The sequence below is a fragment of the Candidatus Nitrotoga fabula genome (assembly GCF_905221025.1).
Taxonomy (GTDB): Bacteria; Pseudomonadota; Gammaproteobacteria; order Burkholderiales; family Gallionellaceae; genus Nitrotoga; species Nitrotoga fabula.
In genome coordinates this window covers 1-45,845 of record NZ_CAJNBL010000027.1, presented here as the reverse complement: position 1 = coordinate 45,845, position 45,845 = coordinate 1, and the positions used below count along the sequence as shown (strand labels likewise).

The following is a 45,845-nucleotide window of genomic DNA, read 5'->3' as shown; positions in this document are numbered from 1 at the left end:
GAAGTCGTTCCGCGATGGTCGCTATGCATCCGGCCATGCCTTGATCAACGCCGGATAACGGACCTTGGTAAAACCAAACTGACACTTCAGCACGCGGAACACATGTTCCACCTTGGCGCGCACCTTCGATTTCCGTTTGTCTTCTTCGGTCAGTGATGTGTTGCGATAGCTCGGGCACGGGTGAAGTCCTGTGCCTGTAGCGCATACTCTGCAAGCACAGAACCTTGACCACTATAGGCCGAATCTCCCCACATCATGAGTCTTCTCATGGCTCTTCTTTTTATGCCTCTCCTTCCGCTGCTGAACGAACTGAGACGAAGTTTTAAACCATAATTAAAGTAAATTATACAAAAATATTGATTTTTTAAATTTTAGGATTCTAATAACTTAGATTTTTTGCTTGATGTATATAGTAAAATTAAATTACTATTTATAATTTGATAAATATCAAATAACATCATATATGATTTGACGTAAGAAGAATTTCAAAGAGTCCAATGTTTCGTATCATGTAGGCCGAATTTTAAGATAGGGTCTTAGGAAGTTAAAGCGGGTTTAATCTCAACAATTTAAGTATTTCAAGGTAAAGATTATCACGACGATGATTAAAACGATATTCAGTTTCTTTCAGATGCAGATAGAACGTATGTCCGGGTACGCCATTAAATTTGGCCAGCCTTCGTTTTGCATAGCTCCAGAACGACTCAATACCGTTAATATGTCGATCGCCATTCGCAAATTCATTTTCTCCGTGATTCACTCTAAAATGTTTGTCGGAGCCAATATCAACCAGGCCGTCATATCCCCTCCAGCCATCCGAATGAATGATGGTAGCGGGTTCCACATGCCCTCTGATGATGCCTTGCAGCGTGGCTTTGGAACAGTCTGGCACGATCTCGGTATACACTTTACCTTGCCGTTTCAGCAACCCGAACACAATCGTTTTACCATAGGCACCTCGCCCGCGTTTACCTCTTACACGATGCGCCCCAAAATACGATTCATCCACTTCTACAGCGTCTTTAAGTGGAGTAGCAACCTCGCAGTCTTCAGCCATGCGAAGACGAATTCCAAGGTAGATGCTGTTTACAGACCGTACCGAGATTCCAATCAACTTAGCTGTATTGGTAGCAGTAAGATCGAGTGCAAAACATTGCACAAGTTGCCTGAATTTAGCCTCGCTGATTCGTGAACGGACATAGTATCTATTTTTATTAACCATATTAGGAGGTTAGCACATTTTATAATGCGCTTAACTTCCTAAGACCCTTAAGATAAAGTGCAATTTGGAGTAACGCAGATCAGATGGGGAGAATAGGGTAGCTTCCGAGCCTTTTTGAATCGCCCCGGGTTTCGTGGAGACTAATTGGTCAAAGTAAAACAGTCTCTACAGACTACATTATGATTTCTCGATAATATTGTTCTTCGGCCTCAGCAGCCGTCGTATCGACAATCTATCTCGCTACAATTGCCATTAACTTACCCCCATCCCTCCCCCAACGCCTCCGTCTGCTGCAATACCAGTTCCACTGCTGCATCCTGCTGGTCCGGGGGATACTTGTATTTGCGCAGTATGCGCTTGACCATCAGGCGCAGCCGGGCACGCACGCTTTGCCCAGGTTGCCGGCAGCGGAACTGGAAGCGGCAGTGCTGCAGCAGTTGCGTAATATGATGCGCCAGCCTGTAATGATCAGTGAGATCGTGCCACAGGCGGTTGCTCTCAACGATCAGCTGGATGAAGCACAAATTACAGTGGCGATGACACGACTGGACGTGATCTGGGATCAGCTGTTCCCGGCAGAGCAGCAACGCATCGTGCAGTTGCTGGTGGAAAAGGTGATTGTGTCTCCGACCAATATTGAATTGCAATTACGGGCCAATGGCATCGGGCAGGTGGTGAAAGAAATCAAGCCGGTCAGAGAAATTGAGGAGGCACTGGCATGAGTGCCATCCGAGTTGCGGGCAAGACAGAGGTTGCGCCCTGCAGTGATGGGAAACTGACGCTGCAGATTCCGATCCAGATCCGGCGCTGCAGTGGATGCAAAAAAATAACCTTGCCAAATGGAGTAATCGGCATGCCACAAAAACTATCCAGGCCCACGTCAATGCAGCAGGCACTGGCGCGTGGTCATCGCTGGCTGGCCATGCTGGAATCCGGGGAGGTGAAAACCCTGCGCGAACTGGCAATCCGCGAGGGGGTGGACAATAGTTATGTCAGCCGGATGATCAATCTTACGATGCTGTCCCCGTATATAGTGGCTGCGATTCTGGATGACAGCTTGCCGGACCATATTACGTTACTGGAACTGGCAGCGGATCCGCCATTGGTGTGGGAGAACGTCCCGGTAATGGATGTAATCTGTGCAACTCATTCCTTCGCTCCCGCATGAAATCATGAATGTCCCCACCAGACAGAGAATACCATGCCTCAATTAATTGAACATATCGACGCCATCGCCCGTCAGAAACAGTGCGATGTACTTTTTCTTAAATTCCTCGATCCGGAAAACCTGGAAGGGAAAGTTAAACCCAGTTCCGTTTGGCATTGGGCATCATCGGCAGACCGGCAATCAGTCATCGAGTGGTTCAATCGTAACCAGATCCATTGGCAACCATGCGGCTCGTTTGCCGATGAAAATTCCATGACATCCTATGCCGGGCAGGTTTACATTGATGTGCCGTTCGAAGAAACAAACCCGGTATATCAAAAAGTCCTCAATTATTTGGAAAATCCCGATGGGAGTCCACGTTTCCCAGGCGTTTTGCTATTTCTTTTGCCACTTGATGTTGCCATGAAAAACGCTCACCACGACGAGCCAGGATTCTGGGATCGAAGGGCTGAGAATTTTTAAACACGAACCTATGCTGATCAGGCAGTCCGTTTGGCAACATAACAGGCCAGCAATGCTGCGCCCTCAATGCGGTTGGTGCGTCCCATGCCCCGGGATCGCACCCAAGTACACTACTGGTTAACCTGCTATCATATTGGTTTCAAATAATTTATTTAACTCCTTGAATTTCTCAAGATTACACATACACTGAGTATGCATCCCGTACCCAGCAAAACTGGAAACAAAGAAACGCAAATCGATATTTTTTGGAACAATTATGTTGTTCAATTCAGACATGAGTGAAACACTGCGTGGATTATGATTGGCTAACAAAAATATCACTTCCAAATCTTCTTGAGCAAGCTTTACGACGTTTTCGTTGCCAGCAGTGCCAAATCGGATTAAGCCAAGATCCCTTAATTGTTTGAACATTGACTCTACTTCAGATAAAAATGGTTTAAATTTTTCTTTGTCCTCAAAAAATTCCGCAATATCTTCAAGATGATCTATTAATCCAGATTTTCCACCGATAGCCCGGTCTCCATATTTCATTTCAATCAAAGCTAAACGACAATTACTGCCGTCGCTTCTATCTTTAGCGAGCCACTGTATGGCTAAAAGGTCAAATCGCGCTTTTAGCCCGGGCTGGGTGTACTCAATGTCTGCAATGAAGTATTCTGTTTCGTTTGAAATACCGGAAGCGTTATTTTCACGGGCAACCAATTGTTGAAACTCACGTTCATGCTTGTCTTTAACGGAACCCAAATAAATATCAATGGCAAGCTTCAATTTCGGAATGGCATTCACCCATGCTTTTACACAATCTTAATTGTCAAGTGTGATTTTCTGGAATTTTTTAATTTCTTCTCTGAGAAACTCAGTTCGCTGGCAGATGTAATTCAAACTGAACTTGCCAGAAAAACAGCCATCATTTTCTCTAATCTCAATTAAATTCCCACCCCGATAATAAATATTGATGTATTTACCCCGAAGAGCCAACATCAGGGTTTCGTCATGTTTTACGCGCTCCAGGATCGGTTTCAACAGACCATTCTTTAAAGCGTCCATAAAAGGTTGAGAAATTTCTCTGGAATATTGTTTACTATCTTGATCATTATTTTCTGTCATATCTAACTTTCGTTTTGTTTATCCCTCTTTTAATCACCATCCGCTACGGCGATTAGAACAATCAATTTGATCAATCGTTTTCCCAGGCTTTGCGATAACACCGCAATACCTCGTAAGCTACATAATGCAAGTCCGTCATTTCGATCAATGTCTGAGTTTGTTCGCCATCGTAGTAAACTTCTTCTGAAATGCATACTTCAGCGTTGGAATATCCCTTGATCTGCTCCAGATGCCAATCGTCGTCCTGGAACATGAGCGACATGGTCGCAACGCGGTTTCCATGCAAATCTCGTATGGAGAAAGCCCTTATGTATCCATCCCTGCATAATTTTTCATAGCTGCCTACACAGTGGTTCATTACGCGTCCCTCATGGCGCAATGCCCAGGAACTGGTTATTGGAATGATCTGATACATCCCCATCTCATGCGCCTGCAAGACAGATTCCCACAGATATACACGCCTTTTCTTTTTCCCTGCCCTGCCGAGGCCAAAAATAGCGTTTAATTCATCCGCCTGTTCCTGACTAAGCCCTTGGTCATTCATACTAAACCCCCCACCATTCTGCATCATTCTTGTAAAGAACATTAGAAAAAAGCGCTTCATATTTCTCGGGTGCGAAGCTATGTATCGGAACCAGTGATTTGGGTGAAATCGCACTGGAGAAACGTTTTAGATCAACAGGGCTGGCATGGCCGGATGTATGAATCCGGGTCAACGGAATGTCATGTTTCTTTAACCATGCTGTAATCTGGCAATATGCACCTTCTTTCAGATACCCTTCCCATTGCGAATAAACAAAACTTGCCCCGCACAGGCAGTCAGCTTTCTCCAGGTCAGCCATCAATAAGGGGCGGAACAGGGCAACGTATTGCGATGAAGTCTCGCCAATTTTATTTAAATAGATACGATTTTTACTGTGCCTCTCAAGCAGATCGAACCACCCATTCCGCTTGATCAGTCTTCTTTGGCATTCTGGAACATAGAGCGCCACTCCTGGCCATGAGGATTGAGGAATGCTGTTATTGCCAGTTGCTTCAAGAATGGCCGCCGCATAGAGGTCGATCAGTAACGTCCTTCCGCTGCGCTTGCATGCCCGATAGATACTGACAATACGGTCAATGTTCTGGGCGGAAGCATGAACCATTGCCAAGCCGGATGTTGCTTTAAAAGATGCTACAAATTGATTTTCCAGTTCCTGCTCGGTCGGGAAAGTAACCTCATCATCAAGGCGGGAAAGCGATGATCCTTCCATCAACAGCACGTCCACGTCTTCAGGTGGATCTTGAATTATTTTCTCAAACAGACCAGATTTGCGCCCATGGGCACGGAAATCACCGCTATAGAATATGCGCTTGCCATTCGCTTCAATCAACAGCGAATAAGCATCGAATGCTGAATGATCCATCAGATATGGGGTAATCCTGAAAGAGCCAAGCTGGGTAGGTTGCATGTGTTCAAGGTTTGGCCCGTTCAGTGGCGGAAGTATTTGCCGGGTAAACGGTACAGCGGCCCGGATCAGGTTTTTGCCAGCGGCCCCCATGGCGACTGGAACTCCGCCTGGCATGTGATGCATTAAGCCATAGTGATCTATGTGCGGATGCGAGATGACCACACCCATGAGGCTTTCCATATCGATGGATGGGACAAGAGACACGTCTGCAGCATTTCCGCCCAGAGGCAAGCCATAATCGATAGCAATACGCTCACCATCATTTTCGATCTCAACACAGGTTCCCCCGATTTGTTTCGTGCCACGATGTATTCGAACATTCATGTTTTTCTCTTAGATAGTAGTGCGAGTGGAACATGATAGAAGGTGACTAGCTCACAGGATGAGCCTGTAGAAATTATTTGCAAGCAACTGGTCCAAAACCGGCAACGATTCCTATCTATTCACACAGTGAAAAATCGGCCTAAAACTCAGTTCAGCCTGGTCAAAATTCGACGTTGTTAACTGGTAAAATTTGAGTACTGATTAATAGTCTTAATATAATGCATTGTAACTTAACAATAATTCTGTCTGGAGAAGAAGAAAAGGTTAGAAGACGCAAAAGCCAGTTATAAAGACAAGCACCAATGTGGTGCTCAATCACCGAAAGAGGACATCATGACTACACAAACCTTCGTACCCACTTCTGAATTAATCCAGCAGACCCCCTGCGTGCGCTCTTTGGGGCAGACCCAGAACCAGGCGACTGTCCGCGAGCTTTTCGAGGCTTCGGCATGTGACCCATTCGAAGGCGGAGATGGCGGAGATGCAGGCAGCATTGAGTCGCCATCAATATGGTTATTCGGCATAGAGCATGGAGTTGAGCGCAACATTGAGAAAAATCCTGATGTTACGCATGATGAGCGGGACTACTCTATCGACAAGCAGCTCGGCTATCGCTTCAACCGGAATGCATTCAAGTTATTTGCAGCCATCCATGGCAAGCTGGTCGATGACCATGAAGATTTCGCGAAACTCAAGAAGCCATGGGTAAAGGGATCGAAAGGTTATTTAAAGGGGAACTTGTATCCATACCCCTGCCGCAACATTAAGACATGGACTGCGGAGGCTAAACAGGATACCGGATTCGAAGACAAGCGAGAGCTGATCAAGTGGTGCAATGAGCATCGGCTACCTGCTATCGCAGATGCCGTCCGCCACTATCATCCCAAGCTGTTCATCGGTGTAGGCGCCAGCATGGCGAGAGAATTTTCGAAAGCCTGCTTCGGGGATAATACCCCGCTTGAAACCCATCAACTTTCCATCAACGGGCACACCAAAAAAATTCGCTATGCCACGCACAATGGCCGTATCCTAGTTGTGCTGCCACATATCAGCAGCGGATACAACGGACTCAACAGTGATGAATCTCTCCAGGAAACTGGCAACTTCATCGCTACTAAGTTGATGCGTTAAAGGAATCCGTGGAATTGGCCACGCTGGAATGGGTGTCTTGGTTCAACAACTGAAGTTGGAGTTGCCCTACTTTACCCGACACAATTGCGTTCTATCATATTCCATGAAAGTGGATGCACATGGGTCAATACAGGGGTGACTTCCTTCCCCTACCAATACCCCAATCAAACCCTTCATCCAAGTCCGCGTGTAATTCATTGAAATTATGATGTAATAAATCTCTATCTCGCGGACTTCGACTGCCCATGCTCGGATAGGGCTGCGGAGAATAACTGCGCATGGAGAGAAAAAAGTACAAAAATCGTGACAAAATACGCTGACAGGAAGTCCGCAAGAGTTAGCAGGAATCCCCACGGACACGCGGCAATAGGTAAGAAAAAAGGTCAACAGATAACTGTTGACCTTCAATTATTGGTGGGGGCGGCGGGAATTGAACCAGCAACCAATACCCGCCACACATTGTAAATCAATAAGTTACAAATTTTACTAGCGCATTATTCATGCCTTTTAATGCTGTTTTATGTACGAATGTTCAGCATTTTGTTCAGCATTTTAGAAACCTTGTAGACGGTTTATTTAGCCTCTAACAAAGGCATATAACATTACTACTGCTCATGCTCTTCGAGCTATTGCCACGATATTCTTTCATCATGCGCCGCTTTTATCGAGCCTATCGCGATTCAAGTTGGCATACGCCAAATGAATGCTATAAATCAGCTACCACCTGGATCCCCGCCCGGTTCGTTTGTATTCTTTGACGGAATGTCAGCTTCCGGTCTCGCTGGAGCTTGCTTACGATACGGATCCGCCGTATAGAATTTCATTTCGGCACGTGTGAGAATACGATCATTATCGAAGTCCATTTCTTTGAAAAGCTTGTCAAAATGGATAAACGATTCGCTTTCAGAAATCATGCCGTCATCGTCGGTATCAATATCATCGAACATCCTAAAATTCTCCGGTTTTCCGAGATTTGCTTCTTTTCGTTCAATTTTACCCGTCCCGTTAGTATCCATTTCCTTGAAACGCTTAATGAAGTATGCGTTAAACTCGCCATTGGTAATCCCGCCACTGCCATTAATATCAATGGCATCGAACAACCTGTCTTCTTTGTCCCTATCCGTACGCATTATGTCGGCCAATTGGCGTCTATTAGGGTTGTTACCGGCAGGCGGGGTGGTTGCGTAATAATTCGGTTTTCCAGATGTGACAGGGGGAGCAGCCGTGGCATCGCTGGTTTCAGGGATATCATAGTCTGGTATATACCACCCTGCAGAGTGCACCATTGATGCCCCTAATGTAAAGCAAGAAACTATCGCGAGATTAATCACCGTCTTTTTCATGATGAACTCCCTTAATTTAAAATTAATCAATATACCTGAGTAGGCTAGATATCCTTTGCGCCTGCAGGCCTTTATTGAGCCTACTTAACCATCCAAATCGGCAGACTCTGGTTGCAGGATAAGGATCGGGTTATATATTGTCTGTGCGTTACCGCACACTGATAAAGTGGTGTCATTAAAGGTACGATTCGTCATCCCCAAGTCATATGGATATGGTTTTACGAATTCATGCCAGAGCAATGGAATCAATTCGTGTTTTCCTGACTTAAATGTTTTTCTTACTGGATAGGAATACCTGCGGTTTATGGCCAACAGGCGCTGCCAGCAGATCGGCATCGAGATCCTGTTCCCAGGCGCTGAAAATCCATTTCCATGGATGTCAGAACTGATCGACCTGAAAAAGGAAAAGAATTTCTTCGAGACCAGGGTGACAGAATATCAAACCGGTGGGGCGCTGGCGTGGGACTAGCACATATTAAAAAGGTTTTCCAGACCAGAAATGCGCATTATGTACACAGTCCGGGTATAGTTTGCGTACATTTTCTGTTTAGAACGTATGTTCTATTTTGAGTTGTACCATTCCCGCGAGCGGAATTTATCTTCAGCACGCGGGAATATGAGGAATTCAAATTAAGAAGACCAGCATGTATCACAGACCTTTTGAAGTTTTAGTTCGTATCAGTAGTCTTGATAATAAGTAAGTTAAATTACTATAACTGCTGCTGTAACACTTCATGAGATTCGGCAGCTAGCCAGTCGTCCAATTCATGACCCGGTAAAAAGCCACGTGCCTCTGCCATGTAATAGGCAGATTCAGCAATGCGTGACCTCCATTTTTCATTATTTGATTGAAGATCCGGGTCAAATGAGGAAATTCCGGTCGGGTTTATAGCAGCCTTCCTTTTCGTTCTAGTGGGATTCATGTTGACTCCTTTCCTTGCAATTGGAATGACATAATCTTGCTTACAATGCCTTGTCGGACATACTCAACTACGATCTGGCCCAACGTGTACAATAAGCAAGACACCGAACTAGCAGAATATTCCGAATATAGCCTCAGGTCTGTGTGATAGCGCACACAGTCCAAAAATTTTCAGATCGGGACACTGAACGCTGTTTCCAGCTTAATCTGGAAAATTTTGCACGCTGATTTACAATGTATGATCCCCCGTGGATCATACATCCTCTGATTCTGCAAAGCGTTCCGCAAATTCACTTCATGATGCAAAAAGGGTCTGCATATAACGCAGACCCTTTCAATTCAATCTGATCCCACCTTAAAACGGTACCAGCACAGTTTCGCCGTCATTATGCTGAAACATTTTATAGATATCATAAATATGAAGTTCGGTTACCTTGTAGTTCCTACTATAATTTCTCGCACATCGATCGCTGCCGATGGTAATTGCCAAGCGTAAATCAACTCCAGACTTTTTCTGGAATTTATCAAGGATAACGATTGTCAAACGAAAATAATAATTCTAATAGGAGGTCCCAATGAATATTGAAGGATTAGCATTAAATTTATCCAGTACAACTATTACCGTTATTGTAATCATAGCCATCGTTTTATACACCTGGCTCACCAGAGACCAAGAAGTGGTGGACGACAAAGAAGATTAAGGCTGCATTCTTGAAAGCTAAGCAGCCCAAGAAATATCTGAGGTTTGTGGTCAAACTCCGCTGTCAGCAGATCAGATACTGACAACAATTATTTGATTTATATACAAATTGTTCAAAGAATACTGTTAATAATTTAAAATTCTGACTCGGTGTGAGATTCGATAACGCATCGATTATATCTATATACGAATGTTGAGGGTACGTTATAGGGTTATCAACAGTGACATCCCCCATATTCAGGGCATGGGCATTTTTGGGGCATTGAAAATCAAAATGCAAACCAGAGAGAGCCAATTATAAAAAAATTCACTGTCTGGATATTACCCTACCCTACCTCAAAAAATCGCAACACACGCGATTCTGGCAGGTCACCTTTTAGGCAGCCTATCACCCAGGCGCAACCCGCGTAGGATAATCCGATTCTGGACGTGAATTGTAATATCCTCCCCCGATTCGCAGAGCCAAATAATGTGCCCTGGCTCTTATCCGGTTAACCCCCCCTTGATCGCAAAGCGCTTCATACATCAGATCCAGCTCTTCCCGCCAAACCTCATCCAGCAACTTCAGCCGGAGCGCCTGGTAGCCAGCATCATGAAATACAGATGCATAAATTGTCCCAGGATCATCGACCGCGATAAAACTGGCACCGTCCCAGGCGTAACCTTGCCTGACCAGAATCACGCCGTCCACAGAGATCGCAAAATACGGATGGTTGATTAACTTGCCGGGCCGAATGCGTGACTCTGCCACGGCATTTCTACGCAGCTGATACTTATAACCACCTCCGTAATAAATGTGACCCTGGCTGGCCTCTTCCCCGGTTGCAGTGAACTGTACCATGTCGTTCATATCGAAAGCCCCTTGACCATTAAATCACCGATCAGCTGCTTGCATTCATCGCTGACCGGTTGCCGGGAGGCCAATTGCTGGCCACGAATGTATGGCACGGTCATGTAACTCAGAGCGCCCTTGATTTCAGGCTCGAAAGACTCCTGATCATCCGTTCCAAACCGGACGAGTGCCGCTGTCAGGCATTTCCGTGCCGGATCATCGTAGCGAAGCGCCCCAACCTGGACTGCCTGGTCCAGATTGGTTTTCGCAGCCTTCAGGTCTTCGAGGACAAAAGCACCCACGTTGGTGGTGGGCGTATACTTTGCACCGATGGGCTCCTTAATACCTGTGCATCCGGACAGGATCACACAAGCCATCATGATAGTTATCCGTTTCATTATGCACCTCCATTGCTGTCATTTTTTCCTACCATCAATTCCGTTTTGCGCGCGGATCCGCTCGTACTGCCCATCCAGTACGCCACTGCCACAGCAAAAGCCCCCAGCATGGCAGTCACCACCTGCGTGCGCAGCTCTCCCAGCCTGTAGTCATCGTGGAGCATCACAATAAACACCACCGTGGACACAACTGCCACCAGTACCAGTGTCAGCACCTGAACAAATTTCAGATTTTTAGGATTCATTTTCTCCTCCATGATTAATCAGGTTTCAATATTTACTGGTCACGTATGCAGTAATAATGGCAGCCACAGCAATCCAGGCGGCCTTATCGAATATCTGAAAAAACGATCCACGTTTTATCAGCGTCTTTTCAATAGCAACCAGTTTTTGCTCCAGTTCTTTCTGTCTGGCATCGTATGCATCTATTCGCTTGAACAGCGTGATCATCCGTTCTTCCATTCTGGCCAGAGAGATCACGGCCTCAGACAGATCATCAATTTTTGATTCAATCCTTTCCAGCCGTGTGCTGTTGCCTCTAATGACCGAATCACTCATGTTGCATCCTTTCTTGTTAATTATTATTAATCTGGCCAGCCTGTTGAAAAATCATAAGCACGCAGCGCCTCAATCTTTTCCCGGACCGTTCCGGATCCGGCTGCAATCGCATTCACGGCCGCAAAATGCGCTGCTTCGTTATCCATGCACCGGGCCACGCGCTCCCCATGCAATACCGCCAGAGATCCAATCTGATCAGCGGTAAGATTGATGTAATTGCCGTTCGCCCGCTTGACCTTGAACACCCGGGCCGGGGCGGTTTTTGCATACCCAGCCATGGACAGCAGAGACAGCACAAACGGATAGTCCGTACGGAAATTGGTGCCATTCAGTTTGGCCGAGCCATTCATCACTGCATCACGCCTGGCCGTGATCCGGGTTTTGATCTTTTCCAGCACCTCTGCAACCGTTGGCCCAGGCGGTGCGGGCTGCGGCTGCGGCACATTCCCTGCTTTAAGCCAGGCGCGATATTCCTGCCATTCAGCCATATCCCGCGTGATGGCCAGGCCATCCGCGATACGGAGCACGCCGCGCGGAGCAAGCCGGTACATCAGGCTGTCTTCCTATATTTGTAATAGACATAAGCTGTCCCGGTCGTGCTCACCCTGGCCTGTATCTGTAAAGAGGTCTTGAATGGAATTTGCGACAGCGCAATCGTCGTAAATGATGACGTGTTCAGATACAGGCCAACCGCCGCCTTGGCTGCCCAGTTGCTTGCAGATGGGTCCAGGCTGAAATCCGCCAAAGTAACCCCATCCACAATCAACTTCAGGTAACAGAGCTCCTGATATATAGCCAAGGCACAAAACTCCAGCACACCCTTGCCAGAGTAATTGACAATATCCACAAAGCTGGTTGAACTGGTTGTGCCATTATCCAGACCGCTGATGCTGCCTAGATTGATCGTTGTAACATTGGTACTGGCACCCGGATTGGCAGGAACCAAGGCACTTGGGGAAGCCAGATATGGATCCGTATTTTGCGCTGCATTATCCAGTTTAGCCGCACGGGCATCCGTCCATACTGCATTCGACAAGGCCGTGCTGGCCGGAGCACGGGTGGTGACTGCCGCGTCCAGATTGTCGATTTTCGCTGCCCGGGCGGAGGTCAGCCGGTCGATCAGGGTTTTAAGTTTTCCGGGCACTCCATACAAAATCGCAGACATTGTTCTAACTCCATGTGGTGGCTGTCACCAGCCCGTTTGCATCCCAGGTGATCGTTTCCGTGCCGATCACATCCCAATTCGAACCGCTGTCAGACGAGAATGAATACACAGCCACCGTGACATTCCCATCCTCGCCGCCGGTCGTACCCCAGGTCAGCGCAACCTTCAGCCAGTCAGTGGATTTTTTGAAGTAGATAATCGCTGGCTGCTCGGCCGTACCGCCGGACTTGCTGAAATCCCATCCGGGATAGGCCCCAAGAATGACTCCGTCACGGATGGCCGCCAGATTGTCACGAATGGACTGCATGGCCTGCGTGCCATTCTGTGTGGCACCGTCCGGTTTCGATTTATCAAAAGCTGTATAAGTCAATTAAACCCCCTGCCACAACCATCTGAAATCGCTGGCAATCAGGTTGCCAGCCGCATCAAAAACATACACATCAAACGTGGTCGGAGTGGCAAGCACGATGTTGTCCACCACCGCCATCCGCGCCGTGGTGCCCTCTGGGGTAACCGTCAGCCGTTTCACGGCCACGTACTGATTTTCCAGAGTAATGGTTACCGGCCCCAGGGCGCTGCTGGATCCTGCGCCCACTTCGTCACGCGGGATGGCGTCGAGGCGGATTTTTTGCGTAGGAACCGTGACCTTCAGTGTTGAGGTGGTCAAGGCTTCGTGCTTCAGCCGTGCAAAGCGGGCATTCTCTTTATGGGACAAGCCACTTAAATAGGACCATGCAGCCCCGTCACTGGAAAACCCAATCGAGCTGGCGATACTGCCGCTGATGGCAGCCACATCTGCCGTACCCGTCCACTGCCCACTCAGCAGCATCGCGAAATCCTCGGATTCCCCCAACCACTCCGACGTCATGCTGTTGTGGTAGGAGGCCAGCGGATTGGTATAGGTATCCATGTTCGAGGAATACTTGGTGTTCCATGCCACACCATCCTCGCTGACCCAGTGCCTCTTGCCGTCAAAAATGTCATATTCCGTCATATTCGTAAGCGTCGGCGTATCGCTATCGACAGACTCCACCAGAAAGGCGGCTGCATCCGAAGTCACCGTGAAGGTCTGCGATGCGGCGGTACCGGAATACAGGCCCACGGAATCGAGTGCTTTGACGTAAATCTTCCAGGTGCCGACCGGAATCAGATCCGTGACCAGGCGCAATGCATCCACCCGGTCAATCAGGGTGGCAGTATCCCAGCTGCCCGCCGTTGGCCCGTAGCGGACTTCATAACGCCAGATGTCCGCATCGGTGGCGGGATCCCATTGCGCATACACCCGTCCACCTGCCTCGAAAACACTGATAGAAGGCACGTCGGATGGCGGCAGGTATTTGCCATCAATATAAACATTTTCCTCTGCAGCCGTACCCACGCTGCCGACCATGCTGACTGCCGCTACCTTGACCACATAGGTCACCAGATCCTGCACGGGAGGCGTGCGATACAGCACGTCCGCGCTGACCGCGCTGTGCACCAGATTGCCCAGCAGATACACTTCGATACGATAGTGGCGCAGGAACGGGAAATCCACAGCACTCCACTGAGCCTTGATGCGGCTGGTCCAGATGCCATTGGCGTTCTGGTAGATTTCCTCGAGGAGCACAAGGCCGGTCACAGTCGGAGCGGTCACCGGATTTGGCAGGCTGGTATCCGCAAAAGTGGGTTCGCTGACCACAATGTCGGTGTACGCTGCCGGGTCATACTCTCGCGCCTTGATTCGGTACCGGCCTGCGGAAATGGATGGCCCCAGCAGCAACACCAAACAGCACAGCCAACACAGGATTCGCAACCAGCAAGCCACCCAATCCAATCGCTGCGCTGGTTAATGACCCAATTGCAGAAATAGTTGCACCGATCCCAGCCACAACCGCGCCACCGACCAGACCGACGGCGGCCGTGCTTGCAGCTCCAATACCAATAAAACCGGCAATTTCTGGGTGCTCAGAAGCCCATTTGCCCAAACCGTCCAGACTGCTGAGCAGACCCTGAACAACCTTGCTGCCTTCAATCGCACTTGCCAGATTGATTTGTACGCTATCCAGCTTTGCGGAGGTAGTCCGCATCATGGTGTCGAATTTTTCATTCACGACACCGGTGGCCTCTCCGGCCTTATTGACGATATTGAAATATTCCTTGAGGTTTTCAGTCTGCGTGGCCAATTGCGCATAACTGCCAGCCTGCACATCCGGGAACAGCTTGGCAATTTTTGCAGCATCGCCGCCGGTAATTTTTTTGATTTCAGCAAGCATGTACCCGATGAAATCACCACTTTGGCGGGCATTCTGTTTCAGTTTTTCGAGATCAACACCAATATCCTTAAATGTATTGGCAGTGCTGCTCGCGTTCAGTTTATCCAGCCAGTTGGCGAGATTATTGGCTGCACTGGATGCATCGCCCGTGCCTTTTCTGGCCATCTGCGCGGCAGCAGCCAACTGCGTCATGGAGGCTTCGCCTTTCGCCCCCAGGCTGGCTGACTTGGCGGTCAGCATGTCCATGTACTGCGCCATGTCCTTCAGTTCAAATGCGCCGGCATCACCCGCTGCGGCCATGACATCCAGCACCTTGGCCACGCGGTCGCCACTGATTTCCATTTTAGAGAAGCTGGCAGAAACGGTGACAGCAATGTCACGAATGCTGGAACTGGTAGCGGTCGCTGCCTTCCCGATTGGAGCCAGCATTTTCAGGGCATCCTGCTCGGAAATGCCTTTCGCCACCATGTCCTGAAACGCGGTGATGAGCTGGGATTTGGTTTGATTGGTCTGCTTTGCGATCTGATCAAGCGCAAGGCTCCATTTCCCAGCAATGGCCTCTGCAGCCGCGCCATTGATACCGGCGGTGCTGGCAATGCCGAACAGAGCCTTCTGTGCATCAATGGAAGATTCCACCACGCTTTTAAGATCCAGACCCAGCCTGGAAAGCCCGGCATTGGCGGCCAGACCCATGGCTCCGATGCGCAGACCTGCCGCTTCGAAACGGCTGCCGATCTTGTCCGCTTGGGAGGCAAACTCCTGCAGTTCACGACCGGCACTGGCCAAAGATCCAGAAAGGTCATTTTTTGCGGTCAGGGTTACGGTAATCTTGTTGTCAGCCATGATTGATCACTTAACTTGATTTTTGCATGACGCCTAGAGCGGCGTTTTCCATCACCATAATGTCTTCAAAAATTGCCAGACGCTTCTGTTGTTCGATATTATATAAATCAAATACAACAGGAATGGAACAGTAATTGATTCCTGTCCTGCCGTTAAAACCGGTAATCCACTGCGTACGCAAACTGCAAAAAATCTGGAAAGACTGCCAGTGTTCTGGCCAGATCAGAATTTCCTCTTCCTCATCATCAAGGTCATCGCGGGTCAGGCCGAGCGCTTCCAGCTCTGCATCAGAAGGGCCGCGCGTGCCCGACTACAGTGCACGCGCAGCCGTTTCTAGTTTTTTGTTTTGGATACCGATACTTCAGCCAGATACTTGTCCAGGATCGCGCGGGCCGCTCCAGGATAATTTTTCAGCAGCTTGGTAAATGACTCCGGAGAAAATTCCGCATCCACATCTTTCCAGCCACAAACAATTTCCTGCAAAGATTCATCATCCTCACGAGAGGGCAGGGATTCCATAAAATCCTTGATCTGGTCACGGTCCTTGAAAATAAAATCAAACTCCAGAATCGCGTCCTTGGATGCTCCAGGGACAGGGATAGGTACTTTTGCCTTGAAGGTACGGTTTTGATCCAGCTTAAACATTGTGTAGCCCTTTTTTATTGATTAATTAACATTGATTTTTATACATGGTTGCCCTGCCTGGTGTAACCTCCACCAGGCAGAATCACTGCAGTACAGTTACGCCGCGTACCGGGTCGGGGCCGAAGCGAAAGACGTATCCACCTTGGCGGTCAGCGCCTCGTTCTTCGCGATATTCGGCACATCCTGGATGGACCAATACGCATTCGCGTACAGTACGGACCCGTTCGGGAAAGACATCTTGAGTCCTGCAACGCGGGATGCATCTGCAGCTGCCTTGACCACAGGAACATACGCAAGGGCAGGGTCGTCATACACTTCCACACTTACAGATACCGCGCTACGGATGGTCGGGATTTTCTTCTCGACGTCATCCTCAATTGAGGTGATATCCGCAAACTGTTGCTCTCCGCCGGAAGCGCTGATACTCTTTTTCTGGGAAATTTCCGTCCACCCGGAAATTTCCCGGACCGATCCAGTGCCGGATCCAGGCGGATAAACATCTGTATCAGACGTATCGATGTCTTCCAGCACCGCAAGGTATGGGCCAGCTCCGGAAATAGAACCCACTCGTGCCAGACGATTGTTTAATCTTCCCCAGCCGGAAGTAATCTCGACCACATCGCCGATGGCAAGGCCGGGATCGGATGCAAAGCTGAGCTCACACTGCGCTGCATTGCTGGCAGCGTTGAATGCTTTTGATGCGCCATAACCGTTCGCGATAGACATCATCGTTCTGGTTGCTAAAGTAATAGGCATTTTTTAATCCTTTCAAAGTTTAAGTTAATAATTCAGGGGATGAAGAATGGGTGAAGCATGGGATGCGGTACCGCATGCGCTTGACCCCGACAGGAAGATCGGCATCCTCAAATGCGATGCGCATTCCGGTATAAACCGGATAGAGCAGCTGACCGTCGACGGTAATTCCGGCAGCCAGCACCGGCTCCACTTCCAGAGATATCTGATCCAGCGCATCGTCCAGAGCAACGCCCAGCTTCGCGCAGGCCTCGACGATGCAATACACTTCCCGCTGCAGAATCCCGTCGACCTGCTCGTCTGCTTCTTCCTCATCCATCGAAATCCGCAAGGCAGGCACCTCCGCTTCGGTCAGCGGATACACCCGGTTGGCAAACACGTTCGAGCCGGTTGTTGCCAATCCAGCCAGGGCAGCCACCAGCGCATCACGAATTTGCTTATGGATATGTGGAGCTGGCATCAGGCTTTCTCCAGCAGCAGGCGCGTCATTCCGGTGCCGTCCGGTTCGACGGATCGCACCACATAATCCACACCGTCGATCGCAATTTCCGCACCGAACAACAGGCTATCCAGATCAGAGGACTTGCCAAGGCAGGACGGCCGGGATGCGCTGATGTCGAATGGAGATGCATACTGGTTATCAAAAATGACATTCACCGTGACCGATCCAGGCAAAACGGCCGCCACGGCAAACTCATCAAGAAACACATCCGTATCTTCCTCGAAGGCCATGGCTTATCCTTTCGCCCCGCCATTGGCGTCCACTGGCATTTCTGCTACTGGATCTGCCAGATCAGTGTTTTCCGCCTCAATCACGGCTTCCGCCACGCCCTGGTGAATCAGGACATCGGCTTCTTCGTCATCGATATCAGCAGCATCCCCTTCCCGATAGCAATCCACTCCATGCCATACCGGTGTCAGAAATTGGATCTTCATGGCTATGCAACCGCAGTGGTAATCAGGTATCCGGCGGATGCGGAGGCCAGAACCGGAGCTTCTGCACGGGTGACCGGGTAGATCCACGACTTCGCATTTCGGTCGTAGTACGGCTCTTCTACCAGCGGATAACCGTTCAGGTTGTAGGTGTAACCATAGCTCGGAGCGCCCATATCGGCGACACTGCCCAGCTCGGTGTATGCCACCACCACAAACTTGCCCCAAACATCGGTAAATGCAGTACCTGCATCATTGGAATAAATGGCTCCGCCGACCAGCACGCGCTGCACATCAAACAGCGCTGCCAACAGCTCTACAGTTACCACATCCCGTCCGGTGTACTTGATCCGGTCGATAATGACCGGATGATTTTTGAGTGCAGAAAATACTTTTGCCCCCATGACAATGGTATTGGGTACCTTGCCGGTAGCAGCACGAACGGCTTCCTTCGCCGTCTCAATCACCCGGGTGGGCTGGCTCACGCCGGTGTAATCCGACCATTGCGCGGTAGAGGTCAGCGTGGTTTTATTGGCTGATGCATAGCTGCCCGCAGCGCAGGCAATGTCCGCTGCCTGTTTTTCCAGGCGCAGTGCCATGATGGCCTGCACCCGGTTAATGGCAAGGGCAGCATGATCAATGCCTGGGCCGTTCAGACCTTCCTGCAGGTTTTCAATGGGGACGGTACCCTCCAGACTGTAATCGGACAGGGCATAGTCACCCGCGCTGTAGCCAAACGACACGCGCTTGGTGTTTTCCCCAGGGGCGCGCCCTGCGTTGTACAGCATGAAATCTTCTTTGCCGAAAGTGATGATCTTCCCGCCACGCAACGGAACATTCACCTGTGGGAACAGGGCGGACGCAACCATCCCTGGGTGTTTGTAGCCCTGCGCAACGGACGATAGAACCGGATCGATCACTCTGGATGCGGCTGGATTCAATAATGGCATTTTTTATCTCCTTAATTCGGAATGAGCAGAATTTCGACTTGTTCCCCGGCTGCAGCTGCATGCAGGGCACGCCCAATCGCAACCCCGGCAGATTTGGTGACCACCTGGGTAACATCGGTATGGACTTCAACCTGCGCACCGGCCGCGATGTTGCCACCAGCAATGCCTATTACAGTACCCAGTACCGCAACCGGAACGCGTTCGCCAGAAGCGGCTTCGATTGTGGTAAACCCGACCGCATTGCCAGCTGCGGTAGCGGCCGCACCGGCGGCGGTCACCGGCTGGAACTGCGCCAGATCGGCGCCTGCGGTCAGACCAATGACCAATAAGTTTCTTGCAGATGCGGGCATGTTATTTCCCTCCTTCAATCAGTTTTACAGCGGTGATGTAATCGGTACCGGGATGCGCGGCCATGTACGCCTTGGCCTGGGCATCCAGTTCCGCTCGGGTAAGCTGCTTATCCTCGATCGCAGGCGCCGGGGTCTGCACCACTGGCTGGGGCGCGTCACTGGCCAGGCTTTTCGCCATGGCGGCACGGGTGGATTTTTCAGCGGCTAGCACGGCTTGTGCTGCATCGCCTGCGGTCGACTTGCCATCGAATTTCATGCTGTTGATGAGTGCTTCGTGGCCCGGGATCAGCTGGCCTTCAACAGCCTGGATACGGGCGCGTTCAGCGGTCGCACCTTCCGCGCGGAAATGTTCCGCAATGTCAGGATGCTCGGCTGCAATTTGTTCTGCAGTTGGATTTGGCATTTCTGCTCCTTGTTTTTTCGGTTGGATGGAACGTGCAACACCGGCACGGGATAAACCGCTTTCGCGGTCGTGGTTGAGCTGCACGACCAGATCGTCCAGGGTGGAAACACCGTCCACGAGGCCCACATCGATCGCTTGCTGCCCGATGAAAATACGGCCGTCGGCCATTTTTTCGAGTACGGTATCCGTGGAAACTCCACGGTGTCTGGCGACAGCAGACACAAACAGCGAATAGGTGTAATCCACCTGATCCTGCATCGTCTGCCGGCCTTCCTTGGTTAGGGGTGCATAGTTGCTGGCAATGCGCTTGTACTGTCCGGCGAAGATTTCCGTGGTTTTTACGCCGCGCGCTTCTTCTGCTTTGGAAACATCTGTGTGCGTGGCCACCACGCCGATGCTGCCGACCACGGTAGTGTTTTCTGCGATATAAACCGCCTGTGCTGCGGAGCCAATCCAGTACGCAGCGCTTGCCATTGTGCCGCTGGCCAGGGCAACCACTGGCTTTTCCGCATTGGCCACGATGGACGCCAGTGTCTCTGTACCATCCACCGTGCCGCCGGGGCTGTCGATCAGCAGAATGACGCTGTGCGCTGCCGGGTCATTCATGATGTCGCGCAGGTCGCGTGCAATCAGCTCGCTGGAAGATCCGCCGCTGACCTGGCTGAACAGGTTCATGCGCTTGGCAATCACCCCTTCGATCGGAAGGATGGCCACCCCATCCTGGATGAAATACCGCAGCTGCTGGTGGTTCAGCGGGCGGCCCATTTTGGCTTCTACCGAGGCAATATCAATCTTGTCGCCACGGAGGTGGGTGGCATAGATGGCCTGGATTTCCAGCAGCTTGGCCGGTTCGATCGCCCAGGGAGCGGTGAGAATGTCGAGCAGTTTCATTTAATCGTCCCCTTCGGTTTTTAATGGCGTTCCATCTTCCATTGGCTGGGATGGGCTGCCTGCAGGCTGCACATAAATTCCATCGCGTTTTTCCGCATTGATTTCTTTCACGCGCTGCTCGTGCTTCTGCTCCCAGTCCACACCATCATGCAGGATGCTTTCAGCCTGTTTTGTGCTGATACCGAGACTCACCCGCTCCCTGGCTGCAAGCACTTCCTTGACCGGATCAATGGAGCCGGGACCGTCGCCAGTCCAGATCGCCGCACACCAGGCAGCGCGAACCACGTCATCTGTAAAAAATCCGGGTGCATGGATGCGGCCTTCGGCAATTTCTTCCGTCAGCCATAATTCAAAAACGGGCTGACACAGCATCTTGGCCAACAGGTCGCGTTTGGATCGGAAGGATTTCCATGCAATCAGCAGGGCGGCGCGGGAGGCGCTGTAGCTGCTCTGAAAATGCATGACCAGCACTTCGTAAGGCATTTCCAGAGCCATGCCGATCTGACGAACCATGGCAATCCAGAAAGGATCAAAGTCAGGATTGGGGCGTCCCGGGGTTGGGGATTCGGATTTTTCACCAGGCAGCAGGTTGACGGCCTTGCCGGATTCCATTTCGCCGGACCAACTCATTGCATTATTGAGAATAACGCCCTTGGCATCCTCGTCATACAGGGTGTCGAACGCTTCCGGATCCATCGTGATAAAGGTGGCGGTCAGGCCGGAAGCCACGGCCGCGTTCAGTTCCGCGTCTGCCCATCTGCCCAGCTGTTTGAGCGGTTCCAGAATAGGGGTGATCCAGGGCACGCCACGCAGCTGGCCGGGCCGCAGCGGCTTGAAAATCGGGAGCACATTGCGGCGGCCAGTCGCATCACCACGTGCCGCGACACGTTTCCAAGCATTTTTGCTATTGACTGCATAGGTACCGCTTCCTGGATGCTGTTTCGCAATGTGGTAAGCGATAGCCTCCCCGGTATCCGGTTTAATTTCGATGCCACAAACTACAGTTTCCGTGTCCATCGCGCGGTCGGGATTGCAGACGCGGTCGGCTTCAATGACCTGCAGGGTAAGTCTGGCAGGCTTTCCGGTTCTGGATATCCGTGGGGTCAGTACAAAACAGTCGCCGGATTCCAGAAACGACCGGAATACCAACTCCTGAATTCCATAAAAATCCAGCTGCCTGCTGACATCGCAGTCAATGGATTCGGCCCAGGCCTTGAACCGGCGCTTGACATCGTCCTGCCACTCTTCCGCCTGTTCATCGTCCAGGCCAAGAAATTCTGCGTCGATCGCAGGGGTGTAAGTAAGGCCGGTGCCGACAACATGGCTGACTGTAGAATTCAATGCGCCCAATGCAACCGGCGCATTCCGCATCTGGTCACGGCTGCGCGCGCGCAAAACAGGGAGGTCTGGAATCGTGTCCGCGTTCGCGGATCCCGCAATCGGGGTCCAGCGGGAAAGCTGGGCGCGATCAATGCGAGCGCCTGTATAGGACCCGGAAATGGCCAGCTGATTGCGTGACTGGATGCGCCGCACTGCCATGCCTGGCAAAACGTAGGCGATTGCCCTGTCCAGCAGGTTGGGTGCGGTCAGGGCTGGTAATCTTGATAGTGACTTATCACTCATCTTAACCACCTGCCACTATTGTACGACTGCGGCTGCGACCGGAGGCCTGGCGGCTCAGGTTCTTGACCCGAGCATCCCAAACTTCAATTCCAGAACGGATTTCTTTCAGGTCAGCACGAGTGAGCATACGCCCGGCGAGCTCATAGCGCTGCGATTTCAAAACCGCAGTTTCTGCCGCCAGATAGGCGGCCAGCTGTGCTTCAGCTTGTGCTAGGGTAATTCCGGCCATGTAACGCTCCTGTTATGGAGCTCACTGTACGGAAATTACCTTTTCTCAAATAGGGCAAAATGAGAAGACTTTAGAAAATAAAAAACCCGCCGAAGCGGGTGTGGTTATCTGAATTTATTTTATTCTTCTTAAGTGACCTGAAGACGCCGGTGGCGGAGGAATGTCAGTACTTGGATCGGGTTTATAATTATCTATAATTGAAAAAAGTTCTTTTGCCGCACTTATCTGTATGGCAACATTACTATTTGGAACATCTTCCCGAATCCGATAATCTGCAGTAATTCTCCGAACATGCATTGTTTTTATTTTTCCTCCGATCTTGCGTTCTATTGAGCAAGATTTGCCTTGGTTTAATTGAGTTATATACTGTTTGTGCATGCCGGCATCACCCAACATCTGCCGTTCTGGTTTTATAAATTCACAGGCACGATGATAAGCGGCATAGTACGCTCTGGAAATTACATTTCTTTGCGTAATCTCATCAGAATGATGACTTGCCAATTCTAATGCATGTTTTAAAAGATCGTCTGGTGTGACACTCATACAGATTCGCAAGAAAAATACAGAAAGTCATCAACAGGAGAGTATGGCTGATTGGCTATGGCATCAATCATTGCTGATTCTGCAAGGCATATGGAATCAACATCCCCCTGAATAAAAAATTTATAAATCATGATCCCATCCCATTCGAATCGATCAGCGCTGCGCGGAACCATTCCAGATTGGCGCAGGGCGCGAGAAGCAAGTTCAATACGGGAAGCTACATCTTTCCATACTACTTTATGCTCTTTCATAATTTCTTCAAGCCAAATCAATCTTTCTTCCCACATGGCTTCATCAATTGGCTGAGAGAGCAATTTCATATGTGACATTAATTTACGGGCGCCATCAACATCAAAAGCAGTGAAATGATATAAAAATGCATTATTTACTACAAATAAATCATCCGGAACAAGCTCCATTAGTTCATCAATTATTTTTACAGCATCTATATGACGATGCAGATTACTGAGTACGACTGCATACTTGAGCAAAGTATCCACAGTTCTTCCGCTATGCGCAAAGGCTGCTTTAAAAAGTCGATCAACTTCATTGAAATCTGAACGAAGCGCAGCAACCACTCCTAGAACAATGCATGCATCTGTATATTGCCCATACGCCTTCATTTTATTAGCTTCAATAATGATCTCTTCGATTCGCTCATGATTTCTTCCATTAACGATCATTTCATTAATCGATTGAATAATCTCATTAATTTTTTTACGCGGCGTCGGGGAGCTCATGAATATGTACGGTTTGTATACTGCAACATCAGTTAACTTTACATTTTTTTGCAAGGCAAATTATAAGCCCACTCTTATACCCCGTGTGTAACATTGTTCATAAATTTATACACACAAAAAAACCGCGAACGGAATTTATTTTCCGCTCGCGGTTATACTTCCCTATCCCACCAGCTCTACACCCTGGGCGAATCCGGGCTTCCTGTCAAACTCATGGGTTGCTAAACCGGCCCCCGGTTTTCATCAAGCGGTACAGCGTTGCCTGGCTGATTTTGTGTTTTTGCACAATTTCCTTGGTCGGCATGTTGCTGAGGCCATCTTTAAACACATTGTTACGCTGCTCGTGGGTCAGGTGCTTTCTGCGCTTCGGCACAAACCACCTCTGCCCTCCGTACTCCCTTCGCACTTCATCTTCCACCTGGTGAACCAGATCATCACTCATGCCAGGCATGACCTCTGCCACCCGCTGCAGGATAACTGTCACGATATCCGGTTCCCGGTTATCCATGCCGGAATCACCCACGCCGCAGTCCGGAAAGAGAAATGCGGCCTCTGGAAACAGCCGCCTTTTTTTGAGCATAAATGACAGCCGCAGGCTGCTGTGGCGCTTGTGGCTGCGGCTTTGGTTGCGGTTTTTCTTCCCGACAGCTCACCGGCGAGCCGTCCAGCGGTTTCTTGGATAGGCGCATGGCAGCGGTCGCATAGACCATGCAGTCCAGCGCCTCGTTCCTCGGGCGCATCTGAATCCATTCCTGAAATGGTCGCGTGCCGCGCACCTTGGTCACCAGCTTTTCCGCGGCCAGCTGGGCAAAATACTCGTCATCAAACGCCGGATCATTCGTAAAATGGATATACCCCGGCCCGACCTCGGTCAGTTTTAGCCTCGAATACAGCAACGCCTTGCCCTGATCCACCCCCACCGGTTCCACATGGGCTCCACGCTTGGTGCGGTTGCGCAGGCGTTGACGGCGCTTTTTTTCGTCTTCGATAAGCGGCCGGTTGGTTCCGCTCACTCCCTTGATTGCAAACGCCCAACGGCGCTTCGCAGTAAATGCATAGACGTGATCAGTGTTGTAGCCACTGTCAATGGCAGCGGTGTGCACATTGGCACTGGCCAAGGTCTCCCCCAACTCCGCCCACACTTCCGGCTGCGCGGTGTCACCCTGCAGGATCACATGATCCAGCACCCAGGCTTCCTCACCCATTCCCCAGCCAACCAGCGTCACTTCCAGGCGGTCTTTCTGCACGTCCACGCCAGCCGTGATTAATGCAATTGGCAGGTTTTCCGGGTAATTTTCCAGGCGGGAAATCAGGGCAATGTCTTCTATGCTGTCGCCAATTTCCTCCCAGCATTCGCCCAGCGTGGTGTTAATAAACCGCTTCAGGTTGGCGGTATCGTCATGCGCTTCCTTCCATTTTTTCCAAAGCTCTGGCCAGCTGAACCCTAATCCAAGCGGCGAATACAGACCAGACAGCTGGTAACCACGCACCGGCCTGCCCGGATGCTGCGGGATCCGGAATGCGATGCACGTCAATAAGCAACTTATTTTGATAAGCGGATTTAAAAATGTACAAATACATCAAAAACGAAAATAAATCGCATGATGTTTTTCGTATAAACATAATTTCGTACATGCTTAATTGCCATGCAGATGGCAAGTCAATTCTCGCTGTGGACATGAAGACATTTTCCACCGCCAAAGAAAAGCATAGGTATAAATCAAACCAGTTATGTAGGGTTGCATCTGACTTAATTGAGCGCGGATTAATAAAACGAATATACCAAGGAAGATATGAAGTTGTTAATGAATCTGCCTTAAAAAAAGAGTTACAGAATGATTTGATGTTTAACGGATTTTTTGGAGAAGAAAAAGAATCAAACCAAGATCTATTGCTGGATATTTTGTACCCATGCCCAAGCGAAAAGACATTCCGCATTAATGTTCTTCGGCACATAGTTAATCTGCATATTCAGAATTTACCAATTCGTGCAGTCGAACTTAAAAGATTTAGCACATATAAAAAACAAGACGGTGGTTATAGAGGTGTTTCAAGAATATTTAAGGTACTTCTGGATTTTTGTGCAATTAAAAGAAGTGTGATCTACGGGGGTCGACATCTCTACTATGTAACAGACCTGGCGTTTATCAAGGAAATGCTGTGTGATCTTGAGCAATCCAATGGCTTCCCGGTTTCATATCCTGGACTGAAGCGAAAAATAAAAATCATAGAGCAGGCTGAAATGCCATTGAAAACCGGAAAGGTAAAAGTAAAGCCAAAGAAAGAAAGTCCAAGCCCTTGGTTCAAGCCACCACCAGCATGGCTCGGTGCGCTGGATGCAGTTATGGGTAATTTGGGGAGGTAATCGAAAGGATTAAAGATGTTAGTCATCGTGATAATAGTTCTTATCATTTCAATAGCATGTAGTGTTTCTTCATTATTTTTTGTATTAGAAATGACAAGGGATGTCGAAAAGCTCAAGATGGGACAAGAAAAACTTGAGAGATATGTATCAGAAATACAAGAACAAATGTATTAATAGAAAGTAGAAATCATGACCGAACAGCATCAGAAAACCCATCTCGTCAGCCTCAAAAAAGCCGCTGAATTGTTAGGGATAAGCCAGGCAACATTTCACCTGATCTGCAAATGCACTCACGGACCAACAACTGCAGCTGACTCAAGCGACTATATCTCAATATTTGGACTTGAGATATACAAAAAGAACGCAGTCACGGACGGGATTTTCTTCATACCAGAGCAGCCAGTGAAGCAAAAGAAATTTTGTGCCGAAGCGCAACGTGACGGCCTGAAATTTGAGTTTTATGACAACGATGCCGGATGGATACCACTAGAAAATTCACAATTTGGATTACCAGTCCGTTATTACCGAATACCACGCCAGCCAATTCCGTTTGCGTGGATAGTTTAAAAGGGAAGCCATGATACAAAAAGGAGTAACCATCCATGGTCAAATATAAAACTATCTTACAGTTCGCTCGTGAATCCGGATACACAGAACATGCGATTAGGAGCAAAATCGCAGAAGGTGTCTGGCCGGAAGACCAGGTGTTTTTCCGTGCACCAGACGGTCGCGTATTAATCAACGTCGAGGGGTATAACGAATGGGTAGAGAGTGGAAAGGCGTCCGCGCCGCATCAGAAAGCAGCATTGAGATCAACTTCCGGTACAAGGGGCAGCTGTGCCGCGAACGCATCAAGCTTAAGCCCACGCCCACCAATCTGACACGAGTCGAACGATTCCGCGCCGCGGTAGTTCTGGCGATTGAAAACGGAACATTCGACTATTCGGTCAGTTTCCCGGATAGTCCAAGGGTTGAAAAATTTTGCCCACCACAAATAAAAACCAATGTTGGCCATTATTTTGAACAATGGATTGCCAGGCAAAAGGCACACCTTAAAAGCAGTACCTGGACAGACTATGAACGGATCGTGCGCGGACAGATACTGCCAACATTCGGCAATCTTGATCTTTCTGAAATCAACAAATTAATCCTCCGCCAGTGGTGCGCAGATATTGAATCCAGTAACAAGCGGATTGCAAACATTCTGTCCGTGTTCCGTCATGGCCTGCAGAGTGCACTTGAGGATGGCATGGTATTAACCAATGAGCTGCATGGGTTCTCATACCGACGCAAGGAACTGATAAAAACGTCTGATGATGTGGATCCGTTCACCAAAGAGGAACAGGTTCTTCTACTGGCGGCTTTAACAGGTCAAGCCAGAAATCTGGTGCAATTCGCGCTCTGGACTGGCCTTCGCACTTCTGAATATATCGCGCTGGATTGGTCAGACATAGACATGAAAGCCGCAACCTGCTCAGTCAGCAAAGCGCTTACCCAGAACGCAGACAATCCAGAAGCGCCGAAAACTCGATCAGGAGTTAGGGTGGTCAAGCTGTTACCGCCCGCGCTTGCCGCATTAAAAGATCAAAAACAGCACACATTCCTGCAAGGACGTGAAGTATTCCAAAATCCACTCACGCTAAAACGCTACACCGGGGACAAGCAAGTGCGGGTAATGATGCAGGCTGCAATGAAAAAGGCAGGCGTGCGCGTCAGACGGGCCTATATGACGCGCCATACTTACGCATCCATGATGGTGTCATCCGGAGAGCCGGAAATGTGGGTTGCCCAGCAAATGGGGCACAGTGACGTTGGAATGATTCGTAGGAATTATGGCCGCTGGATGCCAGAAGCAGCACCGGATGCCGGTCAAAAAGCAGTGAGGACTTTCGGCTGATTGTTCAGCATTTGTTCAGCATTTTCAAAAGTCCCCAATAATAATGGTGGTGGAATACGGAACCGAACTTGCGTAAACTCTCCGATCAAATGTCCATCAATAAGAGCAGAGTCCGCATTTTGAATCATTTGTCCGTTTTGGCATACGCCAGATAATTGTAAAAAAACGCTTGGAAGAACAGAAAAAATCTTTGCGTCAGACAGCAGATTTGATACTCTGCAGACGATTATTAAACCGTCCGGTTAAACGGGGTAACTTTAGATGCAATATAGCCGCAACGCCTTGATAGACCATGTACGTAGCCAATTCAGAATTAATTGGCACGGTCTACATGGCACAAATCATTGGGCACGTGTATTACACCACGGCAGGCGCATCGGTCTAAAGCGCGACGCCGATCTATTGGTTGTTGAACTATTTGCTTTCTTGCATGATAGCTGCCGCCGGGATGATGGCCACGACCCTTTACACGGTGAGCGCGGAGCGGAATTCGCCCATGGTATTAACGGACAATTTTTCCATTTGAATAGCCAGCGATTAGACAATTTGTGTCACGCGATAAGACATCACTCATCGGGTGACATATCGACCAATCCCACCATACAGACATGCTGGGACGCTGATAGATTAGACTTAGGCAGAGTCGGAATTTTTCCTTCACCTGAATTTATCTCCGATGTTGCTTCAGAAATGATTGACTATGCCAATGAGCTAAATCGTAGGTAATGTGCTGCTGAACCGTTGCCTTTATTAATATATAGTAGTGGTGACCCAATCTCAAAGTTACCCGATTTGACCTGTGTAAATGTCAAATCGGGTAACTTTCAGGTCAAATCGAAAATACTACATCTAATCTCTAATGTCTATCCTCGTTAAAAATTAGGGAGTACCTCGTGTGACCTTTGCTGTCATGGAAGCTAACCTCCTAATTTTCCTCTCGATTCCCATCTATTTGTCCAACGGGAATATTGTCTACTAAAGATGGACATACATACTTCACACGTTAAAGAGTAATTTTCTAAATGATGCACCGTCCGTTGAAGATGTGACGATTCAAATAAGCAAATGGCGACCTTAGGTAACTCCTGCAGTGGCATCACTTTTTCATAAAGACTGTATCGCTGAGATTCAGTGAAATTTGAATACATTTCAAGATAACCACCCTTTATTGCCTCTCCGTACGTATTATCAACCGCTGAAACTATTTCCGGATGCTCGACCAAATAGTAAGAAATCAGTAGCAATAAATCATCCACCGTATTTTCAAGCGTTGGAATAAGAACCAGACGCGATCTTGGGCTTTCCCCTCTCTTGGCTGGAAATTCAAAATACGGACGATCGCCTTCTCCGAATTCAATAGTATCGATTGGGCGAATACCTCCATCATTCGGATGAGCATGTCCAACAAATGTTATCGCTGTCACTGCAGCCATATCGATCTCCCTAAACAGTTCCTATTAAGTTAAACAAATGGTCGTCACGCGGCTTAAGGTAGAATGCGATATTTATCCGCCTTAACAAACGCTGATTCAAATATGAAGTGCAACGCTTGACCTGAAGAATACCTGATTGGGTGTTTGGTAACCAAGTCGTTTTCTGGGTCGGCTGTTCAATCTTTCCATTGCTGTATCTATCTCCTGCTGAGTAATCGTAGTGAAGTCCCGGTTTTTGGGAAAATACTGCCTAATCAGTCCATTCGTATTTTCGTTCGTCCCTCGCTCCCATGAAGCGTAAGGATGGGCGAAATAGAAGTCCGCATCCAGTTGTTTGCTGAGATCTGTTTTTCCGTTGCTTGAAACGGTAAGAATCGTTCCCGGTTTCCAGGATATCGCAGTGATGCGTTATATTCCACCCGCAGAAGCTGAGGTAAACTACTATCGGCAACTCGCTAAACAGGCCGCTACGGTGGCATGAACTTAAACCAAATAGCCTCCACGAATCCCGGGGAGATTCACTTTTCTTTTGCGGAGTGAATTTTATCTCTCTACGATTCCAGATGAATCTGGGTCATATCTGTAGTTCACAATCTCACCACTGATAAGCATGTTGGCTGCTGCTTCAATGATGCGCAGTGGTGCAACGAACCATTCTCTTGGTGAGAACCGCTTTCCTGTCTTGTCAAAGACATCCACATTTAGACAGGCCTTCCCAAAGAAGGTGTGGAGTAGCAGTTCAAATTTCTGAGGATTCAGGTTGTAGCACTCAAAAACTTCAACCACCTTCACAGGCGCCATCAGATAGGTAGGTTCTTCAGCAGCATTTTTGATGCGTTCTTGCACTAGCACTGTTGAGTAGCCAATCTTGAAGAGGTTCTCAATGCTGGCAATGTTAGTTTCTTGGCTGAGAGACTGAAGCACATAGAGGTAGCCAGTCTTTTCATCTTCAGCCTTGATTTGCTCAAGTGCCTCAAGAGCTTTCTCATGGTGATCGAGGATACGTCGACCAGTCTCATCCTTGTAAAGTTCAGTAGCCAGTGACCGAAGAAGCATGTTGGACTCAGTGCCATTCTCAAAGATGCACCGTAGCCGAGCATTTACCTTCCCATTTTTGACTTCCTTCTCACCCACTTCAGATACATAGACCATGACCCCATGCAGCACGAAAAAGTGCCCTGGCTTGATTTGCTGCTCACCAGTGAACTGCCTGGCTTCACGGACACCAGAAGTCAGTTCAGCATGACACTGCTTGAAAAGGTGTTCAAATTGGTCAAAGTCTTTGCATCGTTTGCGCTGTGCAATCTTCTCAGGCATCTCCATAGGTGACTTTGGAACATGCTTGAGGTCAAAAATACTTTCAGCTTCATCATCCAGCAGACCAAAGGAGTCATCACTGAAGATGTCAGCAACAGACGTGATGGGCTTTTCTGGCTCTATGAAGGTGAGCAAGTGAAATTCATCCACTTCCTGCAAGGCTTCGCATTTTTCCTTGCTGGCACGAAGCCCCTTGAGCCTGTTGAAAAGCTGGAACTCAAGGATGTTGGATGGATTGGACTCAGGCTCCTTGCCATGCTGACGGTAGAAATCGTTTATCTGCTGGAAGGACTGGAGCAGACGTTCATCAACCGTGATGGAAGATCGCTTGGGCTTGATGTTCAGTAGTCCAAGGTCATCATCATCCAGAATTTTTAGAAGAGCATCCTTCTCCACGATTACACCCCTTGCTGTCTGCGTTGAGCTTTCAGATAGACAACAGCATCAGCCATGCGCCGCTCAAGTGGGTCCAAGGAGTTGAGGTTTGGCTCCTTGCAGTGTGTCTTCACAAACTCTTTGATTTTTGGCCAAAGCAAGATGGCTTCTTCATCACTCATCTGCACACGAGTAGCTTCAATGGTGTCTTGGATGACTTTGAAGACTTTGGTGGTGAGAGACTTGGACAGAATTTCAAATGCCTTCTGGAAAGGATTGACACGATCGATCAGGTCAATATGCAAGTCATCAATGTTGATGAACTTGTCAGCCATACGAACAAAGCGCTTGTCGCCTTCCTGTTTGATTTCGCCATTCTTGATGACTGAATCAACAACCACATGCTGACGAACTTCTTCCACTTCTTCAGGGGTGAGTTCCGGGTATTTGACCTTGATGATTTTTGGAATCATCACCTTGTTGATGACTTCTGGATCAACATTGCCAGGTAGTGCCTTGATGATTTTGTCGTCAGACAGGATTGCAGCTTTCAGGTCATTCAAGTCTGATTCAATGATGTCCTTCACTCGCTTGGAGGAAGGTTCTTTCAGGCCACGAACCTTGATTTCGGTATCGGTGCTCTTGTCGTCATCGCTTTGCTTGGTCTTGAACTTGAAATTGGGAGCAAGCACCTGTTCCATCAGCAAGGAGCAGGTAATAGCTTTCAGCATGTTGTTGACTGAGAGCTTCACCAAGTCATCTTCTGCATCAGGTTGAGCAATCAGATTGGTGAATTGGGCGTGGCTCTTGTTGTTGCTATCGCGTGTGCATCGTCCGATGATTTGGATGATTTCGGTCAGTGATCCACGGTAGCCAACAGTCAGGGCATGCTCACAGAATTTCCAGTCAAAACCTTCCTTTGCCATACCCAAAGCAATGATGAGATCCATGTCTTCTGGCTTCTCAATCTTGCGGAGGTATTCAACGATTCGTTCTCGAGCTTTGGGTTCATCATGCACGAGGTCAGCAACCTTCAAGTCCTTACCATCACCATGCCGTTTGACGTGGATGACACAGGTATCAGAATCACGATGGGTGACGGTGCCGATGATGTCTAGGATGCGATCCACCTCGTCATACTTGTCCTTGGTGGACTCACCAGACTGCACATTGGGGATGTGCAGGATGGTCTTCTGATCGGTGTCCAGAACCTCATCAATAGCACTGGTGTATTTGCCCTGGTAGAAGTGGTAGCCGATACCAAGGGACTTGAGGAAGGTGTAGCCGTTCAGTTGCTCATAGTAGTTGTAAGTGACTTTGGTGAACTGGGCTTCATCTTCAGGAAGCAGAACCGGCACACTGTCCCCACGGAAGTAAGAGCCAGTCATTGCAACGATGTGTGCATCTGACTTGGCCATCACTGAGCGAAGCAGTTCACCAAGACGGTTTTCACCATCAGCAGAGACATGGTGGAATTCGTCAATGGCAAGCAGCACATTGTCAAAGTCGGTTTCCTCAACAGCTTCAAAAGCGAACCGCAAAGTTGCATGGGTGCAGACAAGAACCTTGTCTGGTCCCTTGATGAAGTCCACAAAAGCTTTGACCTTGCTTTGCTCACCACCAGGTGTGCAAAGGTTGTTCTTTGGCTCTACAACCCAATCAGAGAAGAAGCCAAACTTGCTGAGTTCTACGCTATCAAAAGAGCCGCCAATGGACTTTTCAGGGACAGCAATGATGGCTTTGGACAGTCCTTGATTGATGAGCTTGTCCAGTGCGATGAACATCAAGGCGCGAGACTTACCAGAAGCTGGAGGTGCTTTCAGAAGCAGGTATTGTGCATTGCGAGCTTCAAAAGCACGATCTTGCATGTCACGCATGCCGTACTTATTGGTGCTGGTGCTTTGACCAGTCTGGGCATAGGTAACTTCAACGATGTTAGGCATTCTGGGTCCCTGTCATTTTTTCGTAGAGTTTAAAGAGGTAATCAAGGCGATCTTCATCATTGGTAAATTCTTTAGCCCTGTAGCAACGTTCAACGACCTCATCTAAGCGAGCGTGTGCATCCATCAAATCTGGTGGCATCAAATCGGGATCATACAAATCCGATAAGCTCAATTCTGGGTATTGCTCTCTTGCGCCTAATATTTCCAGAACCAAATTAGAGATGACCCCTTTTTGCTGATCTGTCAGTGAAGGAACAGGGAAGTTGTTGTATCCCAATGTTGATGAATATCGTGGGTCTTCTTTGATTTTTCCGCAAGAAGCCTTGATCCACACGTTGTGCATTAAAGATGAAATCAAACCAAACACATAAATTTCACTGGTGTAAATAACTTGAGTGGCATTGGACGCCACAAATGATTTGTCAAGGAATCCAAATGGTATATATGGCCGTCGATCCGAGCCATGAATGGGTACAAGAATAGAGTTTGTTGCTATATAGCGTGGCTCACCAACGCGGTGTGCGGAGGCAGCTATAGCTCTAGTTGCTGCTTTGGTGCTATTTAATCTAAATTCTTTTACCCTTTTAATGCGATCGTTTATCTCAGGAATTGACAAGGCTTCTTCAAGATTGCTGTCATCAATCCAAAGGCACCATCTTTCTTTGTTATTGGTGTGTTCAGATGCGCCAATGTACCTCTTCAAGAACTTCTTGGATTTTGGTGCAATTTCAAGAAGTGCTTCTTTTTCCTCTGGCTCAAGTATGAGATGGCCGCCATCTGTAGGCTTACTTCCGTAGGTCATGGCAGGCAACTTGGAAAGCGGCTTTTGTCTTTTTGGCAGAATAATGTTGCGTTTAGTGGCAACAAGGTAGGGGTTGATGTTTTCTACTTTTTGAGCAAGTCCATCTTTGAAAATTAACTTGTCAGCAGTTGAAGTATTCCTGATGCCAATGATTGCGCAATAGACTGCTGCTTTGTTTTTTGCATTGTTTTCCCACTTGAAGGATTGATGCACAAAACTGATTTCAACATCTTGTTTGAAAATATGGGGCCAAAGAAGACCAACCTGTTCTCCTTGGCAAACTGAATTTGTTGATACAAATGCAGCGCTGGCATTGTTCTTGGAAATATATTTAGAAGACTTATAGAACCAGCTTGCAATCAGGTCAATGCTTTTGTAGCCATCAATACCATCAAAAACCAGGGCAATATCTTCTTTCTGCTCTTCTGATTGAAGGCTTGCGCCAAGGTATGGTGGGTTTCCTAGAACAAAGACTTGGCTTGATTCCGCATGTGGACAAACATCATTCCAATCAACCCTAAGAGCATTGCCATGAACAACATTGCCACTGTTCTTAAGTGGAAGTGCGGGATTGCAATGTCCAAAGGTAGCTTTGAACTTCATGTTCATCTGATGCTCTGCAAGCCACAAAGACAGAATGGCTACTTCGTGAGCGAAGTCATCAAGTTCAATGCCATAGAACTGGGAAAGTCGGATTCTGGAAAGAGGAATCAAGCCTTCTTTGGAAATCTCTTGCAATCGCTTGAAGATTTCCATTTCAAGCTGGCGAAGTTCCTTATAGGCAATGATGAGGAAGTTTCCTGATCCGCAAGCAGGGTCAAAAATCTTCTGATGTTCAAGTCTGAGAAGAAGTAGTTCAAGCTTGTTCTTGTTGTCTGCGTGCTTCTCAAATTCTTCCTTCAGTTCGTTCAGGAAGAGAGGTTCAATGACCTTCATGATGTTTGGCACTGACGTGTAGTGCATGCCCATGTTGCCGCGCTGGTCGGGATGGACCACCGCTTGAATCATTGAACCAAAGATGTCAGGGTTGATTTCTGACCAGTTCAGGTCCGAGCCACACTCAATGAGCATGGCACGAGATTTCCTGTTGAATTTCGGAATCGGGAGCTTGTCAGCGAACAGACCACCATTCACATAAGGAAAGTCAGTGAGATAGGCAGGAAGACCATCACGGTGTTCCTGGTTCATCACATCAAAGACCTTGCCTAGATAATCATCCAGGTCACTGCCATCTTCTGTGGTGTGTGAGGCAATGTGATTGGTGAAAAGCTTTGGCTCAAATATGCCAGTATCTTCAGCGAAGTAACAGAACAGAATTCGTGAGAGGAACACATTCTGTACATGAATTTCTTGCTTGGTCTTGGCTGGATTGTTGTCCCTTAGCAGGTCAAACAACTTAGCCATTTTTTCTGCTGCTTTGACATCAGCAGGGTTCTCACTTTGGGCCTGTGCTTTTTCTAATCCAGCCCAAGGAAGAAAGAAGTCAAACTTCTTGTTGAGTTCAGCCAGGGCAACATCCAAGGTGTCTTCAGTCTTGGTGTCAATGGCAAGAAGGTGAGTTTGATTGATGGCAATGATGAAACGTGGCTGGTGCTTCTCTACCACATCAGCATCCTTCATCTCATCAATCACAGACAGTAGCTTGTCACTGTTTGTGGACTTGAAATAGACCTGTTTCTTCCAAAGAACTTCACCATCGTTCTTGGAGAGGTTATAGCTTCCCTTACCTACGATTTTTAGACGAGTGATAGATGCTTTGGGCTTGCCATAACAATCAAGCAAATCATAGAGAAATGATTCGTTATTAACATTGGCAACGAGTGCCTTAACTTTTTCCTCAACCTGACCAATGTTCATTTGATTTCCAAAAAACAATATATTTATACTCAAAAAGCACCGCTAGTGCTTTCCTTGTTGTTCAATGTCGCTCAATCCCTCTTGAAGGTGAGCAACTTCTTGCTTGGTGTGATTCAAGCAGCACTACCCATCACGGTAAACTCGACCGTCAATACATCCCCTTTCTTTCCCGACGGAAAGTCTCCCGGTGCGTTGTGTACTGCGCCGACAGACGATTCTGGAAAGGTAACAGCGTAAAAGCGTGCCACGTCCTTGGCGTGGCCATCGTACCAAAAGCAGACCATGTTCTTTGCTGGTGTTCTCATATCACTTCTCCACTAAGATTGAAATTTTTGAGGCAAGGGACTCCGCGAAAGCGGCGTCCGCTCGAAGTCGACCAGACTACAGATGGTTTTGGTCCCTTTTCAGATAAAATGATCACTTGGCTCCACAATCATTATCTATCGTCAGATTACCCATTTATTCGAACAGCTCCACCAGCTACCGGCAAATACAACCATGACTCCAGAACAGGCTTCCCGCTCGCTCGCAGAATTGCATCAGCGTAACCCTCAAGCTGACCAGAATAGTCCTTTGCAAGATTCGTCCAGTGATCTGAAGCGAGCTGAGATGACTTATGATCAATTAGTATCCATCCTTCCTCCAATTCCAGCAGCAGATCAATCCGACCATTAAGAATTTGCCCAGTTTGAATAATTGACTGGATAGGCAGCTCCGCTTTGGGGATCGCAACAGGCCAACGTGTTTCAACCCACTCCACAAATGCCGTTATCTGCTGATGAAGTGCCACTGCAGATAGCTGGTCCTGCACAGCAAAACCTGAAAGTATGGCTTCGATATCTGATATCTCTGGCTTAGCAGAAAAATCACCGAACATGAATGCAATACACGCGTGAATCGCCGTACCAACAACTGATTTGTCGCCACCACCATGTAGTGCAATCCGTTCACCAATTCGACACTGCTCAATAGCCTCACCGCCATGCAGCACTATTGCCGCCGATGGATTAAAGGTCTGGTTCAGGAACGAGTGATTTGCCATTGGTCGTTCGCGCCAAAACAGAGGTACATTATTCTCAATAGGTAGTTCTTCAGAAAGCGCCGCTGGTGGAATTTGTTTATAAATAGCCGACAAGAATTTCCCCGATGGCAAGGTAATGCCATCGCTTTCAGGCTCATTTAACAGCCAGGGAGAATCTACACTTTCGAGCCATTCCCCGCTAATCTTCCGGGTCGTACGTACCAGAATCATTAGATCTCGAGCACGGGTCATGCTTACATAAAGTAGCCGTTTAGCTTCTTCTATAGCTGCCGCCTTAAAAGCCTTCGCCACCTCCGTCTGACCAATAGTCTCTGCAACAGGCACCATTTTTTGGGCACCAAAAGGCCATGGCCAATAACGAATAAAGCGATCTTTCAAAGGAGCTTGAACATCAAACTCTGCTCCAGAGCGTGCAGAAATGGACCAAAGGTTATCCCGCACCGACGCAGCCAGATCCGTCAGCAAAACGATAGGCCATTCCAGTCCTTTTGAGGCATGGTGCGTCAATACTTTAACTGCATTAATCGCCGGCTCAGCCAGCATATCCTGGTCATTGGCTGCAATATCTTCCAACCATAGAATAAGACCGGAAACTGATGCAGCATGCTGTTCATTACGGCATAGATCTTCATATTGTTCAGCCAATTCAAGCAGCGCTTCAATATTTGCGAGGCGAACGCGGGCACGATCAGGGTTACGACACCACTGCAAAACGACCTGGGGAATTTGACAAGCTGCAACGATGTTGCCTAAAGCTTCTCGCGGTGCCAATACAGGGAGAGCCGAGCGTAGTTGTGCAATAGTTTCGAGAATTGGATGCACTGGATGGCCTAATATGGCTTCTTCCAGCCACAGATTCTTATGGCCACCCGACTGCAAATACCGCAATCGATCCGCCACCCACACCTCAGGCTCAGTACAGTCCACCAGAGAGACGATCTCAGCAGTAGCAATCGTGTCACCTGGGTCATTCAACCGTCTAAGACAAGCGAGGGTAAGTACGGATTCTGGCGTTGCCATGAGACCCGATTGAGCAACGGCTACGGGTATGCCTTGTACCGACAGCGCAGCAGCAATTGATTTCACTGCATCATTCGAACGTGAAAGAATGGCAACATCACTATAGCGTGCAGGACGTAACTTCTTGCTAGCCTTATCAAACACCTGATACTGGCTTCCAATCAGATCACGCACCCCTGCAGCCAGCGCTGAATCTTCTTCGTCGCGATTTTTACCTTCAAGAACCCAGTTTTCCAAGGCAGCGCCAGGGAGCGGGTCGAGCCGTTTGGGTTCGAGCACGACATCCTCACGTCCGAGCGTATTGGCAAAGGCCCGAGAAAATACGTCATTTACCACATGTACCAATTCGCTACGCGACCGCCAGGAGCTTGGTAGCACATCCTTGATACCGTCAAGTTGCGGCAGTACCTCAAGAATTTTCTGCATCAACTCCGTATCGCTGCCTCTGAACCCATAGATAGCCTGTTTGATGTCCCCAACCCAGTACACTTTCCTGGCAAATCTGGTCAATTTCAGGAACAGGGTCAGCTGTATCGGGCTGGTATCCTGGAATTCATCTACCATCAGCAGATCAATTTCATCCGATAGCACGGCGGTAACTTCAGGATGGTCCAGAAGCTCAAGAAGTTTGTGTTCCTGATCCGTAAAGTCGAGCGCACCGATCTCCTGCTTGAGATGGCTATAAACCTCTAGAGCATTAACGGCAAGCTCATACATGAGTACCAGATATCGGCGTATATCCTGTTGCAGGCTGGGGTGTTCGGCAACGCGCATTGCCAAGTCGGCGATAGGCTCAATCGTTGGAAGCAAACCAACTTCAGGCTTTTCTTTGCCGAGTTTGACCCATTCGCCCCAACCGATGCTTCCCTCTTCGAGTTTTCTGGAAAAATCTTTCAGCAGATCCAGATATCTCTGCGTGTTTTTCTTATTACCAGATTCGGCAACCGCTTCCACTTTCGGCAGGGCCAGATGGATCGCCGAGCGCAATTGTAGGCTCAGATCCCCCGACACCGGCTTCGGAAAGTGCTTTAATAGGTCATCAGCATTCTCATTAGCGAATCCGGCTACCTTGCTCAACCGGATATCATTACTACGAATCTGATTGACTAGATTTTGAAGTGCACTTTTCCAGTCGTCTTCCAGACCCAATCGCCTTGCAAGACTCAGTAGCTCGCGCAGCTTTTCAGGTTCGATAACTGAATCAACCGCCTTGCCCAGTAGCATCCCAGCCTGGCCTTCCTCGAGAACCAGCTGATCGGCAGGCATTCCTGCTTCAAATGCAAAGCGGGTCAATAGCTGACCGCAGACGCTGTTAACGGTCCCTATACGTGCTTCCCCCATAGCACTAGCACGCTCGAAATCCCCCTGCTGAAGGAGGTGCTCCCGAACACGCTCCCGTAGTTCTGCTGCAGCCTTTTTGGTAAAAGTTGTCGCAATCACCCCAGATGGACGCACCCCATCGGCGGTGAACCCGTGATGAAGTAGCTCGGTTAGTTTGTAAGTTTTACCGCTTCCAGCGCCAGCACTATAAAAAACAATTTTCGGATTTATTACTTCGCTCATGATTTGCTTCCCCAGCCCGCCAGGGAACGATATTCGTTATAGGCCACATTCAGAACTTCGCCAGCCAACCCTTCTGCCGGTAATTCTTCAATGTCATGATCAGAAATTCCGGTTAATACAACTTCGAAGGCTCCGCCCTCAACCTGACTTGCACGCCAGCGCCAGGTTTCAATGAAACGCTGATATAGCTGGGCTGTATTTTCTCCATTTATTGAGGGAACCACCCTAGCATTCTCAAAGGTCGTGTTATCAGGTGCCAGCATTTGGGCATCGTCAAAAATGAAATATGCCACGCTTGGGAATTGGCCTGTAGTCTGACGTTGAAGTTCGGCATAGATTGCCAACTGCAAGTGCTGATTGTTCTTGAGCTTTTCGCCATATTTCTTGCAGCCACCCCACTTCATATCGACGATTGCCGTATGCCCGTTTGAGGTTCGCAACAATAAATCTGCAGGTCCACCTAACTCCCCACCGGGGAAATGACCAAATAGTTTTTCCTCCGGACAAACTTCTATCACTTTTGCATTCGTGATGTGTTGCCGCAACGCTTTTACTGCGCGTTCAAGACGAAACCGGAAGCTTTCCAAATCGGCTTTACGACCAGACATCCGTAAATGCGCACCTTCTTCATCGACAATTGATTCAAACGTCTCTGAAAACCATGTATTGAATGCCTCATCGTCCATCTTCAGGGAATCGGCACCGAAGTAAAAGCGCTCGACAAGGCCATGGGCAAGTAAACCCATCATCCGGAAGTCACTCCCTGATGACAGCAACCTTGAGGGTTGTAACTTTGCCGGATACTGCAAAAGCCAGTGGTAGGGATTAAACAGGAATTTCTCTAGGCTAGTAAATGATTCCTTCTCCCTCAGTGTAACAACCAGGTCCTTTGGAAGCTGCCACCAACGCTTGGCCTGAGGCAAGGGACGATATGTTTGTCTAGTCATTGCGTTGCCGCCATCAGCAAGGTACTGCTCAAGCCCTAATACCGGAACATCATCAACGACTGCACAGAGCATCTGCCACAAAGGATGCACTTCTGTATCAGGGGGTGGCAAAACCAGTATAAGTTTTTCCTGGGCTGCTAGAACCAGGCGTAGCCAGCTTTGGACAGTTTGGTCCAAACGAGATGTTGCGCTACGCAACATAGCCCCAGAATTTGCCAGTGCACTCACCTCCGCTTCAGACCAAGGTAGGGAACCCGGCAACACTGGCATCTGCATCTGCCACCAGATCACCTTCGCAACAGGTTCAAAAACTGCCCCTGGAATTGTCGCACATAATTTTGCGCCAACTTGAGCTGGCCATAACGGGTTTGCCGAACCATTAGCTGTAGATTGAATTACAACTTTCTGCAATTGCCGAGCGCTGATGATTTTCTGTCCCTGAGCTAACAATTCAGCCAGGGTACGCTGACTGGCTCTGCACTGCGACAGTCCTGCCATAAATGCACTACTGCGACTGGCATCCTCGTCTCCAACCCGCTTCTGAAAAAACTCCGCTAATTTAGCAACGCGTGCTATCACCGAAGGAATTGGCGCACCCTCGGTAAGGGAGTAACGTTGATGACCCAGCCAGGTAGCAATTTCTTCACGTACCTGAGCTTGGAGATCTACCCCGACTTTTTCATCGATTTTGGCGAGAGTTTGCTTCCAGCGTACACCAGTAATGCCTGGTGCATCGACAACCTTTTCTGCTATCAACTGACGAGCCACTGGGCGGATTGGGCAGACCGAATGCGTCAGAAACTGCACCAGCGCATAAACATTTAACGGATCCCACAAAAGTTCCAGTGCTAAAGGGAGCACCTGTAACGCAGGCCGAAAGGCGCTACTCTCTTTGAAACCCTGACGAGGAAGTTTAGCCGCTGATAAATAAGCATCCAGTTGATCGCCATCATGCTCACAGACAAGAAGCGCAGGAGTGCTGTCTTCTATGCTTGTCGCGACCCACTGCGCTGCCAGAGACTGGCTTTCGGCCTGAACAATCAGGACTGAGCCATCATCCTGCCACGCTAGCTTTTCATACTGCTGCCCAGCACGAGCAGCCAACAATGCACCCTGCACATGACGGAGAAAACCAGACCCATTCGGTGTCGGTTCGGGTGCAGGCTGAACTTCAAGAAAACTCAGAACCTTCTGCCAGAGACTCGGGAAAACCTCAATGTGCTCAACCAGAGAAACACTATCAATCGGCACGCTTCGATTCTGCAATGCATTCACAACCGCTATCAAACGTTGACTGACTCCTGCATCTACCATCCTTACGGCCAGCTTCTCGATATCGGCCATATCTGTTACACGATGGGGAGCACCGCTTACGGCAGTTCCATTCCAGCCATGCAGAACCCAATCGTCACGCCATTTTAATAGCGTTGCAGCAGTACCAAAAGGATCAACGATAAAGGAACGATGATAAAAACGATTCTCGTCGTCACATTTTTCGAGGCACGCACGGTATTGAACCGCTCTTGATGCTTCCGAAAGTCGATTGGCCAACAAGCCCAAGTGAGTCTCGAGAATGTCCAGAAACCCAAGAGGCCCGACAATCGCAAAGCCAATAACATTTTTCGGTTGGGCAGTACGCTGACCATCAAGATGAAGGCCAAATGTAATCATCTGGTTCAATACATTACTCTCAAATTTTAACTGATGCGATGCTGTTCAGGAACATCGAAATATCTCTTCACTTTTATAGCCTATGCTGAATAATAATTGCTGGCAGTACCCACCCGAGCCTTTGCAACCCAATCGCGAAGTTAAACAGGTGCCATGACCACAATTTAAAAGCCCCGGGGATAGTGGAGTTATAGCCTGCTGTTTTATGAATTACCTACGAAAGCGTAAAAGAGATTTAACTAAGCCTGCAAATCCAAAGTAAAAAACCCCTCCACATCGCTACGCGACGACTGTTCCGTTTCCGTGAAATACGCATAAGTACTCTTCTTTGGGGAACTCTTCAAGTCGACATCATTTAGATGCTTAAACAAATAGCGATTGTGGTGATGCATTGCCCCTATCGGGACTGAGAAGTTTAAATCTGGAACCTTCATGTAGCCTTGCCAAGCATGTGTATTATTTGCCACTAATAAATATTGAGGAAAGCGATTTGTTCTTCTGGCAACCCTTTCCATTAACCCGTCTTTCCCAAATCGATCGTAATTTCCGCCCAGCCCATGATCTTGAAGTACTAAACCGAACAAGGGCATACTATGTTGCTGGCAAAACAAGGCATCGTAACAAGCAATACCATCCGCCCCCAAAAACAAAATGGCTAGACGTTTGGCACCGTGTGTGTCATCAAGGCTTGTGTCGCGCTGCAAAATTTCCAAAAAGGCATACAGTGATATATCTACCCAATCTTTAGATTTTTCTTGCGCTTTCTTGAATTCATCAGCCTCAAGGTGCGGTTGCCAGTGACTCAAAATTTCACATTTTTTTAAGTGAATTCGCTTGAACGTCGAATAACCTTCGAAACCATGGTTGGTGATTTCAGTTTCAAGTCTTTCTTGGCTTAGTCCATAGTCTGCATAAACAAAGCAATGGCAGGCATGATTTGAACCAAAAAGTTGAACCGGCTGACCATCAGACCCAGAGCCTGGATAAAACACGAGTTTTGATGAAAAGAAATTCTGCACTCTAACGGCATTGCTAACCTCGTCATCAAGTTCAATTGCTTCCAGCCATTCAGGCATAGATTCTTTTTCATGGTGTTCTAAAAAATTAGCAAGTTCCATGATTCAACTCCTTTACTGGGGTTACCCCGTTTAACTAAACGATTTACATATCTTCAGGATGTCAAATATGCTGTCTGCCGCAAAGATTTTTCTGTTTTTCCAAGCTCCCTTTCAAAATCATTGGGTGGCCGCTAACCGATGTCACTATGCCATCGGTGTGGGTAGGCATGCTGTTCCACCCGCGAACCAAGCGGGATTTGTAAACCAACGTGCAAAACTCCAGATTAGGGTGGATACAACATCCAATAATTTCACTGCGAATTCCGTTACAAAATGGAGTTTGTAGAAAAATCAAATTGAAAATTTCCGGATCAATAACCCGTCTGGTTAAACGAGGAAATCCCAAGCAAAACCAAGTTGTTCATAGCCTGTTCTAATGAGGTTTAAATATTGTTCTGTTGGCTGACCCTCAATAAGCATATCCGGATGTGCTATATAAACTTGTCCGAGTTTATACTGGGGATTCCCATTATCTATAAAATAAAACGGGAGTCCAAGTCTGATGTAATGCTTGCCCTCACCTTCATAAAAATCCAGCTTGTTTAATTGATCTTTCGTTACCCGGTATGCAGCAACAGGACATTTACATCCAGCAAAATGACCAATATTTGCGGCCACCCCCCCTCCTGCAAGGCGCTTATTAAATACCAATGTAAAATTATCCAGATATCCAGCGATGACCTGCTGGAACTCCCCTACGCGACCCTCCATTCGCTGTTGGTTCATATTTGAACCATAGGCAAGATACCATTGGTCGCCAGGGGATTTTTCCATGATGTAACGTCGATAGTCCCCACAAGTAATGGGATTGCAGCCTGTGATATCTCCGTTATAAAAATAAGTGATAGCTTCTATCTGAGTGCCACCATCGAAGGGGGTTACAAAAACATTTTTCCTCACATACAGGGACTGTCTTTCTGCAGCCGGGTTGTAACCCTCAATCTGATCAAGCGTTTTAAGGGTATTCTGGTCGACTTGATAGATCTCACCATATATGGGATCTTTTCCTTCACAAACCCCAGGGTATTCCCCCAGATCATAGAAACTGCCTTGGATGAATCCAGAACCAAGAAATTCGGAATCATTTAGAACAGGTGCACGTAGCATACCTCTTAACAGCGTGCCATAAACGAAAATTTTCATGGTTTTTTTGCTTCCTGAATTCATCAAAATAACTCTGAGGGGTGCATTGCATAAAACATTAATTCCCCTGTTTTAAAACCATTTTGAATATAACCATCCCTAATGGCGTTTAAATAATTTTTTGATGGCACCTTATATTCGGTAACCATACTAGGGTGTGCTATATAAACATGTCCGAGTTTAAATCGGCGTTTTTCTTTATCCATAAAATTAAACTGGAGCCCCAACCTGATGTAATGCGTGCCCGCTCCTTCATAGAAATCCAGTTCGTTTAATTGCTCTTTCGTTAACTGGTATGCTAAAACCGGACATCGATTTCCCTTAATATAGCCGATATTTTCAGCCACCCCGCCATCTTCAGCGCATTTATTAAATACCAATTGATAACCATTCACATATCCAGCGATGACCTGCTTGGCGGCGCCTACGCGATCTATCATTTGCTTATGATTCATATTTGAACCATAGGCAAGATACCATTGGTCATCAGAAGTATTTTCCATGATGTAACGTCGATAGTCCCCGCAAGCGATGAGATTGCAGCCTGTGATATCTCCGTTATAAAAATAAGTGATAGCTTCTATCGGAGTGCCACCATCGAAGGGGGTTACAAAAACATTTTTCCTCACATACAGGGACTGTCTTTCTGCAGCCGGGTTGTAACCCTCAATCTGATCAAGCGTTTTAAGGGTATTCTGGTCGACTTGATAGATCTCACCATATATGGGATCTTTTCCTTCACAAACTCCAGGATATTCTCCTAGATCATAAAAACTGCCTTGGATGAATCCAGAACCAAGAAATTCGGAATCATTTAAAACAGGTGCACGTAGCATGCCTCTTAACAGCGTGCCATAAACGAAAATTTTCATGGTTTTTCCTTTCGCGAATTCAAATTTAAAGTCCAACACCTGACTTGACGAATATCTAGTTAGAAATTTACTATACAAGTCGTTTTCTGGGTCTGTTGTGCAATCGTTCCATGGCGGTGTCGATCTCCTGCTGTGTGATGGTGACGATGTCCATGATTGTGAGAAAGCATCCTTTTTTCATGGATATTACCGGTGCATGGAAACAATATACAGGATAGTAGGCTCATGGAATGAGCCAATAAAAATATTGCATTCTCTGTACAAATGAACATCAACGGTAATGCGCCAGACCCCGCCTGAATTCTTCCGCAACACGCTTCCGCAATTCTTTCGGTTCAAGCACCTGGCAATCTCCACCGTATTTCAGGATGTCCATGATGAGTTCCCGGTCGTCGGCATAGGGTACTTTGAGCTCGAATGAACCGTCTGGATGGATTTCAGTCTTCTGATATGGGTGCCAGCGTTCCGCGACAACCCATCTCGAACGTTCCGGTGTAAAGCGCAGGATCGCCCAAGACACTTCCTCGCCGGAAAATATG

At 48.1% G+C, this 45,845-nt stretch carries 51 protein-coding genes and 3 pseudogenes; 9 read left to right on the top strand and 45 right to left on the bottom strand.

Features of this window, described 5'->3' with window-relative positions; translation table 11 throughout:
- Nucleotides 1-39: 39 nt before the first annotated feature.
- From KJA68_RS10880 to KJA68_RS07135, 3 genes and pseudogenes are all read right to left on the bottom strand, one after another.
- Nucleotides 40-141 (bottom strand): annotated as a pseudogene (locus KJA68_RS10880) (IS5/IS1182 family transposase); the annotation flags it as partial.
- A 403-nt stretch (nt 142-544) separates the two neighbouring features.
- Nucleotides 545-1,222 (bottom strand): IS1595 family transposase, encoded by a 678-nt coding sequence (locus tag KJA68_RS07140; protein WP_213036258.1) that lies wholly within the window; start codon nt 1,220-1,222, stop codon nt 545-547.
- A gap of 257 nt (nt 1,223-1,479) precedes the next feature.
- Nucleotides 1,480-1,608 carry a type I restriction enzyme endonuclease domain-containing protein gene (locus tag KJA68_RS07135; RefSeq protein ID WP_213036257.1) on the bottom strand — a complete coding sequence of 43 codons (129 nt, stop codon included), beginning with the start codon at nt 1,606-1,608 and terminating at the stop codon, nt 1,480-1,482.
- Between the two features lie 3 nt (nt 1,609-1,611).
- On the opposite strand from KJA68_RS07135, the gene KJA68_RS07130 reads away from it, so the two are divergent.
- The 3 genes from KJA68_RS07130 to KJA68_RS07120 are packed head-to-tail and all read left to right on the top strand — an operon-like array spanning nt 1,612 to nt 2,852.
- Nucleotides 1,612-1,944, top strand: a complete 333-nt coding sequence (locus KJA68_RS07130; protein ID WP_213036256.1) for a hypothetical protein — start codon at nt 1,612-1,614, stop codon at nt 1,942-1,944.
- The gene (locus KJA68_RS07125; RefSeq protein WP_213036255.1) at nt 1,941-2,390 is read left to right on the top strand and encodes a LacI family transcriptional regulator; all 450 of its coding nucleotides are present in this window, start codon (nt 1,941-1,943) and stop codon (nt 2,388-2,390) included. The genes KJA68_RS07130 and KJA68_RS07125 overlap by 4 nt, the downstream gene beginning before the upstream one ends.
- A 33-nt stretch (nt 2,391-2,423) precedes the next feature.
- Entirely contained in the window at nt 2,424-2,852 is a 429-nt protein-coding gene (locus KJA68_RS07120; RefSeq protein ID WP_213036254.1) for a hypothetical protein, read from the top strand.
- Nucleotides 2,853-2,969: 117 nt separating this feature from the next.
- Here KJA68_RS07120 and KJA68_RS07115 read toward each other — a convergent pair whose 3' ends face one another.
- The 4 genes from KJA68_RS07115 to KJA68_RS07100 all read right to left on the bottom strand — a co-directional run bounded on the left by KJA68_RS07115 (nt 2,970) and on the right by KJA68_RS07100 (nt 5,734).
- On the bottom strand, nt 2,970-3,638 hold the full coding sequence (locus tag KJA68_RS07115) for a hypothetical protein (RefSeq protein WP_213036253.1): 669 nt from the start codon (nt 3,636-3,638) through the stop codon (nt 2,970-2,972).
- Nucleotides 3,639-3,656: 18 nt separating this feature from the next.
- Nucleotides 3,657-3,959: a hypothetical protein gene (locus KJA68_RS07110; RefSeq protein WP_213036252.1), complete on the bottom strand. Its 303-nt coding sequence runs from the start codon at nt 3,957-3,959 to the stop codon at nt 3,657-3,659.
- 70 nt (nt 3,960-4,029) lie between these two features.
- Nucleotides 4,030-4,503, bottom strand: a complete 474-nt coding sequence (locus KJA68_RS07105; protein WP_213036251.1) for a PcfJ domain-containing protein — start codon at nt 4,501-4,503, stop codon at nt 4,030-4,032.
- Nucleotide 4,504: 1 nt separating this feature from the next.
- On the bottom strand, nt 4,505-5,734 hold the full coding sequence (locus KJA68_RS07100) for an MBL fold metallo-hydrolase (protein ID WP_213036250.1): 1,230 nt from the start codon (nt 5,732-5,734) through the stop codon (nt 4,505-4,507).
- 333 nt (nt 5,735-6,067) lie between these two features.
- Between KJA68_RS07100 and KJA68_RS07095 the strand changes: the two genes are divergently transcribed.
- Nucleotides 6,068-6,865 carry a hypothetical protein gene (locus KJA68_RS07095; protein WP_213036249.1) on the top strand — a complete coding sequence of 266 codons (798 nt, stop codon included), beginning with the start codon at nt 6,068-6,070 and terminating at the stop codon, nt 6,863-6,865.
- A gap of 713 nt (nt 6,866-7,578) precedes the next feature.
- Here the strand turns inward: KJA68_RS07095 and KJA68_RS07090 are convergent.
- Nucleotides 7,579-8,208: an EF-hand domain-containing protein gene (locus tag KJA68_RS07090; protein WP_213036248.1), complete on the bottom strand. Its 630-nt coding sequence runs from the start codon at nt 8,206-8,208 to the stop codon at nt 7,579-7,581.
- 289 nt (nt 8,209-8,497) lie between these two features.
- Between KJA68_RS07090 and KJA68_RS07085 the strand changes: the two are divergent.
- Nucleotides 8,498-8,677 (top strand): annotated as a pseudogene (locus KJA68_RS07085) (ribonucleotide-diphosphate reductase subunit beta); the annotation flags it as partial.
- Nucleotides 8,678-8,918: 241 nt separating this feature from the next.
- On the opposite strand, the gene KJA68_RS07080 reads toward KJA68_RS07085, so the two are convergent.
- On the bottom strand, nt 8,919-9,131 hold the full coding sequence (locus tag KJA68_RS07080) for a DUF2934 domain-containing protein (RefSeq protein WP_213036247.1): 213 nt from the start codon (nt 9,129-9,131) through the stop codon (nt 8,919-8,921).
- A 574-nt stretch (nt 9,132-9,705) separates the two neighbouring features.
- On the opposite strand from KJA68_RS07080, the gene KJA68_RS10975 reads away from it, so the two are divergent.
- Complete coding sequence (locus KJA68_RS10975; RefSeq protein WP_281412151.1) at nt 9,706-9,831, top strand: hypothetical protein; 126 nt, start codon at nt 9,706-9,708, stop codon at nt 9,829-9,831.
- A 387-nt stretch (nt 9,832-10,218) separates the two neighbouring features.
- On the opposite strand, the gene KJA68_RS07075 is transcribed toward KJA68_RS10975, so the two are convergent.
- The 24 genes from KJA68_RS07075 to KJA68_RS06960 all read right to left on the bottom strand — a co-directional run bounded on the left by KJA68_RS07075 (nt 10,219) and on the right by KJA68_RS06960 (nt 25,476).
- Nucleotides 10,219-10,680, bottom strand: a complete 462-nt coding sequence (locus tag KJA68_RS07075) for a hypothetical protein (protein WP_213036246.1) — start codon at nt 10,678-10,680, stop codon at nt 10,219-10,221.
- Nucleotides 10,677-11,060, bottom strand: a complete 384-nt coding sequence (locus tag KJA68_RS07070) for a hypothetical protein (protein WP_213036245.1) — start codon at nt 11,058-11,060, stop codon at nt 10,677-10,679. The genes KJA68_RS07075 and KJA68_RS07070 overlap by 4 nt, the downstream gene beginning before the upstream one ends.
- On the bottom strand, nt 11,060-11,305 hold the full coding sequence (locus KJA68_RS07065) for a hypothetical protein (protein WP_213036244.1): 246 nt from the start codon (nt 11,303-11,305) through the stop codon (nt 11,060-11,062). The genes KJA68_RS07070 and KJA68_RS07065 overlap by 1 nt, the downstream gene beginning before the upstream one ends.
- A 25-nt stretch (nt 11,306-11,330) precedes the next feature.
- Nucleotides 11,331-11,618 (bottom strand): hypothetical protein, encoded by a 288-nt coding sequence (locus tag KJA68_RS07060; RefSeq protein WP_213036243.1) that lies wholly within the window; start codon nt 11,616-11,618, stop codon nt 11,331-11,333.
- Between the two features lie 26 nt (nt 11,619-11,644).
- Nucleotides 11,645-12,169 (bottom strand): DUF4376 domain-containing protein, encoded by a 525-nt coding sequence (locus tag KJA68_RS07055; RefSeq protein ID WP_213036242.1) that lies wholly within the window; start codon nt 12,167-12,169, stop codon nt 11,645-11,647.
- Nucleotides 12,169-12,783, bottom strand: coding sequence for a hypothetical protein (locus KJA68_RS07050; RefSeq protein ID WP_213036241.1), 615 nt, complete (start codon nt 12,781-12,783; stop codon nt 12,169-12,171). The genes KJA68_RS07055 and KJA68_RS07050 overlap by 1 nt, the downstream gene beginning before the upstream one ends.
- 4 nt (nt 12,784-12,787) lie before the next feature.
- Nucleotides 12,788-13,153 carry a hypothetical protein gene (locus tag KJA68_RS07045; RefSeq protein ID WP_213036240.1) on the bottom strand — a complete coding sequence of 122 codons (366 nt, stop codon included), beginning with the start codon at nt 13,151-13,153 and terminating at the stop codon, nt 12,788-12,790.
- The gene (locus KJA68_RS07040) at nt 13,154-14,578 is read right to left on the bottom strand and encodes a phage tail protein (RefSeq protein WP_213036239.1); all 1,425 of its coding nucleotides are present in this window, start codon (nt 14,576-14,578) and stop codon (nt 13,154-13,156) included.
- A complete protein-coding gene (locus KJA68_RS07035) occupies nt 14,487-15,881 on the bottom strand; it encodes a phage tail tape measure protein (protein WP_213036238.1) in 1,395 nt (464 codons plus the stop codon). The genes KJA68_RS07040 and KJA68_RS07035 overlap by 92 nt, the downstream gene beginning before the upstream one ends.
- A 10-nt stretch (nt 15,882-15,891) precedes the next feature.
- Nucleotides 15,892-16,146: a DUF1799 domain-containing protein gene (locus KJA68_RS11115; protein ID WP_420887633.1), complete on the bottom strand. Its 255-nt coding sequence runs from the start codon at nt 16,144-16,146 to the stop codon at nt 15,892-15,894.
- Nucleotides 16,147-16,214: 68 nt separating this feature from the next.
- Entirely contained in the window at nt 16,215-16,526 is a 312-nt protein-coding gene (locus KJA68_RS07025) for a phage tail assembly chaperone (protein WP_213036237.1), read from the bottom strand.
- 96 nt (nt 16,527-16,622) lie between these two features.
- A complete protein-coding gene (locus KJA68_RS07020; protein ID WP_213036236.1) occupies nt 16,623-17,282 on the bottom strand; it encodes a phage tail protein in 660 nt (219 codons plus the stop codon).
- A gap of 19 nt (nt 17,283-17,301) precedes the next feature.
- Nucleotides 17,302-17,739 (bottom strand): hypothetical protein, encoded by a 438-nt coding sequence (locus tag KJA68_RS07015; protein WP_213036235.1) that lies wholly within the window; start codon nt 17,737-17,739, stop codon nt 17,302-17,304.
- Nucleotides 17,739-18,011, bottom strand: coding sequence for a head-tail joining protein (locus tag KJA68_RS07010; RefSeq protein WP_213036234.1), 273 nt, complete (start codon nt 18,009-18,011; stop codon nt 17,739-17,741). The genes KJA68_RS07015 and KJA68_RS07010 overlap by 1 nt, the downstream gene beginning before the upstream one ends.
- A gap of 3 nt (nt 18,012-18,014) precedes the next feature.
- On the bottom strand, nt 18,015-18,215 hold the full coding sequence (locus KJA68_RS07005; RefSeq protein ID WP_213036233.1) for a hypothetical protein: 201 nt from the start codon (nt 18,213-18,215) through the stop codon (nt 18,015-18,017).
- A 2-nt stretch (nt 18,216-18,217) separates the two neighbouring features.
- Nucleotides 18,218-19,162 carry a major capsid protein gene (locus tag KJA68_RS07000; protein WP_213036232.1) on the bottom strand — a complete coding sequence of 315 codons (945 nt, stop codon included), beginning with the start codon at nt 19,160-19,162 and terminating at the stop codon, nt 18,218-18,220.
- An 11-nt stretch (nt 19,163-19,173) separates the two neighbouring features.
- Entirely contained in the window at nt 19,174-19,512 is a 339-nt protein-coding gene (locus KJA68_RS06995) for a capsid cement protein (protein WP_213036231.1), read from the bottom strand.
- 1 nt (nt 19,513) lies between these two features.
- Nucleotides 19,514-20,806: a signal peptide peptidase SppA gene (gene sppA, locus KJA68_RS06990; protein WP_213036230.1), complete on the bottom strand. Its 1,293-nt coding sequence runs from the start codon at nt 20,804-20,806 to the stop codon at nt 19,514-19,516.
- On the bottom strand, nt 20,807-22,429 hold the full coding sequence (locus KJA68_RS06985) for a phage portal protein (protein ID WP_213036229.1): 1,623 nt from the start codon (nt 22,427-22,429) through the stop codon (nt 20,807-20,809). It abuts the gene before it with no gap.
- Nucleotide 22,430: 1 nt separating this feature from the next.
- A complete protein-coding gene (locus KJA68_RS06980) occupies nt 22,431-22,658 on the bottom strand; it encodes a DUF6148 family protein (RefSeq protein ID WP_213036228.1) in 228 nt (75 codons plus the stop codon).
- A 114-nt stretch (nt 22,659-22,772) separates the two neighbouring features.
- A complete protein-coding gene (locus KJA68_RS06975; RefSeq protein WP_213036227.1) occupies nt 22,773-23,201 on the bottom strand; it encodes a hypothetical protein in 429 nt (142 codons plus the stop codon).
- Nucleotides 23,198-23,941 carry a hypothetical protein gene (locus tag KJA68_RS06970; RefSeq protein ID WP_213036226.1) on the bottom strand — a complete coding sequence of 248 codons (744 nt, stop codon included), beginning with the start codon at nt 23,939-23,941 and terminating at the stop codon, nt 23,198-23,200. Before KJA68_RS06970 ends, KJA68_RS06975 begins: the two co-directional genes overlap by 4 nt.
- A gap of 211 nt (nt 23,942-24,152) precedes the next feature.
- Nucleotides 24,153-24,449, bottom strand: a complete 297-nt coding sequence (locus KJA68_RS06965; protein ID WP_213036225.1) for a hypothetical protein — start codon at nt 24,447-24,449, stop codon at nt 24,153-24,155.
- 7 nt (nt 24,450-24,456) lie between these two features.
- Nucleotides 24,457-25,476, bottom strand: a complete 1,020-nt coding sequence (locus tag KJA68_RS06960; protein ID WP_213036224.1) for a terminase gpA endonuclease subunit — start codon at nt 25,474-25,476, stop codon at nt 24,457-24,459.
- Nucleotides 25,477-25,508: 32 nt separating this feature from the next.
- On the opposite strand from KJA68_RS06960, the gene KJA68_RS06955 reads away from it, so the two are divergent.
- From KJA68_RS06955 to KJA68_RS06945, 3 genes are all read left to right on the top strand, one after another.
- Complete coding sequence (locus KJA68_RS06955) at nt 25,509-26,306, top strand: hypothetical protein (RefSeq protein WP_213036223.1); 798 nt, start codon at nt 25,509-25,511, stop codon at nt 26,304-26,306.
- A gap of 189 nt (nt 26,307-26,495) precedes the next feature.
- On the top strand, nt 26,496-26,873 hold the full coding sequence (locus tag KJA68_RS06950) for a hypothetical protein (RefSeq protein ID WP_213036222.1): 378 nt from the start codon (nt 26,496-26,498) through the stop codon (nt 26,871-26,873).
- A 193-nt stretch (nt 26,874-27,066) separates the two neighbouring features.
- Complete coding sequence (locus KJA68_RS06945; RefSeq protein WP_213036221.1) at nt 27,067-28,203, top strand: tyrosine-type recombinase/integrase; 1,137 nt, start codon at nt 27,067-27,069, stop codon at nt 28,201-28,203.
- A 917-nt stretch (nt 28,204-29,120) separates the two neighbouring features.
- Here the strand turns inward: KJA68_RS06945 and KJA68_RS06935 are convergent.
- From KJA68_RS06935 to KJA68_RS06880, 12 genes and pseudogenes are all read right to left on the bottom strand, one after another.
- Nucleotides 29,121-29,636 carry a hypothetical protein gene (locus KJA68_RS06935; protein ID WP_213036219.1) on the bottom strand — a complete coding sequence of 172 codons (516 nt, stop codon included), beginning with the start codon at nt 29,634-29,636 and terminating at the stop codon, nt 29,121-29,123.
- Between the two features lie 96 nt (nt 29,637-29,732).
- Nucleotides 29,733-29,966 (bottom strand): IS30 family transposase, encoded by a 234-nt coding sequence (locus tag KJA68_RS10875; RefSeq protein WP_420887632.1) that lies wholly within the window; start codon nt 29,964-29,966, stop codon nt 29,733-29,735.
- Nucleotides 29,967-30,179: 213 nt separating this feature from the next.
- On the bottom strand, nt 30,180-31,349 hold the full coding sequence (locus KJA68_RS06925; RefSeq protein ID WP_213036218.1) for a GIY-YIG nuclease family protein: 1,170 nt from the start codon (nt 31,347-31,349) through the stop codon (nt 30,180-30,182).
- 2 nt (nt 31,350-31,351) lie between these two features.
- Nucleotides 31,352-33,271: a DEAD/DEAH box helicase gene (locus tag KJA68_RS06920; protein WP_213036217.1), complete on the bottom strand. Its 1,920-nt coding sequence runs from the start codon at nt 33,269-33,271 to the stop codon at nt 31,352-31,354.
- A complete protein-coding gene (locus KJA68_RS06915; RefSeq protein WP_213036216.1) occupies nt 33,264-35,930 on the bottom strand; it encodes a class I SAM-dependent DNA methyltransferase in 2,667 nt (888 codons plus the stop codon). Before KJA68_RS06915 ends, KJA68_RS06920 begins: the two co-directional genes overlap by 8 nt.
- Before the next feature lie 125 nt (nt 35,931-36,055).
- Nucleotides 36,056-36,235, bottom strand: a pseudogene (locus KJA68_RS06910) (VOC family protein); the annotation flags it as partial.
- Between the two features lie 146 nt (nt 36,236-36,381).
- The gene (locus KJA68_RS06905; protein ID WP_213036214.1) at nt 36,382-39,555 is read right to left on the bottom strand and encodes a UvrD-helicase domain-containing protein; all 3,174 of its coding nucleotides are present in this window, start codon (nt 39,553-39,555) and stop codon (nt 36,382-36,384) included.
- On the bottom strand, nt 39,552-42,173 hold the full coding sequence (locus tag KJA68_RS06900) for a PD-(D/E)XK nuclease family protein (RefSeq protein WP_246487099.1): 2,622 nt from the start codon (nt 42,171-42,173) through the stop codon (nt 39,552-39,554). Before KJA68_RS06900 ends, KJA68_RS06905 begins: the two co-directional genes overlap by 4 nt.
- Before the next feature lie 239 nt (nt 42,174-42,412).
- Nucleotides 42,413-43,291 carry a hypothetical protein gene (locus tag KJA68_RS06895; RefSeq protein WP_213036212.1) on the bottom strand — a complete coding sequence of 293 codons (879 nt, stop codon included), beginning with the start codon at nt 43,289-43,291 and terminating at the stop codon, nt 42,413-42,415.
- Between the two features lie 327 nt (nt 43,292-43,618).
- Nucleotides 43,619-44,434 (bottom strand): gamma-glutamylcyclotransferase family protein, encoded by an 816-nt coding sequence (locus KJA68_RS06890; protein WP_213036211.1) that lies wholly within the window; start codon nt 44,432-44,434, stop codon nt 43,619-43,621.
- Between the two features lie 23 nt (nt 44,435-44,457).
- The gene (locus tag KJA68_RS06885) at nt 44,458-45,306 is read right to left on the bottom strand and encodes a gamma-glutamylcyclotransferase family protein (protein WP_213036210.1); all 849 of its coding nucleotides are present in this window, start codon (nt 45,304-45,306) and stop codon (nt 44,458-44,460) included.
- Between the two features lie 271 nt (nt 45,307-45,577).
- Nucleotides 45,578-45,845, bottom strand: a 268-nt coding sequence (locus KJA68_RS06880; RefSeq protein ID WP_213036209.1) for a helix-turn-helix transcriptional regulator, incomplete at its 5' end; no start/stop codon positions are given.

Excerpts from the sequence above, each read along its gene's own strand:
- KJA68_RS07140 (WP_213036258.1), bottom strand. The coding sequence starts at position 1,222 with ATGGTTAATAAAAATAGATACTATGTCCGTTCACGAATCAGCGAGGCT.
- KJA68_RS07125 (WP_213036255.1), top strand. The coding sequence starts at position 1,941 with ATGAGTGCCATCCGAGTTGCGGGCAAGACAGAGGTTGCGCCCTGCAGT.
- KJA68_RS07120 (WP_213036254.1), top strand. The coding sequence starts at position 2,424 with ATGCCTCAATTAATTGAACATATCGACGCCATCGCCCGTCAGAAACAG.
- KJA68_RS07110 (WP_213036252.1), bottom strand. The coding sequence starts at position 3,959 with ATGACAGAAAATAATGATCAAGATAGTAAACAATATTCCAGAGAAATT.
- KJA68_RS07105 (WP_213036251.1), bottom strand. The coding sequence starts at position 4,503 with ATGAATGACCAAGGGCTTAGTCAGGAACAGGCGGATGAATTAAACGCT.
- KJA68_RS07100 (WP_213036250.1), bottom strand. The coding sequence starts at position 5,734 with ATGAATGTTCGAATACATCGTGGCACGAAACAAATCGGGGGAACCTGT.
- KJA68_RS07095 (WP_213036249.1), top strand. The coding sequence starts at position 6,068 with ATGACTACACAAACCTTCGTACCCACTTCTGAATTAATCCAGCAGACC.
- KJA68_RS07090 (WP_213036248.1), bottom strand. The coding sequence starts at position 8,208 with ATGAAAAAGACGGTGATTAATCTCGCGATAGTTTCTTGCTTTACATTA.
- KJA68_RS07080 (WP_213036247.1), bottom strand. The coding sequence starts at position 9,131 with ATGAATCCCACTAGAACGAAAAGGAAGGCTGCTATAAACCCGACCGGA.
- KJA68_RS10975 (WP_281412151.1), top strand. The coding sequence starts at position 9,706 with ATGAATATTGAAGGATTAGCATTAAATTTATCCAGTACAACTATTACC.
- KJA68_RS07075 (WP_213036246.1), bottom strand. The coding sequence starts at position 10,680 with ATGAACGACATGGTACAGTTCACTGCAACCGGGGAAGAGGCCAGCCAG.
- KJA68_RS07070 (WP_213036245.1), bottom strand. The coding sequence starts at position 11,060 with ATGAAACGGATAACTATCATGATGGCTTGTGTGATCCTGTCCGGATGC.
- KJA68_RS07065 (WP_213036244.1), bottom strand. The coding sequence starts at position 11,305 with ATGAATCCTAAAAATCTGAAATTTGTTCAGGTGCTGACACTGGTACTG.
- KJA68_RS07060 (WP_213036243.1), bottom strand. The coding sequence starts at position 11,618 with ATGAGTGATTCGGTCATTAGAGGCAACAGCACACGGCTGGAAAGGATT.
- KJA68_RS07055 (WP_213036242.1), bottom strand. The coding sequence starts at position 12,169 with ATGTACCGGCTTGCTCCGCGCGGCGTGCTCCGTATCGCGGATGGCCTG.
- KJA68_RS07050 (WP_213036241.1), bottom strand. The coding sequence starts at position 12,783 with ATGTCTGCGATTTTGTATGGAGTGCCCGGAAAACTTAAAACCCTGATC.
- KJA68_RS07035 (WP_213036238.1), bottom strand. The coding sequence starts at position 15,881 with ATGGCTGACAACAAGATTACCGTAACCCTGACCGCAAAAAATGACCTT.
- KJA68_RS07025 (WP_213036237.1), bottom strand. The coding sequence starts at position 16,526 with ATGTTTAAGCTGGATCAAAACCGTACCTTCAAGGCAAAAGTACCTATC.
- KJA68_RS07020 (WP_213036236.1), bottom strand. The coding sequence starts at position 17,282 with ATGCCTATTACTTTAGCAACCAGAACGATGATGTCTATCGCGAACGGT.
- KJA68_RS07015 (WP_213036235.1), bottom strand. The coding sequence starts at position 17,739 with ATGCCAGCTCCACATATCCATAAGCAAATTCGTGATGCGCTGGTGGCT.
- KJA68_RS07010 (WP_213036234.1), bottom strand. The coding sequence starts at position 18,011 with ATGGCCTTCGAGGAAGATACGGATGTGTTTCTTGATGAGTTTGCCGTG.
- KJA68_RS07005 (WP_213036233.1), bottom strand. The coding sequence starts at position 18,215 with ATGAAGATCCAATTTCTGACACCGGTATGGCATGGAGTGGATTGCTAT.
- KJA68_RS07000 (WP_213036232.1), bottom strand. The coding sequence starts at position 19,162 with ATGCCATTATTGAATCCAGCCGCATCCAGAGTGATCGATCCGGTTCTA.
- KJA68_RS06995 (WP_213036231.1), bottom strand. The coding sequence starts at position 19,512 with ATGCCCGCATCTGCAAGAAACTTATTGGTCATTGGTCTGACCGCAGGC.
- sppA (WP_213036230.1), bottom strand. The coding sequence starts at position 20,806 with ATGAAACTGCTCGACATTCTCACCGCTCCCTGGGCGATCGAACCGGCC.
- KJA68_RS06985 (WP_213036229.1), bottom strand. The coding sequence starts at position 22,429 with ATGAGTGATAAGTCACTATCAAGATTACCAGCCCTGACCGCACCCAAC.
- KJA68_RS06980 (WP_213036228.1), bottom strand. The coding sequence starts at position 22,658 with ATGGCCGGAATTACCCTAGCACAAGCTGAAGCACAGCTGGCCGCCTAT.
- KJA68_RS06975 (WP_213036227.1), bottom strand. The coding sequence starts at position 23,201 with ATGAGTGTCACACCAGACGATCTTTTAAAACATGCATTAGAATTGGCA.
- KJA68_RS06970 (WP_213036226.1), bottom strand. The coding sequence starts at position 23,941 with ATGAGCTCCCCGACGCCGCGTAAAAAAATTAATGAGATTATTCAATCG.
- KJA68_RS06965 (WP_213036225.1), bottom strand. The coding sequence starts at position 24,449 with ATGGATAACCGGGAACCGGATATCGTGACAGTTATCCTGCAGCGGGTG.
- KJA68_RS06955 (WP_213036223.1), top strand. The coding sequence starts at position 25,509 with ATGTACAAATACATCAAAAACGAAAATAAATCGCATGATGTTTTTCGT.
- KJA68_RS06950 (WP_213036222.1), top strand. The coding sequence starts at position 26,496 with ATGACCGAACAGCATCAGAAAACCCATCTCGTCAGCCTCAAAAAAGCC.
- KJA68_RS06945 (WP_213036221.1), top strand. The coding sequence starts at position 27,067 with ATGGGTAGAGAGTGGAAAGGCGTCCGCGCCGCATCAGAAAGCAGCATT.
- KJA68_RS06935 (WP_213036219.1), bottom strand. The coding sequence starts at position 29,636 with ATGGCTGCAGTGACAGCGATAACATTTGTTGGACATGCTCATCCGAAT.
- KJA68_RS06920 (WP_213036217.1), bottom strand. The coding sequence starts at position 33,271 with ATGCCTAACATCGTTGAAGTTACCTATGCCCAGACTGGTCAAAGCACC.
- KJA68_RS06915 (WP_213036216.1), bottom strand. The coding sequence starts at position 35,930 with ATGAACATTGGTCAGGTTGAGGAAAAAGTTAAGGCACTCGTTGCCAAT.
- KJA68_RS06905 (WP_213036214.1), bottom strand. The coding sequence starts at position 39,555 with ATGAGCGAAGTAATAAATCCGAAAATTGTTTTTTATAGTGCTGGCGCT.
- KJA68_RS06900 (WP_246487099.1), bottom strand. The coding sequence starts at position 42,173 with ATGATTACATTTGGCCTTCATCTTGATGGTCAGCGTACTGCCCAACCG.
- KJA68_RS06895 (WP_213036212.1), bottom strand. The coding sequence starts at position 43,291 with ATGGAACTTGCTAATTTTTTAGAACACCATGAAAAAGAATCTATGCCT.
- KJA68_RS06890 (WP_213036211.1), bottom strand. The coding sequence starts at position 44,434 with ATGAAAATTTTCGTTTATGGCACGCTGTTAAGAGGTATGCTACGTGCA.
- KJA68_RS06885 (WP_213036210.1), bottom strand. The coding sequence starts at position 45,306 with ATGAAAATTTTCGTTTATGGCACGCTGTTAAGAGGCATGCTACGTGCA.